This window comes from Microcoleus sp. AT3-D2 (assembly GCF_036705715.1).
In the GTDB taxonomy this organism is placed as follows: Bacteria; Cyanobacteriota; Cyanobacteriia; order Cyanobacteriales; family Microcoleaceae; genus Microcoleus.
On the sequence record NZ_JAUBVE010000065.1, the window covers coordinates 1 to 42,927 of the forward strand.

Annotated in this window: 31 protein-coding genes and 1 tRNA gene; 13 read left to right on the forward strand and 19 right to left on the reverse strand. The window is 44.3% G+C overall.

Features of this window, described 5'->3' with window-relative positions; all coding sequences use genetic code 11:
- Positions 1 to 121 precede the first annotated feature (121 nt).
- The 8 genes from QUB44_RS22790 to QUB44_RS22825 all read right to left on the reverse strand — a co-directional run bounded on the left by QUB44_RS22790 (position 122) and on the right by QUB44_RS22825 (position 10,964).
- Positions 122 to 1,498, reverse strand: coding sequence for an ATP-binding protein (locus tag QUB44_RS22790; protein WP_333371006.1), 1,377 nt, complete (start codon positions 1,496 to 1,498; stop codon positions 122 to 124).
- A 109-nt stretch (positions 1,499 to 1,607) separates the two neighbouring features.
- Positions 1,608 to 2,963, reverse strand: a complete 1,356-nt coding sequence (locus QUB44_RS22795; protein ID WP_333371008.1) for an ATP-binding protein — start codon at positions 2,961 to 2,963, stop codon at positions 1,608 to 1,610.
- Positions 2,964 to 3,672: 709 nt separating this feature from the next.
- The gene (locus tag QUB44_RS22800; RefSeq protein WP_333371009.1) at positions 3,673 to 4,239 is read right to left on the reverse strand and encodes a hypothetical protein; all 567 of its coding nucleotides are present in this window, start codon (positions 4,237 to 4,239) and stop codon (positions 3,673 to 3,675) included.
- An 89-nt stretch (positions 4,240 to 4,328) separates the two neighbouring features.
- Positions 4,329 to 5,894, reverse strand: a complete 1,566-nt coding sequence (locus QUB44_RS22805; RefSeq protein WP_333371011.1) for an Ig-like domain-containing protein — start codon at positions 5,892 to 5,894, stop codon at positions 4,329 to 4,331.
- A 485-nt stretch (positions 5,895 to 6,379) separates the two neighbouring features.
- Complete coding sequence (locus QUB44_RS22810; protein WP_333163064.1) at positions 6,380 to 7,366, reverse strand: hypothetical protein; 987 nt, start codon at positions 7,364 to 7,366, stop codon at positions 6,380 to 6,382.
- Between the two features lie 30 nt (positions 7,367 to 7,396).
- The gene (locus tag QUB44_RS22815; RefSeq protein WP_333163065.1) at positions 7,397 to 8,773 is read right to left on the reverse strand and encodes an oligosaccharide flippase family protein; all 1,377 of its coding nucleotides are present in this window, start codon (positions 8,771 to 8,773) and stop codon (positions 7,397 to 7,399) included.
- Positions 8,774 to 8,955: 182 nt separating this feature from the next.
- Positions 8,956 to 9,744, reverse strand: coding sequence for a TIGR03943 family putative permease subunit (locus QUB44_RS22820; RefSeq protein ID WP_333371013.1), 789 nt, complete (start codon positions 9,742 to 9,744; stop codon positions 8,956 to 8,958).
- A gap of 140 nt (positions 9,745 to 9,884) precedes the next feature.
- A complete protein-coding gene (locus QUB44_RS22825) occupies positions 9,885 to 10,964 on the reverse strand; it encodes a permease (protein ID WP_333371015.1) in 1,080 nt (359 codons plus the stop codon).
- Between the two features lie 983 nt (positions 10,965 to 11,947).
- On the opposite strand from QUB44_RS22825, the gene QUB44_RS22830 reads away from it, so the two are divergent.
- Positions 11,948 to 13,408 (forward strand): ATP-binding protein, encoded by a 1,461-nt coding sequence (locus QUB44_RS22830; RefSeq protein ID WP_333371017.1) that lies wholly within the window; start codon positions 11,948 to 11,950, stop codon positions 13,406 to 13,408.
- Between the two features lie 244 nt (positions 13,409 to 13,652).
- Here the strand turns inward: QUB44_RS22830 and dnaN are convergent, their stop codons facing one another.
- The 3 genes from dnaN to dnaA all read right to left on the reverse strand — a co-directional run bounded on the left by dnaN (position 13,653) and on the right by dnaA (position 16,814).
- Positions 13,653 to 14,792 carry a DNA polymerase III subunit beta gene (gene dnaN, locus QUB44_RS22835; protein WP_333371019.1) on the reverse strand — a complete coding sequence of 380 codons (1,140 nt, stop codon included), beginning with the start codon at positions 14,790 to 14,792 and terminating at the stop codon, positions 13,653 to 13,655.
- A 224-nt stretch (positions 14,793 to 15,016) separates the two neighbouring features.
- The gene (locus QUB44_RS22840) at positions 15,017 to 15,397 is read right to left on the reverse strand and encodes a hypothetical protein (protein ID WP_333371021.1); all 381 of its coding nucleotides are present in this window, start codon (positions 15,395 to 15,397) and stop codon (positions 15,017 to 15,019) included.
- 46 nt (positions 15,398 to 15,443) lie between these two features.
- Positions 15,444 to 16,814 carry a chromosomal replication initiator protein DnaA gene (gene dnaA / locus QUB44_RS22845; protein ID WP_333371024.1) on the reverse strand — a complete coding sequence of 457 codons (1,371 nt, stop codon included), beginning with the start codon at positions 16,812 to 16,814 and terminating at the stop codon, positions 15,444 to 15,446.
- Between the two features lie 206 nt (positions 16,815 to 17,020).
- Here dnaA and QUB44_RS22850 point away from each other — a divergent pair, with 206 nt between their 5' ends.
- From QUB44_RS22850 to QUB44_RS22870, 5 genes are all read left to right on the forward strand, one after another.
- Positions 17,021 to 18,262, forward strand: a complete 1,242-nt coding sequence (locus tag QUB44_RS22850) for an HhoA/HhoB/HtrA family serine endopeptidase (RefSeq protein ID WP_333371026.1) — start codon at positions 17,021 to 17,023, stop codon at positions 18,260 to 18,262.
- Between the two features lie 80 nt (positions 18,263 to 18,342).
- Positions 18,343 to 18,876: a peptide deformylase gene (gene def, locus QUB44_RS22855; protein WP_333371028.1), complete on the forward strand. Its 534-nt coding sequence runs from the start codon at positions 18,343 to 18,345 to the stop codon at positions 18,874 to 18,876.
- 54 nt (positions 18,877 to 18,930) lie between these two features.
- Complete coding sequence (locus QUB44_RS22860; protein WP_333371030.1) at positions 18,931 to 19,503, forward strand: TerD family protein; 573 nt, start codon at positions 18,931 to 18,933, stop codon at positions 19,501 to 19,503.
- Between the two features lie 99 nt (positions 19,504 to 19,602).
- Positions 19,603 to 21,057 (forward strand): TerD family protein, encoded by a 1,455-nt coding sequence (locus QUB44_RS22865; RefSeq protein ID WP_333371033.1) that lies wholly within the window; start codon positions 19,603 to 19,605, stop codon positions 21,055 to 21,057.
- A gap of 81 nt (positions 21,058 to 21,138) precedes the next feature.
- Positions 21,139 to 21,738, forward strand: coding sequence for a TerD family protein (locus QUB44_RS22870; RefSeq protein ID WP_333371034.1), 600 nt, complete (start codon positions 21,139 to 21,141; stop codon positions 21,736 to 21,738).
- A 144-nt stretch (positions 21,739 to 21,882) separates the two neighbouring features.
- On the opposite strand, the gene lysS is transcribed toward QUB44_RS22870, so the two are convergent.
- On the reverse strand, positions 21,883 to 23,436 hold the full coding sequence (lysS, locus tag QUB44_RS22875) for a lysine--tRNA ligase (protein ID WP_333371036.1): 1,554 nt from the start codon (positions 23,434 to 23,436) through the stop codon (positions 21,883 to 21,885).
- Between the two features lie 401 nt (positions 23,437 to 23,837).
- Entirely contained in the window at positions 23,838 to 23,975 is a 138-nt protein-coding gene (locus QUB44_RS22880) for a hypothetical protein (protein ID WP_333371038.1), read from the reverse strand.
- Between the two features lie 34 nt (positions 23,976 to 24,009).
- Here QUB44_RS22880 and tkt point away from each other — a divergent pair, with 34 nt between their 5' ends.
- The 6 genes from tkt to QUB44_RS22910 all read left to right on the forward strand — a co-directional run bounded on the left by tkt (position 24,010) and on the right by QUB44_RS22910 (position 33,159).
- Complete coding sequence (gene tkt, locus QUB44_RS22885; RefSeq protein WP_333371040.1) at positions 24,010 to 26,025, forward strand: transketolase; 2,016 nt, start codon at positions 24,010 to 24,012, stop codon at positions 26,023 to 26,025.
- A gap of 577 nt (positions 26,026 to 26,602) precedes the next feature.
- Positions 26,603 to 29,398, forward strand: a complete 2,796-nt coding sequence (locus QUB44_RS22890) for a PAS domain S-box protein (protein WP_333371042.1) — start codon at positions 26,603 to 26,605, stop codon at positions 29,396 to 29,398.
- Between the two features lie 48 nt (positions 29,399 to 29,446).
- Positions 29,447 to 29,893 carry a response regulator gene (locus tag QUB44_RS22895; RefSeq protein ID WP_333081177.1) on the forward strand — a complete coding sequence of 149 codons (447 nt, stop codon included), beginning with the start codon at positions 29,447 to 29,449 and terminating at the stop codon, positions 29,891 to 29,893.
- 305 nt (positions 29,894 to 30,198) lie between these two features.
- A complete protein-coding gene (locus QUB44_RS22900) occupies positions 30,199 to 30,351 on the forward strand; it encodes a hypothetical protein (RefSeq protein ID WP_333371044.1) in 153 nt (50 codons plus the stop codon).
- Positions 30,352 to 30,442: 91 nt separating this feature from the next.
- Positions 30,443 to 31,945, forward strand: a complete 1,503-nt coding sequence (locus tag QUB44_RS22905; RefSeq protein WP_333371045.1) for an ATP-binding protein — start codon at positions 30,443 to 30,445, stop codon at positions 31,943 to 31,945.
- A 125-nt stretch (positions 31,946 to 32,070) separates the two neighbouring features.
- Complete coding sequence (locus QUB44_RS22910) at positions 32,071 to 33,159, forward strand: response regulator (protein ID WP_333163105.1); 1,089 nt, start codon at positions 32,071 to 32,073, stop codon at positions 33,157 to 33,159.
- Positions 33,160 to 33,263: 104 nt separating this feature from the next.
- Here the strand turns inward: QUB44_RS22910 and QUB44_RS22915 are convergent, their stop codons facing one another.
- From QUB44_RS22915 to QUB44_RS22930, 4 genes are all read right to left on the reverse strand, one after another.
- Positions 33,264 to 35,870, reverse strand: coding sequence for a PAS domain S-box protein (locus tag QUB44_RS22915; RefSeq protein ID WP_333371047.1), 2,607 nt, complete (start codon positions 35,868 to 35,870; stop codon positions 33,264 to 33,266).
- Positions 35,867 to 36,262 (reverse strand): response regulator, encoded by a 396-nt coding sequence (locus tag QUB44_RS22920; RefSeq protein ID WP_333163109.1) that lies wholly within the window; start codon positions 36,260 to 36,262, stop codon positions 35,867 to 35,869. Before QUB44_RS22920 ends, QUB44_RS22915 begins: the two co-directional genes overlap by 4 nt.
- A gap of 125 nt (positions 36,263 to 36,387) precedes the next feature.
- Positions 36,388 to 37,824 carry a response regulator gene (locus QUB44_RS22925; RefSeq protein ID WP_333371049.1) on the reverse strand — a complete coding sequence of 479 codons (1,437 nt, stop codon included), beginning with the start codon at positions 37,822 to 37,824 and terminating at the stop codon, positions 36,388 to 36,390.
- On the reverse strand, positions 37,817 to 40,684 hold the full coding sequence (locus QUB44_RS22930; protein ID WP_333371052.1) for an ATP-binding protein: 2,868 nt from the start codon (positions 40,682 to 40,684) through the stop codon (positions 37,817 to 37,819). Before QUB44_RS22930 ends, QUB44_RS22925 begins: the two co-directional genes overlap by 8 nt.
- 368 nt (positions 40,685 to 41,052) lie before the next feature.
- On the opposite strand from QUB44_RS22930, the gene QUB44_RS22935 reads away from it, so the two are divergent.
- Positions 41,053 to 41,125 (forward strand) — tRNA-Arg (locus tag QUB44_RS22935).
- A 66-nt stretch (positions 41,126 to 41,191) separates the two neighbouring features.
- Here QUB44_RS22935 and QUB44_RS22940 read toward each other — a convergent pair.
- Positions 41,192 to 41,476, reverse strand: coding sequence for a flagellar alpha dynein (locus QUB44_RS22940; RefSeq protein ID WP_333371054.1), 285 nt, complete (start codon positions 41,474 to 41,476; stop codon positions 41,192 to 41,194).
- Positions 41,477 to 41,508: 32 nt separating this feature from the next.
- On the reverse strand, positions 41,509 to 41,802 hold the full coding sequence (locus QUB44_RS22945) for a hypothetical protein (RefSeq protein ID WP_333371056.1): 294 nt from the start codon (positions 41,800 to 41,802) through the stop codon (positions 41,509 to 41,511).
- Between the last annotated feature and the right edge of the window lie 1,125 nt (positions 41,803 to 42,927).

The window sequence follows — 42,927 nt, forward strand, 5'->3', positions numbered from 1 at the left end:
TGATTTTAAACCATCCTAATCTTCCTTCAGTCTTGTCTTATGGTACTTTGGCTGCTTAAAAACTGTCCGGAGTATTGCTGACTACTGACTAATGACTACTGACTAATGACTTCTTCCTTCTTTAAGCTAACGGTAACAAAATTTCAAATTCAGTGCCTCTGCCTAACTCCGATCGCATTCTGAACGCACCGCCGTGTTTGCCCGTCACTATTTGATAGCTAACTGCTAAACTCGTTTCTTTGAGGGCGCGTTTTTCCGTAGAGAATGATTCTATGATTTTTTTGTACTTGCTAGGTGACATTCCTGGCCCGTTATCGGATATGCAAATCGAAACCCACCGAACATGAAGTTTGTCTAAATCCGGCGCAGGTTCGGGACAACAAACTTGAGTTATGATTTCAATTTTAGGCTGGCGATCAGCGTCTCTGAGTCCTCCACCTTTGAACTCTTTCGCCAATTCTTGACCGACTGCTTCATTAATTAATGTATGAATAGCATTGGTCAAGATATTCATAAATACTTGGTTTAGCTGTCCTGCATAGCATGGTACTGGCGGCAGGTAGCCGTAGTTTTTCACTACTTGGATTTCCCTGGTCAAACGACTTTTGAGCAGCAAAAGGATGCTGTCTATGTTGGCGTGCAAGTCGGTGGGTTTTGGATAAATATCGTCGATGTGGCAGAAGTTTTGTAAACTGCTTGCCAACTTGCTCAAACGTTCGGCTCCAGATTTGATGCTGGCAACAGTTCGGAGGAAATCGTTTTGCAGAAAATCATAGTCGATCTCTTCTTTGAGCCTTGCTATTTCCGGCGGGGGTTCGGTACAGTAAGCCTCGTAAACTGAGAGCAACTCCATCAAGTTTTTGCTGTAGTCGCTTACGTAGGTTAAATTCCCCCAGATAAAGCCTACCGGATCTAAAATTTCGTGGGCTACTCCGTTGACTAAACGCCCTAAACTAGCCATTTTTTCGCTTTGAATCATTTGAGTTTGGGCTCTTTCGTAGCGGACTTGAGTTTCGATGCCACGAATTTGCCAGTAGGCGATGTTTAGTGCGTTAGGGTCTAAGAGTCGGTAAGATTGGGAATCTATTTGGACGACGATCGGTTCTGACTGCAATTCGGGCGATCGACGCAGAGCTTGTGGGGCTGCTGCCAAAATGGTTGTACTCTCTGCCACCAATAATATTTCGACGCGAGCGTAACTGTAGAGAACTTTTAGTGGCAGGTGCAAAAATAGCTCAGGCCCTTGGGGTTTGAGCAAATATTCCAGCAGTTGCCTGCGGGATATCATGCCAGCAAACTCTCCTGCTTCCATCAAGACGACTCCCGGCACTAGGGGATACTGTTCAAACATTTCGGCAACTGCCACGGCCAAGCAGCTCGATTTAACCTGAAAGTCATACAGGGGCAAATCCCAGAGGGTAGACTCTAGGGAAAGGTCTTGATGGCTGCCTTCGGAGAGTGAAGGGCTAAGGAGTTTGGAACTGAATTTATTTGCCACTGGAACTTTTAGTTGCCGAAACGCTGGGAAAGTGAATTGAGAAGCTACTACTAAGCTACCCTATCATTTCACTTTTCTGAGCGAACAACCGAGAATATTCTTAAGTTAATCATGTTGTGCCAACGATAGGCAGGAGAATTTCAAATTCAGTATTCTTACCTGGTTGCGATCGCAATTTGAGTTGGCCACCGTGCTTTTCAGTGACGATTTGATTGCAGATAGCTAGCCCCATACCGCTGCCTTTGCCTGCTGGTTTAGTGGTAAAAAAGGTGTCAAATATCTGCTTGTGATTTTCTGGGGCAATGCCGGGCCCGTTATCGGCAATGCAAATTGCCGCCCGCTTGCCGTGCTCGGTTTCTATAACTTTAGTGGTAATTTCGATTTGGGGCTGCCAGTTGTCCCCGCATGGGGTGTGTATTTCTCGATCGGCTGCGTACTCTGTCAGGGCGTCTAGAGCATTAACTAACAAATTCAAAAACACCTGACTCAACTGACCGGAGTAGCCACTAACTAGCGGCAGTTCGCCGTAATTTTTAACCACTTCTATGCTGTTTTTAAAGCGGTTTTTCAAAATTAACAGCGTCATCTCCACGCATTCGTGAATGTCTGTCTCGGCTGGTTTGGTCTCGTCCATGTGAGAGAAGTGGTGCAGCCCGTTAACTATTTTTAGCAATTGCGAGGCTCCCAACTCCATCCCTTCTAAGGTAATCGGCAAATCTTCTTGTAAAAAATCAAATTCAATTTCTTTTTTAAGGGCATCAATTCGGGGACAGGGTGCAGAATATTCTTCTTCATAAACCGACATGAGCTGAAGCAAGTGTTCAAAATAGGACAGTAGAAAAGTTAAATTTCCCCAAATACAGTTCAGCGGATTTCTGATTTCGTGGGCTACTTCTGCTACAATCCTCCCCAAACTCGCCATTTTTTCTGTTTGGATGAGTTTGGCTTGGGTTTGTTTGTGGAGTAACTTATTTGTTAATTCGTGAATTCTTGATTGAGCGACCATTAATTGGTGTACGTCTAACAGCTTGTAGCTCTGGGGGGCTATTTCCACTACTACTGGTTCGTAAATTAATTCTGCTGATCTGTAAAGACATTCCTGGGCGGCTTCTACTATTAATTTACTGGCGGGAAGTACGAGTTCCTCTGGCTTGGCAAACTTGTACAGCACCTCTATTGGTCGCTTGAAAAACATTTCTACTCCGTAGCGGCGGTTAACTTTTTCAAAAAAGAGACGCCTGGATATGATGCCGACAAAATTACCCCCATTTGTCAAAATGACGCCGGGAAGCATGGAATTTTCTTCAAAAGCCTGGGCTACTTCTTTTGCCTGTTGAGTTAATTCAATTTGGCAGTTGGAGAGTGGCAGGTCTAGGAGAGTTGATTCTAAGGAGATGTTCCAAGTACAAAATTCAGGTATATGCAACACTGATAACTCCGAGCTAGTCTCACGCACAGCAAACATAGATGAAACCCCTGTTAAATATTGTATTAATGGACAACTTAAGTTGCTATTAATTCCTAACTGGTAATTGGTAGCGGGTAGTTGCTAATTTGCCAAATTACAACTGCACCCGATGGGAAAACCCGATCGCAGTAGCATTGTCTGCTAAAGATTTTGTTTCTAAGTCAATATTAAACGATCGAAGCTTTTGTGGAACTTACTGATCTCTGCTGTAAACTTTTTACCATGATATACCTGCGATCGGGTGTTTTCCGAAAATTTTTAATATTTATAACTAATTATTGTGATAAATTATACCATTTTTCCAGTGATAGAAGGGAATTGGAGAACCGCTCGCGGGTTATCAGTGAATATACAGGCATCCTTCGAGGGTTCGAGGGCCCGGATTAGCCATAGTCCAAGGGGCTTGAGGCTCCAACGGTCCAGACTGCGGCCCAGACCAAAATCGGCAGATTGTACAGCAGAAGGAAGTCCGGCCACGGATTCACTTTCTTCGGATGTAACCGAATGTAACGGATGGAAGGGTTTAGTTATCTAGGAAAGAAGGAAGAAGCAATGTTCCGCAAGGGTTTGTGGAATTAAGAACATCCTAACCGTATTGGCGGTTGCTATACCACTCAAAAGAAATGCAACTTTAGGCAACTTCCGAACCTCGATAGTCCTCAGTTTTTTGCACTCTGCAATCTCCAATCTCCAATCTCCAATCGTCTTAGGGTTCCACCTCCGGCCAGAGGCGTTCTAGCTGATACCGCCAAGCGGCGAGAGTGTTTTCGCGAGACTCTCGCCCTAGTTCCATTTCACCCATCAATCCCTCTGCGTAGAAACGGTCTAAAGTCTGAAGGGTAGTTTCCACAGACTGTCCCTGCATCTTCGCAGCTTTGATGATTTGACGGATGCGGCTTTCTATCAAACCGCCGAAAAAGTCGGACAAACCTTGCTCTTGCAAAGCCAGCAGTCTGGCGACGGCGGCTGAGAAATCGGCGGCCACGAGTGTGGCACAACTGTGCTGAAATACTCCCCACAAAACGTTTTGATGTAAGGCGTAGCGAGTTTCGAGGGTGGTGTCAAAGTTAGCTTCTAGCAGTTTATCAAGAAATGGTTGAGCTTCCTGGGCATCGGCGATCGGCAGCAAAATCCGCAACCAACTCCCGTCTTCTGAAAGGAGGACTAACAGGCGAAATTTGGGGGTCTGTACTTGCCAAGAAGTGGCAGCAGGCATCTCAACACTGTCACCAAATAAGTCTTTAAGGGTATTGCTAATTTCTTCGGGAGTCATAATGATTTTAGATTTTAGATTTTAGATTTTAGATTTTAGATTAGTCACCAGTCATTAGTCAGCAGTGCGATCTCAAATCTCAAATTGGTTTATGGTAGCCAGCGGGGGTGATAGCCGGCAAAGGGCAGTTCTTCTGGCTGTAGTTTTGCGGGAGAACCGTCTGTCGGTATTTCTACTAAGGGTAGCAGCCAGAGGCGGCTGGTGGCGATCGACTGTCCACTATCGTTGCGGGGACTGTCTGCTGCTGAGGGAGTTGCTGCTGTGACTGATTGGTCGAAAATTAATGCCAGCCCGTCGGGAGATAAACTGATTTGGGTATCTAATTGGTTGGGCAAAATCAGCAGCGGTTTGATGGTTCCTACCAAACGAGTACCCTCTTTTTTGAGGTCGATGGTGGCGATGAAAGGCTGTTCTTTGTAGCTTTCTGTTTTGAGGCGTTGGGCTAACAAACAGTAGAGACGCTGAACTTGGTTGTCTTGGTTTTTGCGGGGGTCGAAATAAACGGCCATAATGCTGCCGGGAATACGCAATATTTCTTGTTCTACACCTTGGTTATCTAAGATGAAAAGCGATCGAGTAAAGTCGCTGTTGTATTTAACATAGGCGGCGGCGGAGTTGTCGCGAGCCATCCCCAATACTTGTTCGTATTTTGGCAAAAATTCTACAGGGTCTGCTTCGGGTTTGAGGGGGACGATCGCTAATCCTTGTTTTTGAGATATTACCATCGATTTGCTGTCGGGGCGAATCATAAAATCTCCGCCTTGTTCATTTTCCAAGGGTCTGGGCGCCTGTTTTTCTTCCACAATCCAAGGGCTGAAATCGCCTGGATTGCGGCGGTTGACGCGCTGGACAACTATGATTTTTCCGTCGGCTGAGAGGTCGAATTTGAGGTTTTGGTAATCTTTGGAGTCTAAGATTTTGTCGATTCTACCGGCTGGGTATTTTTGTTGAGTTCCTGAGTCCGATTGAGGGTTGATGCCGGTGGTGACTGTGAATATTTCTTGATTTAGAGTGCCGCGAGTACGGGCGATCGATCGATCTGTGGCGGAGAATAAAATGCGATCGCTGTCAGGATACGGTTTAAAATCGGTAACGACTAAATCTTTGGGAGTCAGCGCTATCGGTTTCGAGTCGCTGCTGGTGAGATTGACTAGCATTAATCTGCTTTCTGTTTCGCCTTGGACGCCGATGTAAGCAAAAGCTCGATCGCGGCTGCGAAAGGAACTGCTAAACGGTTGCATTGGCGTTCCTTTATTTTGGTTTTTTTCTCCGAAATACTTGTCGGTTGCTCCGGCGAGTTGGACTGTGTAGGTAACGCCGTAGGGTGCTGGATCTTTGAGGGTGTAAGCCATCCGTCTTCCAGCCCAACTAAATTTACCGGGGAGGGGGGGTTCTAGCTTTAAGTTTTCCTCGACGGTGGGCTGGTTCATCGGCCGAAAGAATGTGAGAATAAAGCCGGTATCTTCGGCGCCGATTTGTTTGTTTTCCCAGGTAAATTCTCGCACTCTGGGTGCTGTGCGATCGCCGCTCAGCAGCAGCAGACCGATTAAGACGCTCAGCATTAGCATGAGGAAGATGGCCGTGCGGTCGATCGGCTGTTTGAATGGCAGAATAGCGAAGGGTGAGGGATTAATTTTTTTCTTAAAAATACTCACAAATCTTTCTCTCCTACTTTCTGCTGAAAATTAACTGCCAAGTTTTCCCTCTTAAATTTTACTGTCTTGGGCGTACTCCCGACCCTCTGAAACGGTTCCTTTTTTGCCTGCGAAAAGGAATGCAACGACGTATGTTGGTAAAAAACTCGGTTTCTTAAAGTGTTGGTGCCTCCAGGACTAAATTAAACTCACGAGCTTAAATTCGTGGCGTCTGCGGCACTTCCAACAACCTCAACCGATTTTAGATGTGTAATTTGAGATTTTATATTCTAGGGTACCTCAGAGCTAAATTTTCCTCCATCGAAAGAGATTTTGACGACAGTATAGCACCCTATCATTGTGCCAGTGACGTCCAGGAATGTTTGAGATTTGAGATTTTTAATTTAATCTGAAATCTCAAATCGCCAATTCTTTAATAGGTTGAGGGGTAAAGCTAGCACTCTACCCACCCTACTAATAATCACGACGATCTACTTAGAACCATTTCACGAATCCTTGACGATTGGTGTGCTGGAACTATTATTAACTGCTGACAGTGTATACGGCGATTCCGGTTCGGGATATAGCTTAGAATATTTGCTATCGTAATGCCTGACCTCAAAATAGTTTAAGTTTGAGGGGTGAGGCTTATATATCGAGAAACATTCCAAAATACAAAAAGTTGCTGCACTCTCTAAAGGCCCGACATTCAATACTTGATTTTTGAAGATGCGACCTGATTTTATCCACTCTTTCATCTGCTTTCTTGACAAACAGTAAAATCCTGAATGAGGATTGCTACACTCAGCAAATTTTACATTTTCTATCTTTACACTAGATAGCTGATTCCACGATAGATGATCATCTATTGTCAAATCAATGTATCTCTTGGTTCCTTGATACATTTCAAAACGGTGTGGGTAAAGAATAGCATTCTCATACCCGCTTTGTCGGTTAAAATTTTCTAATTTTTCTAGAATGAAAGCATCGTACAAAACAATGTCATCTTCTATGAATAAAAACCAGTCAAATTTTTCTACTCTTTCGACAAATTCTTCCTGAAGTCTAAACCCTACAAACATGGGGTCGCAGTCAGGGCTTTCTTGTATATCAATGCACTTAATTTGATATTCAGGTAAGTAGGCTGTAACGTGCCTGTTCGGTAGAGTTTGGATAGTAATACTCAGGTCGCAATGAGCAAAACTCGTTAACAGTCCATCTATTGTGTGTCTGAGTCTCTCTATTTTTGCTGCAGCTTTTTCTGGATTGTTAGATTCTTCAACTGATGTAATGTGTGCCACAGCGGCAAAGACTTTGGGGCGTTCTTTTTCCGGCTGTTCGTTTTCTTTGAATAAATTTATAATGCGATTTCTTTGATAAAAAAACATCTTTTTAGTATACCTCGTGGCTACTCGCGATATTTCTTGTAAAAGAGCAATTTGTAAGAAGATAAAGTGCATTACTTTTCTTCTTGTCTTGTGTTCGGCTGACATATAGACAATCTCCTTTTTGTTTATTTTTGTTTACTGAAACAGTTGATTGATTGGAACTAAATCCATCGGTGATATTTTATCGATCGGCAGACCCAAACCAAAAGCCACTCTGCACCAAAGTATAGTTGCCAGCACCCCTACAAACAGCCCTGTTAATTGAATATCCTGCCAAAAACAAGTTAGTCCTTCTTTCCACAAACCGTAGTTAGTTACTGCATAGGTAGGAAGGTCGCCGAGAGCTACAGCAATCACGGCACCTAAATTACCTTTTAAGTGGTATCCGAGCGGTATACTTATACATAGATTCACAAAAGTCAGCAGATTGCCAATAGCTGGGTACTGAGACTTTCCTACGGCTAACAGACAAGAACCCATCATATTGTAGAGGGTGGTGTGCCAGATACCTAACGCCAAGATTGGCATCATCCAAGATGCAGCCTCATACTCTTTCCGATACAGTATTAAAATTAACTGATCTCCAAGGCTCACAAAAATTGCTAAACCTACGGCTAATGGTATTAGAATTAGCTTGCGGTTGTTGAGTATCTTGGCGCGCAACTCTTCCCGCGGCAACTCTGCCAGCATAGAAATTGAGGGAAAAATCACCCGACCACTAATGGCGATGATGACTTGGCGTGGCATATCCCCCAGGGTAAAAGCGATGCCGTAAATGCCCAACATTGTTAAAGTAAATATTTTCCCGAGAATGAGTCGATCGGCTTGAGAACACAGAAAAAATAAAATCGTAGACAAAAATATCCATTTGCCATAAGAAAATATTTCTTTTACTGCTTCTTTATCCCAAGCAAAGCGGTTTGACTTGCCGGGAATCAAAAAATGGCTCCATACTAACTCCACTACAGCTCCAGTCCAGCCGCCTACAATGATCGCCCAGATGCTGCGATCGAAGAAAGCCCACACAATCATCACTGTAGTAGAAATTATCTGTGTACCCAACTCAAAAAGCACTACTTCCTTAACACTCATTTTGCGTTCTAGGGTGGATACGGAAGTCGATTTAAATCCTCCTATTAGGGTATTTATACTTATGGCTGGAATCAACCACATCAGACGGGGTTCTTCATAGAATTGAGTAACTGGCCAGGTTATTAGAATTAAACACAACCAGACAAACAAGCTGCGAATAGCTTGCATTGTCCAAGCAGTGTTGAGAAATTGAGGCTCGTCCCCGCGCTTGTTTTGAATGATACTGGGGCCCAGACCTATGTCTGTGAATAAGTTAATGCCTATGATGAAAACGTACGCTAGACCCATTAGACCAAATAATTCAGGCAAAAGCAGGCGCGTCATGATTAGGTTGCTACCAAATCGGATAATTTGACTGCTTCCATAGCTGGCGATCGTCCAGGCAGCACCTTTGATAGCTAATTTTTTTCCTGATGACATATACTCAGAATTTATTTCCTAATTACGAGTGTAGTTGCTGAATTTGTTATTTGCAACTCCTAGAGGAGGATGCTGCCACTTTTATAGCTGACTTTACCGTATGTTCATCTGTATACAGAGATTGGGTCTGGACTGTCCATCTCGCAATCAAGGTAAAATTTAATCTGATACTTACTCAACATCTAATAATCATAAGGGTTTTTGGGTTCAGGAATTGGTTTGAGGGAGGATGCTTGAATGGTTAATTTGCGCTTGCCTTGCAGTTCTTCTACGATCGTTTCTCCTTCTATTTCTAGCCAACTGTCTGGGGCAAAGGTGGTGCGGCTTTGACCGATCAGTAATTTTACTGGCAACCCGATCGGATAGGCGTCTGCCGCGCAGCAGGTAATGATAAAACGCCCGATCCACATATATTGTTCTGCTAGGTTAGGGGGATGAATTACAAATCCTTGAACTTTGACTTTTTGACCTCTGTATGTATCCGGTTCGGGGTTGAAATTTAACAGCCGCACCCATTCGACGAGCGATCGCTGTTCGGGTTTTGTAGTATTGCGAAATTCTTGGGGTTGCAGTCTGGTGATAGGCAGGGATTCGGTGAGGCCTCGTTCTAATGCTGTCTGGCTGGTAAATGTGCGGGGCGTGGTGAGTAAACCTATTAATGCGACGCTCAACATTAAGGTGCTGCCGATACTGGGGGGAAACAAAGTAACGTGTTCAACTTCTGTGATTCTGAGAGAGTTATTTGCTGTTGATGTCCGCGATTGCTTTGTGGTGCGATCACGTTTTAAGAGTTCCCAAGTTTTTAAACCGCCAATAACCATTAAGCCGATTCCTCCTGCTAGAGTCAAGCCAAAGTAATTGGGGTGAATTAGAATGCTTAATTTGCCAGTGATCCAATATTTAAGAAGCAGTATTCCCCAGGCTAAGATAGCTAGGGCGTCCAGCCAGGGGCTAATTTTTTTAAGATTCATTTTTTAATAGTAATTGAGAAGGAATAGGGAAGAAGGAAAAGAAAAAAACAGCTATCTGTATATTCGTGACTTCCGTATCTGGAGCAAGGTAATTGAAAATTGCAAATCCTATGTATGATTTTTCTGTTTTAGCTAACTTATCAACCTAAATGCAAGTTAACAGCGAGGGTCATTAAAAAGGTTAACTGAGCTGCCAAGACAATTAAGTAAACTACGGCTCGACCTTGAAAAATTGACAGCATTAAACCGATGCCTTTGAGGTCAATCATCGGGCCGAAAACGAGAAATGCTAACAGCGAACCACTGGTAAATGTGGAAGCAAAAGACAGGGCAAAAAAGGCATCTACTGTAGAACAAATAGATACGACCGCGCCTAAGAGCAGCATGGCTAGAATCGAGGAAACGGGGCCTTGGCCGAGGTTGAGAATTAGTTCGCGGGGGGCGCCAACTTGAATGATGGCTGCGATCGCACTTCCGATTACCAACACTCCTCCCAATTCGCGCAACTCCTGTACCATAGTATCTAAAAGCAGGCGCAGACGATCTTTAGAAACAGGGTGGAACATGGAGGAACGTTGCGAGGTTTTTTCTGTTTTGCCTCCTTGTAATGGCTTCCAGTCGTCTTGTAGCAAAGATTCGATCGGCACCACCCCCCCCGGCTGACCGAGCATAAATGTTCCCGACTGCAACAGCAGCGGAGTGTTAGCTTGGACGAGTTCTTTTTCCGAAAACTCTGGTTTTGGCAGGGGAATCGCGCGGGCTACAGAGGGTTGCAGCAGAGGCCGCAAGTCTTTTTGGGCGCTGAACACCCAGCCGATAATTGTGGCTATAGACAGAGAAAATACCACCCGCAAAACTACAATTTCTGGCTGATCGCGAAATGCCGTCCAAGTCGCCCAAATTACTACGGGGTTGATGGTGGGGGCGGCGAGCAAAAAGCCGATCGCGGCTGGTGCGGGCACTCCCTGCATCAGTAACCTGCGGGCTACGGGCACGTTACCGCACTCGCACACGGGAAACAAAAAGCCGATCGAACTGCCCATCAAAGCCGCCAGCAGCGGGTTTCGCGGGATGCGCGATACGAGTTTGCGTTCGTCTACAAACCCCAGCAGCAAACCTGAAAATAAAACTCCGAGCAGCAGAAAAGGTATTGCCTCTACTAACAAGCTCAGAAACAGGGTGAAAGCATTATTTAACTGATTTGTCAGGGCGGGTTGCATCGATCACCTACTGGTAGATTGGTATTTAGCTATACGTCTTTGGTAGAACTCCTTGTAGATCATACCAAAGCATAGCACTAAGTTAAGATCCCGTTGATTGTTTTGTCTTTTTTTTGTGGAAATTTGTATACCTTCTAATTTAATCAATGCTGATGCCTTGAATAATTGGGATTGGTTAAACTTGTTTGAATTTGACTGAATTTATATTCATATCTGCCTCGGACAGAAAATCAATAATTGAGTCTGCCAACCGTCGCCGATTTGATGGATCTTTCGGTTAACAATGGTTGATTGTAGAACAAATGCCAAGGCAGATTTTGCCGATTGCGGGCGAGGCTAACTGTTTTATATAACGATCGCTATAAAATTGGTTTGTAGCGCGATGACTTTAGTTTTCACTACAAACCTATAGGGGACGCACTGGCAGGTCTGCCCCTGGCTGACCGTTACGGGGGTTGCGAGTACCGGATCGGGGATATGGGATGACATGGCCTCAAATACCTTAGCTTGCGGGACTCCCAGCCATCGCCCTTAGCGAGCTAAAATTCAGGGACGCGATCGCTCCAATTTGGACTTTTAACTTGTCTGCTGACGGGTGCATCGTGTTGGCGATCGGGCAATTCCGATTTTTCTCTATTGTCAATCAATTATATTTCTCAGCATAATAATTATCAACAAAAGGTTAAGACGATAACTTAAGGTTAATGAATAGTTAAATAGTTGGAACCAAACGTTAATACCGCTCAAGTCAGTATAAAATAAAGTCAGGTATAATTACCAGGGCGCATTTATCTCGGTGATACTCAATCTTGCCTAATACTTTAAGTGGTAAAATTTCATTTACTACAGTCAGTTTTTTGTGTAATTTAAAATGCAGTTTGCCAGGGGGATGCCGGTCAAAACACTCAACAACTCACCTGTTGACCTTTGGTAGCTGAATGTCTGCTGGCAAATAGAACCCAAAAAAGCGTGCTGATGAATTTATGTTGAATACCTCCTGCGTAGAAAGACCCGTCCAACCCATCTCCGAGGCTGACCTAGGAGAACTTTGTTTAGACTCTACTCTCCAACAATTGTCGCTTTACGATTTTCAGGTAGAAGCTACGGATTGGGGAATGCGAATTTCTCAGATGTTAGAAGCTAATCCGCTTTTACCGGGAGTCATTGTGACCCATCAAGGTGAATTTGCCGGTATGATTTCCCGGCGGAGATTTTTAGAATTTATCAGCCGTCCTTTTGGGCGAGAACTATTTTTAAAGCGACCAGTGAGGGCTTTGTACCGCTTTGCCGAAACTGAGAGTTTAATTTTTCCCAGCAATACTTTAATTGTGGATGCAGCCAGGAAGTCGCTGTTGCGATCGAAAGAACTGCTTTACGAACCGATTGTGGTTCAAGTGTCGCCTCAAACTTATAGTTTGGTAGATGTACACGAACTGTTAGTAGCCCAATCCAACATTCATGAACTAGCAACAAAATTGCTGAGGCAGCAAACTCAATCTCAACTAATTCAAACCGAAAAACTAGCCAGTTTGGGACAGATGGTAGCTGGAGTCGCCCACGAAATTAGAAATCCCGTCACCTGCATCAGCGGAAATCTCGGCTTTTTGTCCAACTACTCGAAAGACATCATGGAGTTGCTGTCTGCTTACGAACACATTGTCGGTGAAAACGAAAAAATTAACCAACTCAAAAAACACATAGAATTTGATTTTTTGCAAGAAGATTGGGTGGAAATTCTCAAAAGTATGAAAGTTTCATCGCAGAGGCTGACCGAACTCGTCACCAGCCTGCACACCTTTTCTCACATGGACGAAGCCCACTTGAAACAAGCTAACATCCATGAATGTATTGACAGTACGCTGCTAATTATGAAAAACCGTCTCAAGTACAGCATTGAAGTAGTTAAAAGCTATGGTGATTTGCCTTTAGTCAAGTGTTACTCGGGTCAGTTGAGCCAGGTATTTATGAATATCATCAGCAATGCGATCGACGCTTTGGAAGAGGTACAAGGAGAAAAAAGTTTTGTGCCTGCGATTACGATTGAAACTGAGTTAATAGACAGTGCTGACGGAGACTGCGTTAATTCGGAAATAATTCAAAATTATGTTTTGGGCGATGGCGTCCCGCCCCGCAAGCTACGACAAAATGGCAAACAGCTATCATCCGCCAACCAAAACTGCGACTTCTCCCCAGAAGCAGCGGAAAAACATCAAAATAACGCTTGGATAGCGATCCGAATTGCCGATAACGGGCCGGGAATTCCGCCAGAAATTCAGCGGCGGATTTTTGAGACATTTTTCACCACTAAACCCGCCGGGAAAGGTACCGGTTTGGGGTTGGCAATTACCCATCAAATTGTTACGGAAAAGCATAAAGGCAAGTTAAATTTGCATTCTACGCCCGGTACAGGTACTGAGTTTGAAATTTTGTTGCCATTGATTTGAAGCAATAACTCATATCAAATATATTAGCATGGGAATTATTCCTATCTCTCTTCTCTTTATCTGCGTGAATCAGCGTCAATCCTTTGTCATCTGCGGTTCAGAAATTATCTTTTTTTTACCGCAGATGAGGGCAGATTAACACAGATTAACCCAGATGAATTAGATCAATTCCGCTTGCAGCACCGGTGATTGTTGACTGTTGACTGTTTGTTGATGACTACTGACTAATGACTAATGACTCTTTTTAAGCCCTTAGCTGCACTGGCATTATCAAAAATGTAGCATTGACTCCGCCTAAAGGCTGAAAAATTACAGGCGCAAGAGCACCGTTTAATTGCAGTTGAATTTCTGGGGATTGAGCAGTTTTCAAAATGTCAATTAAGTATTTCACGTTGAAAGCAATATCTATGCTATCTCCCGAAATCTGTGCGGGCATTGACTCTTTGCCACAGCCGACATCTTTAGCATCTACAGACAAAGTAATTTCCTGATTCTCCTCGTCGATGCTGCATTTGAGAATATTGTTTTTTTGGTCTGCAAAAACGGCTATTCTTTCTACTGCTGCTAAGAAAGATCGCCTTTCTAAGGTAATTTGCCGCTCAAAGGAGGGCGGAATCAACTGCCTGTATGCGGGATATTGCCCTTCCAAAGTGCGAGTGGTCAGCCGCTGGTCGGCCCATTCAAACACTACTTGACCGTGTTCAAAATGCAGGGTGACAGGTTCAGTCCACTGCCGCATCACCAGCATTCTTTCTACTTCCCGCAATGCTTTAGCGGGGACTGTCACCTCAAATTCTTCTTGGGTTTCTTCGCCTTCAGCTTTTTCATTGGCAGTTTGAACTACTGCCAATCTGTGGCCGTCTGTAGCTGCAAATTCCAGGCAATCTTGCAATACCTTTAAATGCACGCCTGCAAGTACCTGTTTTGCTTCGTCGGGGCTAGTAGCAAATAAAGTTCCTTTGAGTCCTTCTATCAAGGCTTCCGGTGGCAATTTGAGGATTGTTCCGGCTTCTATTGCAGGCAATTCTGGGAATTCTTCCGGGCCCATGCCTCTAACTTGGTAGCTGCCAGAACTACAAGTGAGATATGCTACGGTGTCCCCCGCTTCGTCTTCTAAAGTAATCTCTCCATCTGGGAGTCTCGAAACAATATCGTTGAGTAATTTAGCGGGTATGGTAAAACTGCCGCCACCCGTCACTTCTGCTGCGAAGCTGGTACGAATGCCTAAACTGAGATCGAAAGCTGTCAAGCTAACCCGCTGATTTTCCTCATCCGCTACTAAGAGCACGTTGGCGAGTACCGGATGTGTCGGGCGGGAGGGAACGGCCCGACTTACCAACGAGAGGTTGGCGTTGAGGTCACTTTGGGTGCAAACCAATTTCATGGTAGGAAGGTTAATTAACCGGATTTGAAACAGAAACAAATGGTATCACAGAAAGCCGGCGGGTCAGTTTTTCTGTGTGTAGGGCTTAAGCATGGGACTAGAAACCAGGTTTTTAGGCAAAATTTCGCCTGTAAAAACGAGAAATCTTGGTAGAAACCGGGTTTCTGAAGTCAGCGCGCGTCGCGAACTATGTGTGTAGGGTGTGCAGGGATCGCTAGTATTTTTTAATTTATTGAATTATTTTTGTATCGATCGCCCTGTGGAAACTGTGGAAAAAAAAAGCTAACTGCTTGCTGGGCGTCACTTATAGGTAATAAATACCTGTGGAAAACTTGTGGAAAAGCTGGTGCGGTCGATCGCCCATTTTTGTGCAAAAGCTGTTTCGGGCGATCGAGTAAAGTTTTCCACAAACGGAGGGCCCATTTTCCACAGGTTTTTCCACAGGCAAGATTGTCTATTATGGGGCATTGGGAATTGTTGACTGTTGACTGTTGACTGTTGACTGTTAACTGTTGACGGCGTTGAGTGATGACAACTGACAACTGAGAACTGACAACTGACAACTGAGAACCGACAACTGACAACTGACAACTGACAACTGACAACTGTCAACTGACAACTGACAACTGTCAACTGACAACTGACTTCAAATTAACTTTTGCGGCTGACAACATTAATTCGATCGCTCAACTGACGCAAAGTTTGAGCCAAATTCGGGTCAGTGTTCCGCAACTGAGCAATTTTGTCACAACTGTAAAGCACAGTCGTGTGATCTTTTCCGCCGAACACTTCGCCAACTTTGGGCAAACTCAAACCAGTATGCTGCCGAATTAAATACATCCCTATTTGACGGGCAAGACTAATTTCTCGCCTCCGGGAAATGCCTTTTAAATCTTCAACAGAAACATCAAACTCCTCAGCCACAACTGCAATTACTGCATCTGGCGTTGCCTCTACGCTTTCAGTTTGCGGATTCAAAACCGGGGCGATATTTTCCACAGTCATCGGCAAACCAGTAATTGAAAGATATGCTACCGCCCGAATCAAAGCACCTTCTAATTCCCGAACGTTGGAAGTGTAACTAGAAGCAATGTATTCAATCACATCTCGCGGCAGCCGCATATTTTCATACTCAGCTTTTTTCTGCAAAATTGCCATCCGAGTTTCCAAGTCTGGCAATTGAATGTCGGCAATTAATCCCATGGAAAATCTGGAACACAAACGCTCTTGCAGGCGGGGGATTTGTTGCGGCGGGCGATCGGAAGCTAAAACTACTTGATTCCCGGCTTCGTGCAAAGTATTAAAAGTGTGAAAAAATTCTTCTTGAGTGTATTCTTTGCCTTCAATAAATTGGATGTCATCTATCAATAAAACATCTGCGGCCCGATAATGATCGCGGAAAGTTTGCATACTGTCTTTGCGAATGGCGGCGATTAAATCGTTAGTAAATTTCTCAGTAGAAACGTAAAAGATCTTGGCGTTGGGGTCAATTTCCAAGCGATAATGGCCGATCGCCTGCATCAAATGAGTTTTGCCCAAACCGACGCCACCGCACAAAAATAGGGGATTGAATTCTCGGCCCGGAGACTCGGCTACCGCGAGGGAGGCTGCGTGAGCCATGCGGTTGTTGGAACCGACGACAAAGCGGGAAAAGAGGTATTTCGGGTTTAAATTGGCGGGTTTGGGGGGGTGAAGCGAGTGACTTTCCTGGATATCCGCGATGGGGGAGGGCCAAATTATGGCCGAGTCGCTGCTGCCGCCTGTTTCGTTTCCCCCGGCAATTGTCAAGTAAATGTCTACGGGATAGCCCAGAATTTCTGCGACTGCATCGGCAAGGATTTCTCTGTAATATTTTTGTAACCAATTGCGAGCAAAGGGGTTGGGGGCGCTGACGATCAAACAGTTATTTTCGAGTTGTTCGGCCCTAGCAGTTTTGATCCAGGTCTCAAAGCTAGGTCTGCTCAGTTGTACCTGGAGACGTTCAAGTATCTGATTCCACAGACTTTCGAGGGGAATGTCCACTGCTCACCTCTGCCGATCGGCATTCAAGATATTAATTCTACTCTAGAGAGTTTAGTCGTCAGATGCTAAAGTTTAAGGGAGTCTGCCGTAGCTTGCGGGGCGGGACGCCATCGCCCAAAAATTTGGCGGCTCTGCAGTCCAAACCAGGTATCGGGGAGCTGCTCAGCAAATATTTAGATTTGGCAGGAAAGCCTTAAAACATGGCAATGAAGAGTTCTACTGGCAAATTTTGGAAGCAACCGGCAATTTACATATTGCTGCTGGTAACGGGAGCCGGGGCCGCCATGTTGGGCGATCGTCTGACGGTTTCTCAATTTCGTGCAAATTCTGGCGATTCTGGACAAAGGGCGCTAGAACCGAAATTGCAACTGCCTCCTAATACAAAGGATCAAGGTAGGAAAGTCTTGCCGCCGATTCCCTTGTCGGGGGACGTGGCTAATGTGAATTTTATTGTGGCTGCGGTGGCAAAAGTTGGCCCGGCAGTGGTTCGGATCGATGCTTCGCGCCGGGTGAGACCGGGAAATAGAGGGCTGTCGCCGGAAGATTTTTTTGGCATAGAACCGAATTCGGGCGGCCGGGGCGGGATCGAACGGGGCACTGGTTCGGGTTTTGTCATCGGTGCCGACGGGGTGATTCTCACTAACGCTCACGTTGTAGAGGGAGCCGATACGGTAAACGTAACTCTCAAGGACGGCCGCAGCTTTCAAGGGCGGGTGTTGGGGGCGGATAAGGTGACGGATGTGGCTGTGGTGAAGATTGAGGCGAATAATCTGCCTGTGGTAGCGATCGGCAATTCGGATAAGCTGTTGTCTGGGGAATGGGCGATCGCGATCGGCAATCCTTTGGGTTTGGACAATTCCGTAACTGCGGGGATTATTAGCGCTACAGGGCGATCGAGCACTGATGTGGGCGTACCCGACAAGCGGATCGGTTTTATTCAAACAGACGCTGCAATTAATCCGGGGAATTCTGGCGGCCCGCTGCTGAATGCTTCGGGCGAAGTTATTGGCATGAATACGGCGATTATTCAAGGTGCTCAAGGATTGGGCTTTGCGATTCCCATTCAGGCGGCGCAACAGGTGGCGAAGGAACTGATTACGACGGGGAAAGTCGAACACGCTTATTTGGGTATTGAAATGGCGACGCTGACTCCCGATGTTAAGCAGCAAATTAACAGCAACGCTAACAGCAGCCTGCGAGTTGCAGTCGATCGGGGTGTGGCTATTGTTAGCGTTGTTCCTAATTCTCCCGCAGCAGCAGCAGGTTTGCGGGCTGGAGATGTGATTCAAAAAATTAATAATCAACGGATTATTCAGTCGGAAGCTGTTCAGGAGTTCGTGCAAAATGCTAAGGTTGGCGGTCAGTTGCAAATGGAAATCAACCGCAACGGGCAAATAGTTAATTTGACTGTTAAACCGGGGAGTTTGCCGATTCAAAAAGTTCGATAAGAAGGAAGAAGGAAGAAGGAAGAAGGAAATGGTAATTTGTCAGTAGTTAACGACTAACCAATAACGACTAACCAATAACTATGGCAGAACTCTTACAAATCTCACAATTAGGAAATCCCGTATTGCGCCGCCAGTCGCAAGTTGTCGAGAATATTAAGGACGATCGCATTCAACAGTTGATTGACAGCTTAATATTTACAGTACAGCACGCAAACGGAGTGGGGATTGCCGCCCCTCAAGCGGCTCAGTCCGATCGCGTGTTCATCGTCGCATCGCGCCCCAACCTGCGCTATCCCCAAGCACCCAACATGGATCCCACAGCGATGATTAATCCCCGGATTGTGGCTGCATCAACAGAGACAATCAAAGACTGGGAAGGCTGTTTGAGCATTCCGGGGATTCGAGGATTGGTGCCGAGAAGTAGGGCGATCGAGATAGAATACACCAGTAGAGACGGCAAACTCCACCGACAAGAATTGACAGACTTTGTGGCCCGAATTTTTCAACACGAACACGACCATTTAGATGGAATCGTGTTTTTAGACAGAGTGGAAAATACCCACGAACTAATCACAGAGGACGAGTACCAAAAGCAAATTGTCAACTTACTATAACACTTGGTATAATTGCTAGTAGTAACGCCAGTGATGTTGTGAATAGGAGGGCGAATGTCTATCAATTTAGAAAAAGGCGGGAGAATCAATCTCTCTAAAGAAGCACCGGGGCTGAAAAATGCCGGGATTGGTTTGGGATGGGATATCAACGCTACAGACACCGGGGCGGCATTTGATTTAGATGCTTCCGTGTTTATGTTGGGGGCTACTGGCAAAATTCCCAGCGAAAAATACTTTGTTTTCTACAACAGCAAAGAGTCGCCGGACGGTTCTGTAATACATCTGGGAGATAGCAGAACCGGAGAAGGAGTGGGCGATGATGAAACCGTTACAGTCGATTTAACCAAAGTCGATCCGGCGGTGCAAGAAATTGTGTTTGTGGTAACAATTGACCAAGCAGAATCGAGAAGACAAAACTTCGGTCAAGTGCGGAATGCTTTTATCAGGATTTACGATACCACTACTAGCACAGAAGTCATGAAGTACGATTTGGATGAGGATTTTTCTCGGGAAACTGCGATCGAATTTGGCCGACTTTACAAGAAAGACGGCGAGTGGAGGTTCCAAGCCGTAGGACAAGGCTACAATTCAGGTTTGCAAAGCTTTGTAGACAAGTATGCCGGATAAAAGGTCGATCGCTCCTAGCTAAATAAATCGAGGGGAAATTCGGAAGCAGGAATGTTTCCCTCGATTTTAAGCAATCAGACTCATGAGGTGATAAACCAGATGGGAATTCAATTAAAGAAGGGCGAAAGATTTAATCTTTCTAAAACATCTCCAAGTTTAACAAAAGTTGCGATCGCCCTAGGTTGGGAAATAGCAACTGAACTAAATTTATCGAACTCAAACCCGCAAAGCTGCGATATCGATGCCTCTGTTTTTGCATTAGGTTCTGATGGCAAAATTCCCGATGAAAGATACTTTGTATTTTACAATAACTCGCAGTCGCCGGACGGAGCGATCGCCCATTCTGGAGATAATCAAACTGGTCAAACTCAAGGAGATGACGAGACAATTTATGTAGACTTAGAAAAAGTAACGGCTGCTGTTGAGGAAATCGTTTTTGTGGTCACGATTCACGACGCACAAGCTAAACATCAAAATTTCAGCCAAATCACAAATGCTTTTATCCGATTGTACGATCGAACAACCGGCAGCGAATTAGCGCGGTACGATTTAACAGAGGCTTTTTCTGAAGAAACCGCGATCGAGTTTGGACGGTTGTATAAAAAAGATGGAGCTTGGAGATTTCAGGCCGTAGGACAAGGATATAAAGCAGGGTTGCAGAGTTTTGTTGACAAGTATCATTCAGAGATTAAACAGCCAGAAAAGCCAGCAAAACGTACAGTAGAACTGCCTAAATTACCAGTTATTGAAGATAGTCACAAAAGTCAGAAAGCTATAGCATTAGACAAAAAGCTTGAGGAAAAAGCGCCGCACATTTTTAATCTCGCTAAGAAAGCCGATATCTCGCTCAAGAAAGCAAATCTAACAAATCACAATGCTCAAGTAGCCCTTTGTCTCGATATTTCGGCTTCCATGTCTTCGCTGTACAGTTCAGGAAAAATTCAGCGTTTGGCAGAGAAGATTTTGGCTTTGGGGTGTCGGTTGGATGACAACGGATCAATCGACATATTTCTGTTTGGAGTCAACCCCCACAATCCCGGTGAAATGTCGATCGACAATTTCTCAAACTTCATCCACAATATACTGCAACCGTATCCTTTAGAAGGAGGTACTTACTACGGTAAAGTGATGAAGGAAATTAGAAAGTTCTATTTTCCTGACGGTCGCGGTAGCAGGCGCAACGCAGCTATTAAAGCCGATCGACCTGTCTACGTGATGTTTGTGACTGATGGAGAAACTGCCGACGAATCGCAAAGCAAGCAGCAGCTAAAATGGTCGTCCTATGAGCCGATATTTTGGCAGTTTATGGCAATCGGTAAGTCGTTGAAGGATGTCAAAAGTAAGGGAGTTCGCGGCTGGTTAGCAAGAGCGGTAGCGAGCGATTTTACATTTTTAGAACAGCTTGACGAAATGGGCGATTGCTACCTAGACAACGCCGATTTCTTCAGTTTAGAAGACCCGGAACATATTGCCGATGAGGAATTATATGATTTGTTGACAGCCGAATATCCGCATTGGGTAAAATCAGCACGAATCAAAAATCTCTTACCCTAGAAACAGCTTTTTAATGCCAACAAAATGCTAGCTTAGGGCAATCATTCAACTTCACCATAAACCTTACAAAATCACAAAACTATGGCTATCAACTTGACAAAAGGACAATCAATCGTTCTCAGCAAAAGCGAATACGACTTGTCCAAACTGACAGTGGGTTTGGGCTGGGATGTTGCACAAGCTAAAAAAGGTCTTTTCGGGCGAAGCAGTGGTGCAAATTTTGACTTAGATTCCTACGCTATGCTGCTGGGAGAAAATGGCAAAATAAAGAACTACAAAGAGGATGTAATTTATTACTCTCATTTGGAGTCAAAGGACAAAACAGTTGTTCACTCAGGCGACAATCTCACGGGGGAGGGAGAGGGAGACGACGAACAAATAGTGGTGAAACTGAGTTCTTTGCCTGCAGAATATCACAAAATTATTTTGGGCGTAAATATTTACGATGGAAAAGAGAGAAAACAGCATTTCGGCCTGGTACAAAATGCTTTCGTGAGGGCTGTAGATGCCGCCGGCAAAGAAATAGCTCGCTATCAATTGTCAAATGACCCTTCTTATGAAGGAAAATTAAATATGTTGATGGGAGAAGTTTATCGAGAAGGCGGCGAGTGGAAGTTTAAGGCTTTGGGAAATCCTTTGGCTGAGGATATGAACGGTGTTGTCGGTTCATTTATGCGGTGATCTTAAAAATGTTGTTTTAACCGCAGATAAACGCAGATAAACGCAGATGAAATTCCATCTGCGTTTATCTGTGTTAATCCGCTGATATCTGCGGTTAAAAAATCCCCATGTACTTATTAGACATCTGCAAAAAACCTACTCCAATCAATCTTTGACCGGCCGCATTGTCGGGAACATGACGGCATCTCGGATGCTTTGAGTATTAGTTAAAAGCATCACCAATCTGTCTACGCCGATACCCATGCCCGCACAGTTAGGCATTCCCAAAGATAGCGCTTGAATAAAATCTTCATCCATTGGATGCGCTTCGTCATCGCCGGCATTTTTCTGCGCCAACTGTTCATCAAACCGCTTTCTTTGCTCTTTCGGATCGTTCAATTCTGAGAATCCATTCGAGTATTCTGTACCGTTGATAAATAGCTCGAAACGTTCTACAAATCCGGGCTTGCTGCGATGTCCTTTTGCTAAGGGACTGACTTCAACAGGGTAGTCGATGATGAATGTAGGTTGAATGAGTTTGGGAACAACTAATTTGTCAAAAACTGCATACAGCACGTAACCTAAACTCTGTTGTTCTAACTTAGACAGGTGCAATTCTAGTTTGCTTGCAGAGACGATCGCACTTTCCAAGTCCAAACTGTCAAAATCCAGCCCAAACTCGTCTCTGACAGCTTCTACCATCGTTTTTACTTGCCAGTGTTTGCCGCTGAAACCGGGATATTTTTCACTGTAGTCGAACTTGCGTTCTAAACTAATCGTTTCCCCCTGATTTTCGATTTCTTTGACATCCCCAAATACCGCCGCCGCTGCGAAACAAATCACATCTTCGACAACTCCTAAAATGTCGAAAACATCAGCATAAGCTTGGTAAACTTCTAAAGAGGTAAACTCAGGATTGTGGGTGCTGTCAATGCCCTCATTTCTAAATGCTTTCCCTAGTTCAAATACTCGCTCGAAACCCCCACAAATTGCTCTTTTCAAGAATAATTCTGGAGCCACTCGCAAATACAAATCTACCTCTAAAGCATTGTGGTGAGTGATGAATGGCTTAGCAGCAGCACCGCCGTAAATAGCTTGCAGTGTTGGCGTTTCTATTTCGTAAAAATTGGCTTGCCACAGATAGGAACGGATGCTTTGAACGATGCGGCTTCGCAACATAAAACGGTTGAGCGCATCTTGGTTGCTTGCCAAATCCATTTCGCGGTGACGGCGGCAAACTTCGGGGTCGTTAATTCCGTAATAAGAATCGGGAAATTGAATGGTAGCTTTTGATAAAAGCTTGAATTCCCTGACTAAAATAGAAAGTTCTCCCCTGGGGGTGCGGCAGCCGATACCTTCGACGCCGACAAAATCGCCGACATCGAGCAATTTTTTAATTTGTTCAAAGCTCAAACCGACTTCGCCGGTGACGATTGCTTTCTCGATTTTGAGTTGAATTTTGTCTGTGGCGTCTTTTAAATCGATGAAACCAATTTTGCCGCTGTCTCGCTTGGAAGTGATGCGGCCGGCTAATCGCAGGGAAATTTCTTCGGGGTCACTTTCTCCATTTTCGAGTTCTTTTCCCGGCTGACTAAATATTTCGCGAACTTGCTTGGCTGTGTGCGATCGCGCGTAGGATTCACTGGGATACGGTTCTATGCCTTGCGATCGCAGTTCGTCTACTTTTTGACTGCGGACTTCGGCTTCACTCAGAGTCATTAGTTATTGCCTGATTAAAATTACAAATATCTGACATCTTGCACTATTCTGGCGATCGTGCGATCGAGCGTTGCTCAAAGCAACGCCCCACAAGAAAATTCACTCTTTGTGGAACAGGCATCTTGGCTGTTCGCGATCGAGCTGCAAAATGTCAGAAACACCAAACTCTATCATAACTGGTCAACATAGACCAATTTGTCAGATAATCCAGACACACTGGCGATCGACAGATGCGGAAGGTCAGTAAGGTTTTAATCCTGACGGAAGTCTTCTATCCTCTCCATCCCTCCTACTCCCTCTCCCCAACAGTCAACAGACAACAATCCCTCCTACTCCCTCTCCCCAACAGTCAACAGTCAACAGACAACTATTGTTATCGACTGCACAAAGCGACCGAAACATTAAAAAATTAAGTTGTCTGTCGATCGCAACAGGTGAGATGATATGTAGTGCAGCCTCACGGCAGTTCCACAGAAACTGAACAGCAGAAACGCGAGCGATCGAACTCGGCTCATCGCACCTCTGTCAGGATCGACCACACACACTCTCTCTTAACATATAAAAACCAGAATTATGGCTGTTGCAACCCAATCACTCGAAGAACTCTGCATCAACTCTATCCGCTTTTTGGCCATCGATGCGGTAGAAAAAGCAAAATCAGGACACCCGGGACTGCCGATGGGCGCTGCCCCTATGGCCTTCGTGCTGTGGGATCGGTTCATGCGGTTCAACCCCAAAAACCCCAAGTGGTTTAATCGCGATCGCTTCGTCCTCTCCGCCGGCCACGGCTGTATGCTACAGTACGCCCTCATGTACTTGACCGGCTACGATAGCGTCACCCTCGACGACATCAAGCAATTTCGTCAGTGGGAATCCAAAACCCCCGGACACCCCGAAAACTTCGTCACCGAAGGCGTAGAAGTTACCACCGGCCCCCTCGGACAAGGAATTGCTAATGCCGTCGGTTTGGCAATGGCAGAAGCTCACCTCGCTGCTAAGTTTAACAAGCCCGACCACAAAATTGTTGACCACTACACCTATGTCATCATGGGTGACGGCTGCCACATGGAAGGCATTTCTGGCGAAGCTTGTTCTTTGGCCGGACACCTCGGACTCGGCAAATTAATTGCCTTTTACGATGACAATCACATTTCTATTGAAGGCGACACCAGCTTGGCCTTTACTGAAGATGTCGGCAAGCGTTTTGAAGCTTACAATTGGCACGTCATTACAGTAGACAATACCGCTCTAGACGAAGATACTAACCTAGAAGCAGTTCACAAAGCTATTGAAGAAGCCAAAAAAGTCACGGACAAACCGTCCATGATTAAAGTCCGCACCATCATTGGTTACGGTTCTCCAAACAAGCGCAATTCTTACAGTTCTCACGGTGCTGCTTTGGGTACCGATGAAGTGAAAGCAACTCGCGATTTCTTGAAGTGGGAACACGCACCGTTTGAGATTCCTGATGATGCTTTATCACACTTCCGCAAAGCAGTCGATCGCGGTGCTCAATCTGAGCAAGAATGGCAGAAAGCTTTTGATGCTTATAAAGCAGCATATCCTGCAGAAGCTGCAGAATATGAGCGCAGCGTTGCCGGCAAACTTCCTGAAGGTTGGGATAAAGTTTTGCCGACATACAAGCCGGAAGATAAGGCAGATTCGACTCGGAATCATTCTGGAAAATGTTTGAATGCTTTGGCAGGTGTACTACCTGAACTGATCGGCGGTTCCGCTGACTTGGCATCTTCTAACATGACTTTGCTCAAGGGTGAAAAAGACTTCCAAAAAGGTCAGTACGAAGGACGTAACCTGCGGTTTGGTGTGCGGGAACACGGCATGGGTGCGATCGCTAACGGTATGGTACTGCACGGCGGTTTAATTCCTTACTGCGCCACTTTCTTGGTATTTGCTGACTATATGCGGGGAGCAATTCGCCTCTCTGCACTCTCGGAAGCTGGAGTTATTTACGTAATGACTCACGACTCCGTAGCCTTGGGCGAAGACGGCCCCACTCACCAACCCGTGGAAACCATCGCTTCTCTGCGCGTAATTCCCGATTTGTTGGTAATGCGCCCAGCAGACGGAAATGAAACATCCGGCGCTTACAAAGTGGCAGTTGAAAGCCGCACTCGCCCAACTTTAATGGCTTTGTCGCGCCAAAATCTGCCCAACTTGGCTGGAAGTTCGATCGAAGGAACGGCCAAAGGCGCTTACATTTTGTCCGACGACGGCGGCACTCCCGACATCATTTTAATCGGCACCGGCGGCGAAACCTACCTCTGTGTTGATGCCGCTGAAAAATTGCGCGCTGCAGGTAATAAAGTGCGCGTAGTTTCGATGCCTTGCTGGGAATTGTTCGACCTACAAGATGCCGCTTACCGCGAATCTGTACTGCCGAAAGCTGTTACTAAGCGGTTGGCAGTTGAAGCGGCTGCTAGCTTCGGCTGGGGACGTTATTTGGGTTCAGAAGGCGACAGCCTCAGCATCGACAGATTCGGCGCTTCTGCACCGGGCCCCGTTGCTTTAGAAAAGTTTGGCTACACCGTTGATAATGTGGTAGCTAAGGCTCAGGCGCTGTTGGGTTAATAGCAGCAGCATAATTTTTGGTGGGGCGGGCTTCGGGCTCGCCCCATTTTTTATAGCAGAAGGAAGTTCGGCAACGGATTCGCTTTCTTCCGATGTAACAGATGTAACGGATGGATCGAAGAAGGCTTTAGTTATTTAGAAGATAAGGAAGAAAGAAGGAAAAGCTAAAATCCTAAAATCTCAAATCGGCATATAGGTTTCACTTCGTTATACCTCACATCTTGCACCATTGTCAGTAACAGGCTTTCCGGCCTGTTCCACAAGAAAATTCATCTCTTGTGGAACGGGCCGGAAAGCCTGTCCATAAAAGGATTATTGAGAATGGTGCAACATATGAGTTATACCCAACCTAGAGCTCGCTACAGCTCGCCAATCATTGAGAATTGCTATATTAAGACTTACGGAAGAAAAACCAGTTTCTACAACAATATTCGGTTTGGCAACGAGGCATTTATGAAGAAACCGGGTTTTTAGCCCCCGTGCCTCCAGAACTGTATATTACTGTATATTTCAGAGAGTTAAGATAATTTATAAGTTATTACGTTAAATTACTCCTTCCCCATTTCCCATTCCGTTTATGATTTGGAACTTTTTAAATCACCTGTTATTCACGGGAAATTATATTCCTCAAGGCTACTGTTACCTTTGGCAGCGAGAGCTAGTCGCACTCCACATAGTGTCAGACTCTATCATTGCCCTGGCTTACTATTCAATACCCCTATCGCTAATTTATTTTATATTTCAGCGAAAAGACTTGCCCTTTCGCAACATCGTTTGGCTGTTTGCAGCCTTTATTATCTCCGGCGGCACTACTCATGTAATGGAAGTTTGGACGCTTTGGCATCCTGTTTATTGGGTTTCTGGCAGTCTGAAAATTATTACCGCCGCGATTTCTGGTTACACCGCTTTTGCATTAATTCCTTTCGTTCCCCAAGCATTAACTCTCTTGAGTCCAACTCAATTAGGGATGATCGATATAATACTGCAAAAAGAAATAATTGAACGCCGAGAAACGGAAGCTCGCTATCAAACTTTAACTGAAGCTTCCCCGGTGGGAATATTTTATGCCGATGCTGGAGGAGACTGCTTGTATGTCAACGAGCGCTGGTGTCAAATTTCGGGAATAACCTGTGATGAAGCTTTGGGCAAAGGGTGGTTGCAAGGCATTCATCCAGACGACCGCGATCGGGTTTTTTCTGAATGGTATAGCGCCGCGCAGGAGAAATTGCCGTTTAAATCTGAGTACCGCTTTCAAGGCATTAATCACACTCAAACCAGTTGGGTATTCGGTCAATCTGTCGGTCAAATTGGAGAAAATGGGGAGGTTAAAAGTTATGTGTGTACTATTACTGATATTACAGAACGCAAGCAGGTAGAAGATGAAAATCGACGGCTCAATGAAACTCTGGAGCATCGAGTTGCTGAGCGCACTGCTCAAATCGAAATTTCTAACCACCAATTGCAAAAAGAAATAGCTTACCGCGAAAAAATTGCGCTCACTTTGTTGGAATTGACGCAACTGCAAAATGCAATTCTTAATAGCGCTAACTACACAATTATTTCTACAGATACCGACGGTACAATTAAAACATTTAATCGGGCGGCTGAGCAACTTTTAGGTTATTCGCTAAAAGAAGTGGTCGGAAAAGCCACGTTAGCAATAATTCACGAGCCTCTGGAGGTCGCTCAAAGAGCTGAAGTTCTTTCTCAAGAATTGGGAGTGAAAATAGAGCAGGGAATTCAAGTATTATTTGCCTTGCCGTCCCGGAAAATCGCTGACGAAAATGAATGGACTTACATTCGCAAAGATGGTTCGCGGTTCCCGGTACTGCTTTCGGTGACTGCCTTATTTGATAGTAACGGAAATATTAACGGTTTTTTGGGTATCGGTCAGGATATTAGCGATCGCAAACAAGCTGAAAAAGAGCTGCGTGACCTAACCAGTGCCATGCAAAATGCGGTGGAAGGCATTTCACGGCTGGATATTGAGGGGCGCTACGTGAAGGTTAACCGAGCTTACGCTCATAAATGCGGTTACGAACCGGAACAAATGCTTGGCATGAAATGGCAGCTCACCGTACATCCGGGCGATGTTGAGATGATGCTCTCAGCTTATCAGGAAATGCTAATTTCTGGCAAAGTAGAAGTTGAAGCTAGAGGAGTCCGAAAAAATCGCTCGTTTTTTTATAAGCAATTAACGATGGTAAAAGCTTGCGACGCACAAGGGGTATTTAACGGGCACCACTGTTTTATGAAAGATATCACTGAGCGGAAACTAACTGAAACTGCTTTGCAGGAAAGCGAATTTAAGTACAGGCAAATAGTTGAATTAGCAGAAGAAGGTATTTGGGTAATTGACCGAAATGGCCTCACGACTTACGTGAATCACGCAATGGCGCGAATGCTAGGCTATAGTGAATTAGAAATGTTCGGGCGGTCGCTTTTTGATTTTATGGACGAACGGGAAAAACCACAAGCTATTGAAAATGTCGAGCGGCGCAAGCAAGGTATTGGTGAACAACACGAATTTAAATTCAAAAGCAAGGACGGTAAAGATATTTGGACTGATATGTCTACCAGTCCAGTCATGGACTCCGAGGGTAATCTGCTGTCTTGTTGCGCCTTGGTTTACAACATTACAAGCCGCAAGGAAGCAGAGCAGCAAATGCTGCAACTTACAGAAGATTTGAAGCGTTCCAACGAGGAATTAGAACAATTTGCTTATGTGGCTTCCCATGATTTGCAAGAACCCCTCCGAGCCGTTACCAGTTACACTCAATTGCTGGCCCAGCGCTATCAAGGAAATTTAGACGATCGCGCAGATAAATATATTAATTATATTGTCGATGGCGCCACCAGAATGCAGCAGTTAATCAACGATTTGTTGGCTTATTCGCGCCTGGGAACAAGGGGTCAGGAGTTTGAGCAGGCGGACTGCAACGCTGTGGTTAAGCAAACTATGTGCAATTTGCAAATTGCGATCGCCGAAACAAAAGCTGTAATCACCTGCGACGCGATGCCAACTGTGATGGCGGATGAATTTCAACTGGTGCAATTATTCCAAAATTTGATTGCCAACAGCATCAAATTTTGTCGCCAAGAGCTCCCGTTGGTTCATATCGCTACCTGCAGGCAAGAGAGCGAATGGGTATTCAGTGTCCGCGATAACGGCATTGGAATCGATCCGCAGTATGCCGATCGTATTTTTATCATTTTTGCGCGCCTGCACTCCCGTCGCCAATATTCCGGTACTGGTATAGGTTTGGCGATGTGCAAGCGCATTGTTGAACGCCACGGCGGTCGGATCTGGGTGGTATCTCAAGAGGGAAAAGGAGCGACTTTTTACTTCACTATTCCTATAATTAGTAGCTGAAGCCTCAAAGTTCAATTTTGTTTTTATACTTTAAAGGATACGCCGGTTATGAGCGATCGAAGCACTGTTAGACCTATAGAGATTCTGCTGATTGAGGATTCTCCCAGCGATGCCGATTTGGCAATAGAAGTCCTCAGTCAGGGCAAAATATTGAATAACTTGCATTTTGTGGAGGATGGAGTCGAAGCAATCAAGTTTTTGCGCCGAAAAGAACCCTATCTCAGGGTACCTCGTCCCGATTTAATTTTGCTCGATTTGCATCTGCCGAAAAAAAGCGGTATTGAAGTGCTAGAAGAAATTAAAACTGACCCAAAGTTAAAATTAATTCCTGTAGTTATCCTCAGCACTTCAGCAGCTCCCGAAGATATTTTTAAGTCATACTCGCTCCACGCCAACTGTTACATAACAAAACCGGTAGACTTCGTAGAATTTACTAAAGTAGTGAGGTTAATTGAGGAATTCTGGCTGGCAGTCGTCAAACTTCCTCTAAATTAAACGAACAGATGCTTTGCTTATGAGCGCTCTAAAAATTTTTAACCTATGGAAATTCGGCTGGTGGATGATTTGCTCAGCGAGGCTGAATGGACTTTATAAAAGCTGGCGACCAGCCAATTTTTCACAATTTGCAAATAGTATAAGATATGGTAAAAGCAATAATTTTAGTGAATAAAGCTGGCTTTTCTGTTCGCATTATAGTCCCAATTTAATTATGCTTAACTTGATTTTGGCTAAAAAAACGGTTGAAAATATTGATATAAATCTCCTCAGCAGTCAAGTTAAAAATGATTCCGGTGGTAATTATGACAACCTCAGCAGCCGATGAAGAGATGCTCAAGTCTTATGCCCTCTCAGCCCGGTGCTACATCACTAAGCCTATCGATTTTAGTCAAGTTGCTAAGCTGGTGAGATGGATTGAGGATTGGTGGCGGGTGGTGGTGACAGTTCCCAAATAATAATTTTCAAGTTGAAAATGGCATGGGAAAGCAAAAAAGTTTAACCTAAAATTGGTAGAGTAAAAATTTTACAGTCAAAAACGTCTAAGCTATGTGGATTAAGATTCTGTTAGTAGAAGACAATCCTGCTGATGCTGATTTGCTTGCAGAACTGTTAGAAGTATCTGTGGGCGTCCAGTGGGAACTGGTGTCTGTTGAGTTCCTGCATGAGGCGATCGCACAACTGTGCAAACAATCCTTTGATGTAGTTTTGCTCGACCTTTCTTTGCCCGACAGCCGCGGTTTGGAAACGCTAACTCGCCTCCGAGAAGTTGCTCCTGATGTGCCAATGGTGGTAATGACAGGCTTGGACGATGAGGCGATCGCACTTGAATCAGTTCGCTTGGGAGCTCAAGATTACATTGTTAAAGGTCAAATTACTACTCAATTATTAGTGCGGACGATCCGCTACGCGATCGAAAGATCTCAAACATTTCAAATGCTGCGGGAAAGCGAGCGCCGCTTTCGGGCGATTTTTGACTCTTCGTTTCAGCTAACCAAGCTGCTGACTCCCCAAGGAATTGTGCTGGAAGTCAACGAGACAGCCCTCGATTTTTCCGGATTGCGATCGGAGGGTATTGTGGGTCGCCCGATTTGGGAAATGGCGATTTGGGCCCAGTCGCCACAGGTTTCCGAACAATTGCAATGCGCGATCGGCAAAGCAAGTCGCGGCGAGTTTTTCCGCAGCGAAATCGACTTGTTAGGCAAAAGTGACCAAATTATGACAGTTGATTTCTCACTGAAACCTGTTAAAAATGAAACAGGACAAGTTTTGCTGCTGATTGCGGAAGCCCGTGACATTAGCGATCGTAAACGAGCAGAAGCGGAAATTCTCAAAGCCCTCGCACGAGAAAAAGAACTTTCTGAACTGCGAGCTAAATTTGTCACAATGGTTTCCCATGAGTTCCGCACACCTTTGACAACCATCCAATTTTCCGCTGGATTGCTGCAAGATTACAGTTCTCAGTGGCCCCAAGATAAAAAATCTACTCATTTTGTGCGGATTCAATTAGCAATTAAACGCATGACAGAGTTATTAGAAGATATCCTCGTAATTGGCAAAATCGAAGCCAATACCTTGCAGTTTCAACCGGTTTCCTTAAACCTTGAAAAATTTTGCCGTCAACTGGTAGAAGAGCAGCAGCTCAACGACAGCAACCAACACCCGATCGCCTTTCAATATGAAGGCGGCAACTGCGAGGCTCAAATGGATGAAAAACTGCTGCAGCAAATCTTGGGAAATGTCCTCTCAAATGCCATCAAATATTCCCCCGCCGGCAGTACAGTTTCCTTGCACCTCAACTGTCAAAACAAAGAAGCTGTTTTCCAAGTTCAAGACCAGGGCATCGGCATTCCCCAAGCCGATCGAGAGCGGATATTAGAAACTTTTTACCGAGCTACAAATGTCGGCACTATTTCGGGAACAGGTCTGGGTTTAGCAATTGTGAAGAGGGCTGTGGAGCTTCACGGCGGCCAACTCGCGATCGACAGTCAAGAAGGAAAAGGCACAACTTTCACTATTACCTTGCCTTTAATTTGCGATCCCCGTCAATAACAACTGAATTATCAACTATATATATCCGCCATTTAACGATTAATTAAGCCCCTAACAAACAAACTTATCAAGTATCTGAACCCAGAATTTTTCCAACAAACTACTAACTAAAAGGAGCTATCACCGTGGCTAAGATTTTGGTAATAGAAGACGAAGAAGCGATTAGAGAAAATATTTTAGAGTTGCTGGAAGCCGAGAATTTTGAAGGAATAGGAGCGATTAACGGCAAAGTAGGCATCAAATTGGCGATCGAACAAATCCCGGATTTAATTTTGTGCGACATGATGATGCCGGAAGTAGACGGTCACGGCGTCATCAAAGCTTTGCGCTCCGAACCCTTGACTGCCACAATTCCGTTTATTTTCCTCACAGCCAAAGCCGATAAAGTTGACGTTCGCACGGGCATGGAACTGGGAGCTGACGATTACATTACTAAACCGTGTACGCCGCAAGAACTGCTCAAAGCCATTGCTATTAGACTTGAAAAACAAAAAACAATTAGCCGACAATCTCAAAAGACCCTAGACGAATTACGCACTAATATTAGTATGTCGCTGCCCCACGAATTGCGGACTCCTTTGAATGCAATTCTGGGCTTTTCTGAGCTAATTTTGTCAGAATATAAGGTATTAGAGGAATCCGATATCTTAGAGATGATCGGTCAAATTCAAACTTCCGGCCATCGTTTGTATCGACTGATTCAGAACTTTTTACTGTATGCAGAACTGGAGATAGCAGCCACAAATCCCGAACTGCTAAAGGAGATGCGAAACAGCGAATTTATCTGTGTAAAATCTTTGCTGAGTCAAAAAGCGCGGCAGCAAGCAAAACACGCGAATAGAACAGACGATTTACAATTAAACTTGCAAGATGCCTCGGTAGCTATGGATTCTGTCCGACTCGCAAAAATTGTTGAAGAACTATTGGACAATGCCTTCAAATTTTCATTAGAAGGAACGCCTGTTTTATTAAGCACTTTCGTGGAAAATAAGACTTTTTTTCTGTGTGTCAAAGACCAAGGCCGTGGCATGACTGCCGATCAGATTGCCCAGCTAGAAGCTTACAGGCAGTTCGATCGCAAACTTTACCAACAAGCAGGTTTGGGATTGGGCTTGGCTATTGTTCAACGCCTTGTAGAATTGCACGGAGGAGAATTTAAAATAGAAAGTTTTCCGCAACAAGAAACCATAGTTTGCGTTTCCCTGCCAGTCTAAACAATGATTAGACCAGTTTAAAAAAAGAATACCACTTTAGGCAAACTCCCAACCCTTATGGAATAAATCATTCCCAATTCTCAAATCTAAACTCTAAAATGGTATTATGCAGGAGCGATCGCTCCTTTCAGACACCGCTGCATATAAATTTGAGCTACCTTATCATTAGGGTTGATTTCCAAGCAGGCCGAAAACAATCTTATAGCTTCGCCACACTTGTCACTATTGTATAGTACCAAAGCTTGCTCAAAGATTGTCTTTGTCTCTAACTTTTTCTGTCGTAAATCTGGCGGATCTGCCGCAAATATTTCATAAAGTGTTACCATTCGCGATTTGCCTTTAACTGTTACGCGATCGATCAGCCTCAAATCATAAAAATCGTTTAACTGTATAAAAGTATTGTGAGTAATTAACATCGAAACTTCATACTCTTTCGTCAAAGTTTCCACGCGGGATGCTAAGTTTACCGCATCGCTAATCACCGTGCTGTCCATCCGACTTTGGCCGCCCACCGTGCCTAACATCAAAGAACCCGTATTGATTCCTATGCCAATTTGCAGCGGCGGGGAACCGACCTGATTACGACTAATATTATACTCGTTAAGCTCTTGTAGCATTGCAATTCCCGCTTTCACAGCATGGTCCGCACTGCCATCAAACAGCGCCATAATCGCATCGCCAATGTATTTATCAATAAAACCAAAATTGTCAGTAATTGCTGGTTCCATGCGCGACAAATAACCATTAATAAATTGGAAATTCTCTTCGGGATTCATCCTTTCCGAAAGAGAAGTGAAATCACGGATATCTGAAAACAGTACCGACATTTCTTTTTGTACCTGATCGCCTAATTTGACTTCCAGAATACTTTCATATCCCAGAAAGTGGAGAAATTCGTGCGGCACAAATCGCCCGTAAGCATCTGTTAATTTTTCTTCCGCTGCTAAAGCTTTTTGTAACTCGTCTGTGAATTGGCGGCGCTCGGTTTCTACCTCTAGACGTTCTGTGATGTCTTGAAAAGCTGCGATCGCGTAAACTATGTTTTTCCGTTCGTCGTAGATTGGAGTCGCCCAAACCTCGATCGGCACAATGCGATCCGACCCATGAACTTCTAGATCGTCCATACGCACAAATTCTCCCCGCAACGCCCGAACAATCGGTTGGCTATCTCTCGGATACAATTGATTAGTTGCAGCGTCGTAAAAATGATAAGCTTCAGGAAATTGGTCAGTACCCCCATCAAAAATTAAACCTTGGGCTAGTATCCTTTCGCCCCAAGAATTCATGTAAAAAGGTTTACCCTTACCATCCACAACAAATATTCCCACCGGCATCGCTTCCAAGAATTGAGTCAATCGGCTTTCGCTTTCTGAGAGTGCCTCATTTAACTTTTCTTGAGCTGCCAAAGCTTTTTCTAAATCATTAGTAAACCTGATTCGTTCCACTTCCACCTGTCTTTGCAAACTAATATCCTTAGCAAAACCCTGATAGTAAAGCACTTCACCGTTAGCATCATAAACTGTGCGCGCATACTCAGAAATCCATATAATGCTGCCATCTCGACAGTAAACCTGAGACTCAAACTCACACAGAGTACCGTGCTGTTTCATCAGCGCCAGAAACTCTTGACGGCGGTTCGGTTTCACGTACAATTGCTGCTGAATATCATTAATGCTTTCTATCAATTCTGATGCGGAATCGTAGCCGTAAATTTCTGCAAGAGCAGGATTCGCACTGATAAAATGTCCGTCCGGCGTCGTCTGAAATATACCTTCGAGAGCATTTTCAAATATCCCGCGATACTTCTCTTCAGCTTGAATTAGCGCCGCTTCAGCTTCTTTACGTTCACTTATGTCACTAAAAGCAATAATCGCATAGGAAATTTCGCCTGTAGAATCATAAATTGGAGTTGCCCAACTTTCTACAGGAGTAATCTTATTAGCTGTACGAATTTCTACACCCTCAGTCCGCACATTTTCGCCGCGAAGCGCCCGCATAATAGGCAATTCTTCCACAGGGCATCTCTGATTAGTCCCGGTTTTATAGAATTGATAAATTGCTGCTTTTTGCTCTGAATTAATATGTGGCACAGTGCCTTTGCCAAATACATCGCGTGCTTTCTGGTTAGCGTAGAAAGATTGCCCGTTTGCATCAAGTACACACACGCCCAATGGCATAGCTTCTAGATATTGCGTCAAGCGACTTTCGTTTTCATGGAGTTTGGCAATCAGCATGGCCTGCTTGCGGTTTAATTTTACCAACTCCTGATTCATTTCCTGAAGTTCTATTTGTTTTTCAGCTAATTGTTTATCTTGAAAATATTTATATATGGCCTCAGTAACAGTTAACTTTAAGTCATCAGATTGCCAAGGTTTAGGTATATATCGGTACAATTTAGCATAGTTAATAGCATTGGCTACCGCCTCCAAATCTGCCTGCCCCGTCAGCATAATCTTGAGACAGTTCGGCGAGATAGCGTGAACGCTCCTTAATAGTTCGTCTCCTTTCATACTAGGCATGATATGATCGGAAATAACCACAGGAACTTCATACTGTTCTGCTAAAAGTTCTGCCAGCAACTCTAAAGCTTCTTCGCCACTTTGGGTCGTTTCAATTAAATATTTATCTTCAAAAGCTTTGAGCAGGTCTATTTCCAGACTATCGAGTATAGTCTGCTCATCATCGACACAAATAATTACTGGTTTTTTCATAAATTTGCTAGACCAGACTTAATCGCTTCAATTAATTCTTGATTTCGCCAAGGTTTTTCTATGAAAGCATGAAGATTTGCTTGGTTTTTTGTGCGTTCGATTGCTTCTTTGTCGGCTTGTCCTGTCAGCATCACTGTCACAATTTGCGGATATTTTTGATGAATTTTAATCAGCAACTCATCTCCTTTCATTCCGGGCATCAACCAATCAGAGACAATTACTAAAATGTTAACCTCATCTTCACATAGCTCTTCAATAATTTCCAGGGCTTCGGCAGCACTTTCAGCAAATTCGCAAAGATATTTACCGTTAAATGCCTGTTGCAGTTCAATTTCCAGACTTTCCAACACTCCTACTTCATCGTCCACACACAAAATTGCTGATTTAGACATCGCTAGTTTCCTTCTTTAGTGTGGCAGGGTGAACCCCCATGGGCAGTACACCGTTTTCCAAATTCTACATTCTGCGCGGGTAGACTGCAAATTTTAGCCCCAGACTTCAGTCTCCGGCGCTTTACCTACTCAGTTAAATTAATCGGCAAAGACACGGTAAATGCTGTTTTACCGGGCATCGACTCCACATCAATTTTACCCTGATGTTTTTCAATTATTTTTTTGACAATATCCAGTCCCAACCCGCTGCCTTCTCCCGCAGGTTTGGTGGTAAAAAAAGGCTCAAAAATTTTCGGAATAATCTCTGGTTGAATCCCCTTACCGCTGTCAATAATTTTGACCAAGACGCTGGTATCTTGTTCTACCGCGTCAATTGTTAAAGTTCCTTGATTGCCCATCGCTTGTAAGGAATTGTGAATTAAATTTGTCCAAACTTGATTGAGTTCGTCGGGATAACACAGTACCACAGGCAATTGATCTTGATAGTTTCTGACAATTTCCACACCCTGCTTAATTTGGTTTTGATAAAGAGTTAATACAGTTTCAATTCCATCCGTAATATTCACTTGTATTTTTTCCCCATTTACATCGTAACGCGCATAATTTTTCAGGGCAAAGACGACTTTGGCAGCGCGCTCAGTAGCGGTAGCAATGGTTCGGGCGCTTCTGTGAATGCTAGCAAAGTCGTAGGCTGTTTTTATAATATTTTCGCTGTCAGGATCTTTGAGCAACGACAAGAATTCTTGCAAATTTCCTTGTAATCCGATATTGACTAAAATGCCAGCAAGGCTGTCAGAATTGTCAATACCTTCCGAATCGAGTTGCTGCTTCACGCCTTTTTTCAATACCCGTTTTTCTCGAGTAGATAAAGAGTAATTTTGTTGACTAGAACTGTACATCAAACGCAAGAAATCTTGCTGGCGTTCTGCTGACAGTTCTTTAAAAAAAACTGGCAAACTTTCGAGATTGTTATCCAAAAAGCTGGTAATATTTCCAATAGACGACCGAATCGCCCCCAACGGCGTATTAATTTCGTGAGCAATGCCTGCAATTAGTTGCCCTAATGCGGCCATTTTTTCAGATTGCACTAATTGATTCTGAGTAGCTTGCAGTTGGTCTAAAGTAACTGTAAGTTCATTGTTTTTCTGTTGGAGTTTTTTTCGCAACTGGCACATAGCTAAATGGGTTTCTACCCTCACTAACACCTCTTCCACCTGAAAGGGCTTGGTAATATAATCTACCCCACCCACAGCAAAGGCTTGGACCTTATCAAGTACGTCATTAATTGCGCTAATAAAAATTACCGGGATGTCGCAAGTTCGTTCATCAGCTTTGATCTTTTGGCAAACTTCATACCCATTCATTTCGGGCATCATAATATCCAGCAAAATTAAATCGGGAGGCATACCTTTGGCCGCCGAAAGCGCTAACTCGCCGCTAGGTACGGGGCGGACTTTATAGCCCTTGCCATTCAAAATTCCGGCTAGCAGTCGCAAATTAGCTGGGGTGTCGTCAACTACTAAAATATTACCGCGATCGGTCCTAGGAAGGTCGTTATTCATGTGATATTGTTTGAGATATTAACTTTAAAATTTTGTCGTACTCAAAATTTTCTATACAAGTTGCGATCGCACTTGCCGTTACTGCATCGTTGAATCGAATTTGCTCTATCAAAGTATCAATTAAATCCATATCTGCATTTAGTATTGCTAGCTTTAAATCAGCTACCAGTGAATCAGGCAATTTTACGAAATCAGCCGCACTCATAGCGCGATCGCCCTCTTTGATTGCCGATAAATGAGTTTGACCCGGATCTTCATAAATATAGCGCACTCCGATATGTTTGTGCATAGCATCAAAAATATCGGCTTCCCGGAAAGGTTTCCGCATAAAAGCATCGCAACCCGCCGATAAAATAACTGCCCGTTCTTCCTCCAAAACGCTCGCTGTCAGCGCAATAATCGCAGTAGCTTGACCTTTAATAGTGCTTTTAATATATTGCGTCGCTTCGTAGCCGTCCATCACAGGCATTCTCATGTCCATCCAAATTAGATGCGGTTCCCAACAATCCGAAATCTCAATAGCTTCTTGGCCGTTATTAGCTTCCTTTAGTTCAAAACCCAGAGGAGAGAGGATTTTAATTAACAGTTGGCGGTTGAACGGTTTATCGTCTACTATCAAAATTCGATAGGTGTGTTGGCTGGGAACCAGGCCTATAACATCCCGGCTCGGTTTTGGGCCTTCAATATCAGCCGCATCGACCGCAATAACTTGAATGTCGAACTTAAAATTAGTTCCCTTACCAACAGCAGAACAGATACTCATTTCACCCCCCATTAATTCCACAAATTTGCGACTGATCGGCAATCCCAAGCCGGTACCTTCTTGCGAATCTTTGCCTGTCTTGGTTTGCACGAAAGGTTCAAAAAGATCGTCTAATTCATTGGTAGCAATACCGGGACCAGTATCCTCGACTTCCAAATGAAGGAAGAAGAAAGAGGGAGAAGCTGCCTCGTCATTTGGGGTTGCAATGATCTGGTGGTTTGACTGACTGAATTGAGATATTTGAAGACCATTACTTTCTGGAGTTTGTGTATTGTGTGATACTTCCGAATGATCAAAATTTCCCCCTTCTGTCTGCTGGTTTCTACCTAATGACTGCTTGCTAACTCTGACCGCTACACCGCCATTATCGGTAAACTTAAGAGAGTTATTGAGCAGATTAATTAAGATTTGTCGCAACTTTAACTCGTCAGCTTCTATGTATTGTGGCACATCGGGACTGCGATCAAAAACTAACTGCAAGTGCTTGTCATCTGCTTTGAGTTGAAACATATCTTCTAATTCATTAAGCAGGCGATAGAGGTCGAATTTTTGGGGATTGAGGGTGGTGCGCCCAGATTCAATTTTAGATAAATCCAGCACGTTATTAATCAGTGTAAGGAGGTGTTCTCCGCTGCTGCTAATTATGCTAATATTTTCTTGATTTTCTGGGGATAGAGTTTGACTGCGAGTCATCAGTTGAGAAAAGCCGAGAATTGCATTGAGAGGCGATCGCAATTCGTGGCTCATATTAGCAAGAAAGGTACTTTTAGCTTGGTTCGCTACTTCCGCTTTGTCTTTAGCTACGGCCAATTCTGCCGTCCGCTCTTGCACTCGTTGTTCTAAAGTTTCAAAAGATTGTTGCAATTGTTGAGCCATGCTGTTAAATGACTTGGCTAATTCCCCCAATTCGTCGGAGCGTTCAGTTTCTACTGTTTTATTCCATTCACCTTTAGCAATATTTTTGGCTGCTGTATTTAAGCTCAAAATAGGATTTGTCACCCACTGAGAAGTCAGAATGCCAATCACCACAGCTACTCCTAAAGCTGCGAAACAAAGCAAAACCGCTGTGCGGGTATTGGCATCGATTTCTTTGGTGAAATCTGCTTCGGGAACAACTACGACAATCAGCCAGTCTAAACCTTTGCCGTCTTGGAACGGCAGGACTTTTAAAAATTGTCCCTTGTCATCTATTTCAAATTTCAATAACTCAGATTTTTTAATTTTGTCTAATTTTTGAAAGTGTGCCGTCAAATATTGAGCTGTCGCTTGAGTAATAGGGTTGCTGCTTTCTTCCACTTTAAACAATTGTTTTTTATTATCTTTGGTGCGAAAGGGTTTTTCGGTGGTAGAAGTTGCTAATAAAGTACCCTGGCGATCGATAATAAATGTTTGACCGGATTTGCCAACTTTGAGACTATTGAGAAATCTCCCAAGATGGTCGAGACGCAAGGCAGCAAATAAGACTCCTTCTAGCTGATTTTTTTCGCTGTATACTGGTTGGATAGCGCTGATAATTAAGGTCGGCTCTAGCAAGGAAATATAAACAGAACTCCAAGTAAGTTTCCCAGCTTTTACGGCACTTTTATACGCAGTATTTTGCCTATTATCAAAGTTTTTGACAATGGTGGCAACTGTAGTGCGATCGCCTCGCTGGTTTGTATTGTAAGAATAAAAATTCAACCCAGTAGATGTTTCTATCACATTAATCATTCGGGAGCCGTTAGACAGTTGTTCACCGGATCTATAATCTCCCTTATTGTTGCCAACGGAGGTAAAATTTATATATGGATATAGTTGTACTTGCCGCAAAAGATATTTCTCCCAAGCTGATAAGTTTTCCATCTTTAACAAGCCGAGCTTGACAGCATCCAGCTTGGTTTGATTGATTTGGTGGGGAGTTGTCAGGTAAACTTGCAGGTTTTGCTCGACACGCAAACTCACCTCACTCATTAACTGACTGGCAAGGTTATTAACTGCTTTTTGTCCGTTTCTAAAAGACAGATATCCTACGAGTCCTACGGCTCCCACGATTTGCAGTACAAATGGAACTATGAGAACAGTTCGCAGCGGTAATTTGTCTAAAATTTTAGAAACCATAAAATTGAGAGGTTTGGTGAACTTAGTCTAGAACCGTATTTGCACAACCGGTCTTAACAGCAGCACCATTTATTTACTGCCGATTAGCTAGGGGGAATTGATGGGAGCTATTTTAGCTGTGGTAGATGCTCGACCCCGATCGAATGTGAACCTAATGTTTGCTCTATTAAGGTCTATTATTTTACCCATTGTCGTATTATTGTTACCATTTAGGTAAAAGTTGCAGTCTCTGGCTTTGAGAACAGCCTGATATTTGATCGCGCGGGCGAGTTTAACCCCCATGGGTCAAGGGATGTGGAGATCGGCCAGGAAATTTGCGATCGGCACTCGCCATTTTCCGCAAGACGTGTTATACTGTAAATAGTCGAGGGCACGTAGCTCAGTGGATAGAGCATCAGGTTCCGGTCCTGAGGGTCGGGGGTTCAAATCCCTCCGTGCTCACTTTCTATGTCTTTTGCGGGGTAAGGGTTTCAGGTTAATTGTATTACCGATAGTCCTCTTTTCCGCTCAAATTTCGCTCCCATCTGTTCCAAGTATCTCCAAAACCATCTCCATATCTGCCAAGTTTGCGCCGGACTTTTTGCGCCGCGCTTTCAACTGGTTGAGCAGGTCGGCTGGCTCTGGAAATTCTGCGACGGTCGGAGCCGAGTTTTTATTTGCTTCCCGATCGCGCTGCACTTCCTTGAGTTCTTCCTTTAAATTCTGAACTTCCAAACCTAAGTCACCATTCCGCTCGTGTAACTGATTCAGTTCTGTGTCCCATTCTGCAAGCTGCTTGTTGGCCGCTTTCAATTCCTGCCTGAGTGATTCATCGTTGCCATCACTCAGGCACTCAATTTTCCCAAGCGTTCTTCAATCCCTGCTAATTTAGCCGCTAGCAGAGTGTCTAGCTTACTGTCTAGCAGTTTGTCTAGCACTGGTTCGATGTCCGAAATTTCGGACACTTGTGTTTGAGGTTGAGTTGGCGGCGCTGCTATTGCCTGGTTGGCCACTTGCTCCAAAGTTCGCACTACCCAAGCATTGACGCTCAAACCCTCTGCTGCTGCGACATCTTTAATGGTTTCGAGCAAGTCTCGGCGGCCGTCTAATCTCAAGTTAAGCTGGCATCTGTCTGTCATGTTTAGCACCTGTCTAGTAGCTGTCTAGTTAGATACTAGCACTTTGTCTATTAGCTGTCTAGTTAGATACTAGCACTTTGTCTAGTAGTTGTCTAGTTAGATGCTAGACTTTGTCTAGTAGTTGTCTAGTTAGATGCTAGCACTCTGTCTAGTAGTTGTCTAGTTAGATGCTAGCACTCTGTCTAGCTAGTCAACCTTCAGTTTGTCCAGACGTTCTTCAATGACAGCTATCCGTTTAATTAGTGGGGCAAGACGATCGGATATAAGTATGTCTACACTTTCGGCGGTTACTGTAGACACTAGATTAGTGTCACTTTCTTTAGACAGCGTTTTAGACGTGCCTGAAAGCTCTTTCAAAAGACGCTGTGCAGCTTGACTTACCGACTCACCCTCTAGCCTCTGAGCTTCTATCCAGTTCAGGAAGTGACCGGAAGCCCTGAACGATACGACTTGACTTTGACTCATTGTAGACACCTATATACAGTATTTGTCTACACTAACAGACAACTGTCTACACTATCAACATATTGTAGACAAAACTTGTAGACATGAAAATCGCCTATACAGGAATTAGGGTTTGATATGATAAGAACGTGGGCCGGGGGGGGAGCCGGGTTATGGCCCGCCCTCCCGGCCGCGCCGGTGAAGAGTTAATGCGCCGCAGGCCAACCGGGGTGAATACCCGGTTAGCATTTAAAAAAACACAAAGAATGGTATAGTATGCAATTTCAAAAATTGGGTTCAAAATTGGATAGGATTAGCAACTGGTAAACATTTTCAGTGGTGGTTAAAAGGCTCTATCTATTTTTGATTTCATGATTAAATCAGTTAAGCCCCCTGGACGTGGTGGGAAGCGAATAGGGTCTGGTCGCCCTTCTACATGGCTTACAAACGATATTAAGACCATTAGAGTCCCAGTTTCTTTGGCTGACCAACTGCTAGAGATTGCTCGATATCTTGATGGTCAGGAATATTTCTCTCTTCCGTTTTATTCTTTTGAGGATGAAAGTTCCAAACATTTTAATGGTTCCAAAACCACTGAATTGCATTAGACCTCTTGCGAAAGTCTCAGGCGAGCGCTAATTTATCTTCAAAGAAAGTTCATAATTATAAATACCAGCAATC

Excerpts from the sequence above, each read along its gene's own strand:
- QUB44_RS22795 (WP_333371008.1), bottom strand. The coding sequence starts at position 2,963 with ATGTTTGCTGTGCGTGAGACTAGCTCGGAGTTATCAGTGTTGCATATA.
- QUB44_RS22800 (WP_333371009.1), bottom strand. The coding sequence starts at position 4,239 with ATGACTCCCGAAGAAATTAGCAATACCCTTAAAGACTTATTTGGTGAC.
- QUB44_RS22810 (WP_333163064.1), bottom strand. The coding sequence starts at position 7,366 with ATGTCAGCCGAACACAAGACAAGAAGAAAAGTAATGCACTTTATCTTC.
- QUB44_RS22815 (WP_333163065.1), bottom strand. The coding sequence starts at position 8,773 with ATGTCATCAGGAAAAAAATTAGCTATCAAAGGTGCTGCCTGGACGATC.
- QUB44_RS22820 (WP_333371013.1), bottom strand. The coding sequence starts at position 9,744 with ATGAATCTTAAAAAAATTAGCCCCTGGCTGGACGCCCTAGCTATCTTA.
- QUB44_RS22825 (WP_333371015.1), bottom strand. The coding sequence starts at position 10,964 with ATGCAACCCGCCCTGACAAATCAGTTAAATAATGCTTTCACCCTGTTT.
- QUB44_RS22830 (WP_333371017.1), top strand. The coding sequence starts at position 11,948 with ATGTTGAATACCTCCTGCGTAGAAAGACCCGTCCAACCCATCTCCGAG.
- dnaN (WP_333371019.1), bottom strand. The coding sequence starts at position 14,792 with ATGAAATTGGTTTGCACCCAAAGTGACCTCAACGCCAACCTCTCGTTG.
- QUB44_RS22850 (WP_333371026.1), top strand. The coding sequence starts at position 17,021 with ATGAAGAGTTCTACTGGCAAATTTTGGAAGCAACCGGCAATTTACATA.
- def (WP_333371028.1), top strand. The coding sequence starts at position 18,343 with ATGGCAGAACTCTTACAAATCTCACAATTAGGAAATCCCGTATTGCGC.
- QUB44_RS22860 (WP_333371030.1), top strand. The coding sequence starts at position 18,931 with ATGTCTATCAATTTAGAAAAAGGCGGGAGAATCAATCTCTCTAAAGAA.
- QUB44_RS22865 (WP_333371033.1), top strand. The coding sequence starts at position 19,603 with ATGGGAATTCAATTAAAGAAGGGCGAAAGATTTAATCTTTCTAAAACA.
- QUB44_RS22870 (WP_333371034.1), top strand. The coding sequence starts at position 21,139 with ATGGCTATCAACTTGACAAAAGGACAATCAATCGTTCTCAGCAAAAGC.
- lysS (WP_333371036.1), bottom strand. The coding sequence starts at position 23,436 with ATGACTCTGAGTGAAGCCGAAGTCCGCAGTCAAAAAGTAGACGAACTG.
- tkt (WP_333371040.1), top strand. The coding sequence starts at position 24,010 with ATGGCTGTTGCAACCCAATCACTCGAAGAACTCTGCATCAACTCTATC.
- QUB44_RS22890 (WP_333371042.1), top strand. The coding sequence starts at position 26,603 with ATGATTTGGAACTTTTTAAATCACCTGTTATTCACGGGAAATTATATT.
- QUB44_RS22895 (WP_333081177.1), top strand. The coding sequence starts at position 29,447 with ATGAGCGATCGAAGCACTGTTAGACCTATAGAGATTCTGCTGATTGAG.
- QUB44_RS22900 (WP_333371044.1), top strand. The coding sequence starts at position 30,199 with ATGACAACCTCAGCAGCCGATGAAGAGATGCTCAAGTCTTATGCCCTC.
- QUB44_RS22905 (WP_333371045.1), top strand. The coding sequence starts at position 30,443 with ATGTGGATTAAGATTCTGTTAGTAGAAGACAATCCTGCTGATGCTGAT.
- QUB44_RS22915 (WP_333371047.1), bottom strand. The coding sequence starts at position 35,870 with ATGAAAAAACCAGTAATTATTTGTGTCGATGATGAGCAGACTATACTC.
- QUB44_RS22920 (WP_333163109.1), bottom strand. The coding sequence starts at position 36,262 with ATGTCTAAATCAGCAATTTTGTGTGTGGACGATGAAGTAGGAGTGTTG.
- QUB44_RS22925 (WP_333371049.1), bottom strand. The coding sequence starts at position 37,824 with ATGAATAACGACCTTCCTAGGACCGATCGCGGTAATATTTTAGTAGTT.
- QUB44_RS22930 (WP_333371052.1), bottom strand. The coding sequence starts at position 40,684 with ATGGTTTCTAAAATTTTAGACAAATTACCGCTGCGAACTGTTCTCATA.
- QUB44_RS22945 (WP_333371056.1), bottom strand. The coding sequence starts at position 41,802 with ATGACAGACAGATGCCAGCTTAACTTGAGATTAGACGGCCGCCGAGAC.